The 43,092-nt window shown below is 52.4% G+C and carries 36 protein-coding genes; 23 read left to right on the top strand and 13 right to left on the bottom strand.

Annotated features, from left to right (window positions below):
- Positions 1-524 precede the first annotated feature (524 nt).
- Positions 525-1,628: a diguanylate cyclase gene (locus B2Z72_RS16545; protein WP_296986117.1), complete on the top strand. Its 1,104-nt coding sequence runs from the start codon at positions 525-527 to the stop codon at positions 1,626-1,628.
- A gap of 260 nt (positions 1,629-1,888) precedes the next feature.
- Here the strand turns inward: B2Z72_RS16545 and metG are convergent, their stop codons facing one another.
- Entirely contained in the window at positions 1,889-4,027 is a 2,139-nt protein-coding gene (gene metG / locus B2Z72_RS16540; protein WP_296986115.1) for a methionine--tRNA ligase, read from the bottom strand.
- A 288-nt stretch (positions 4,028-4,315) separates the two neighbouring features.
- Here metG and B2Z72_RS16535 point away from each other — a divergent pair, with 288 nt between their 5' ends.
- Complete coding sequence (locus B2Z72_RS16535) at positions 4,316-5,275, top strand: ketopantoate reductase family protein (protein WP_296986114.1); 960 nt, start codon at positions 4,316-4,318, stop codon at positions 5,273-5,275.
- 39 nt (positions 5,276-5,314) lie between these two features.
- Here B2Z72_RS16535 and B2Z72_RS16530 read toward each other — a convergent pair whose 3' ends face one another.
- Complete coding sequence (locus B2Z72_RS16530; RefSeq protein WP_297005321.1) at positions 5,315-6,601, bottom strand: HlyC/CorC family transporter; 1,287 nt, start codon at positions 6,599-6,601, stop codon at positions 5,315-5,317.
- Positions 6,602-6,657: 56 nt separating this feature from the next.
- The gene (locus tag B2Z72_RS16525; RefSeq protein ID WP_296984509.1) at positions 6,658-7,458 is read right to left on the bottom strand and encodes a cytochrome C assembly family protein; all 801 of its coding nucleotides are present in this window, start codon (positions 7,456-7,458) and stop codon (positions 6,658-6,660) included.
- A 172-nt stretch (positions 7,459-7,630) separates the two neighbouring features.
- Between B2Z72_RS16525 and ffh the strand changes: the two genes are divergently transcribed.
- The 5 genes from ffh to B2Z72_RS16500 all read left to right on the top strand — a co-directional run bounded on the left by ffh (position 7,631) and on the right by B2Z72_RS16500 (position 12,268).
- Positions 7,631-9,049, top strand: coding sequence for a signal recognition particle protein (gene ffh, locus B2Z72_RS16520; protein WP_296984507.1), 1,419 nt, complete (start codon positions 7,631-7,633; stop codon positions 9,047-9,049).
- 796 nt (positions 9,050-9,845) lie between these two features.
- Complete coding sequence (locus B2Z72_RS16515) at positions 9,846-10,910, top strand: extracellular solute-binding protein (protein WP_296984505.1); 1,065 nt, start codon at positions 9,846-9,848, stop codon at positions 10,908-10,910.
- A 118-nt stretch (positions 10,911-11,028) separates the two neighbouring features.
- Positions 11,029-11,418 (top strand): hypothetical protein, encoded by a 390-nt coding sequence (locus B2Z72_RS16510; RefSeq protein WP_296984503.1) that lies wholly within the window; start codon positions 11,029-11,031, stop codon positions 11,416-11,418.
- A gap of 21 nt (positions 11,419-11,439) precedes the next feature.
- Positions 11,440-11,757, top strand: coding sequence for a rhodanese-like domain-containing protein (locus B2Z72_RS16505; protein ID WP_296984501.1), 318 nt, complete (start codon positions 11,440-11,442; stop codon positions 11,755-11,757).
- 133 nt (positions 11,758-11,890) lie between these two features.
- Entirely contained in the window at positions 11,891-12,268 is a 378-nt protein-coding gene (locus tag B2Z72_RS16500) for a hypothetical protein (RefSeq protein WP_296980130.1), read from the top strand.
- Positions 12,269-12,388: 120 nt separating this feature from the next.
- Here B2Z72_RS16500 and B2Z72_RS16495 read toward each other — a convergent pair whose 3' ends face one another.
- Entirely contained in the window at positions 12,389-14,143 is a 1,755-nt protein-coding gene (locus tag B2Z72_RS16495; protein WP_296980129.1) for an AAA family ATPase, read from the bottom strand.
- A 190-nt stretch (positions 14,144-14,333) separates the two neighbouring features.
- Here B2Z72_RS16495 and B2Z72_RS16490 point away from each other — a divergent pair, with 190 nt between their 5' ends.
- On the top strand, positions 14,334-14,753 hold the full coding sequence (locus B2Z72_RS16490) for a secondary thiamine-phosphate synthase enzyme YjbQ (protein ID WP_296980127.1): 420 nt from the start codon (positions 14,334-14,336) through the stop codon (positions 14,751-14,753).
- 26 nt (positions 14,754-14,779) lie between these two features.
- On the opposite strand, the gene B2Z72_RS16485 is transcribed toward B2Z72_RS16490, so the two are convergent.
- Complete coding sequence (locus B2Z72_RS16485; protein ID WP_296980126.1) at positions 14,780-15,619, bottom strand: hypothetical protein; 840 nt, start codon at positions 15,617-15,619, stop codon at positions 14,780-14,782.
- Positions 15,620-15,853: 234 nt separating this feature from the next.
- Between B2Z72_RS16485 and B2Z72_RS16480 the strand changes: the two genes are divergently transcribed.
- Complete coding sequence (locus B2Z72_RS16480; RefSeq protein ID WP_296980124.1) at positions 15,854-16,762, top strand: bestrophin family protein; 909 nt, start codon at positions 15,854-15,856, stop codon at positions 16,760-16,762.
- Between the two features lie 151 nt (positions 16,763-16,913).
- Here the strand turns inward: B2Z72_RS16480 and B2Z72_RS16475 are convergent, their stop codons facing one another.
- Together B2Z72_RS16475 and B2Z72_RS16470 are read right to left on the bottom strand one after the other, a co-directional pair.
- Entirely contained in the window at positions 16,914-18,038 is a 1,125-nt protein-coding gene (locus B2Z72_RS16475; protein ID WP_414716346.1) for an NADH:flavin oxidoreductase, read from the bottom strand.
- 162 nt (positions 18,039-18,200) lie between these two features.
- Entirely contained in the window at positions 18,201-18,881 is a 681-nt protein-coding gene (locus B2Z72_RS16470) for a TetR/AcrR family transcriptional regulator (protein WP_296980120.1), read from the bottom strand.
- 202 nt (positions 18,882-19,083) lie between these two features.
- On the opposite strand from B2Z72_RS16470, the gene B2Z72_RS16465 reads away from it, so the two are divergent.
- From B2Z72_RS16465 to B2Z72_RS16425, 9 genes are all read left to right on the top strand, one after another.
- Complete coding sequence (locus B2Z72_RS16465; RefSeq protein WP_296980118.1) at positions 19,084-19,587, top strand: DUF3087 family protein; 504 nt, start codon at positions 19,084-19,086, stop codon at positions 19,585-19,587.
- A gap of 133 nt (positions 19,588-19,720) precedes the next feature.
- Positions 19,721-21,130 carry a threonine synthase gene (gene thrC / locus B2Z72_RS16460; protein WP_296980131.1) on the top strand — a complete coding sequence of 470 codons (1,410 nt, stop codon included), beginning with the start codon at positions 19,721-19,723 and terminating at the stop codon, positions 21,128-21,130.
- Between the two features lie 180 nt (positions 21,131-21,310).
- Positions 21,311-22,582, top strand: a complete 1,272-nt coding sequence (locus B2Z72_RS16455) for a sensor domain-containing diguanylate cyclase (protein WP_297005318.1) — start codon at positions 21,311-21,313, stop codon at positions 22,580-22,582.
- Between the two features lie 85 nt (positions 22,583-22,667).
- Positions 22,668-23,147, top strand: coding sequence for a DUF2947 domain-containing protein (locus B2Z72_RS16450; RefSeq protein WP_296980418.1), 480 nt, complete (start codon positions 22,668-22,670; stop codon positions 23,145-23,147).
- 255 nt (positions 23,148-23,402) lie between these two features.
- Complete coding sequence (gene bfr, locus B2Z72_RS16445) at positions 23,403-23,876, top strand: bacterioferritin (protein WP_296980420.1); 474 nt, start codon at positions 23,403-23,405, stop codon at positions 23,874-23,876.
- A 2-nt stretch (positions 23,877-23,878) separates the two neighbouring features.
- The gene (gene bfr / locus B2Z72_RS16440) at positions 23,879-24,349 is read left to right on the top strand and encodes a bacterioferritin (protein WP_296980423.1); all 471 of its coding nucleotides are present in this window, start codon (positions 23,879-23,881) and stop codon (positions 24,347-24,349) included.
- 184 nt (positions 24,350-24,533) lie between these two features.
- Positions 24,534-25,460: an ATP-dependent zinc protease gene (locus B2Z72_RS16435; RefSeq protein WP_297005315.1), complete on the top strand. Its 927-nt coding sequence runs from the start codon at positions 24,534-24,536 to the stop codon at positions 25,458-25,460.
- Between the two features lie 5 nt (positions 25,461-25,465).
- A complete protein-coding gene (locus B2Z72_RS16430) occupies positions 25,466-27,016 on the top strand; it encodes an inactive transglutaminase family protein (protein ID WP_296980428.1) in 1,551 nt (516 codons plus the stop codon).
- On the top strand, positions 27,016-28,011 hold the full coding sequence (locus B2Z72_RS16425) for an alpha-L-glutamate ligase-like protein (RefSeq protein ID WP_296980431.1): 996 nt from the start codon (positions 27,016-27,018) through the stop codon (positions 28,009-28,011). Before B2Z72_RS16430 ends, B2Z72_RS16425 begins: the two co-directional genes overlap by 1 nt.
- On the opposite strand, the gene B2Z72_RS16420 is transcribed toward B2Z72_RS16425, so the two are convergent.
- Entirely contained in the window at positions 27,980-28,807 is an 828-nt protein-coding gene (locus B2Z72_RS16420) for an HDOD domain-containing protein (RefSeq protein ID WP_296980434.1), read from the bottom strand. The genes B2Z72_RS16425 and B2Z72_RS16420 overlap by 32 nt on opposite strands.
- Before the next feature lie 217 nt (positions 28,808-29,024).
- Here B2Z72_RS16420 and B2Z72_RS16415 point away from each other — a divergent pair, with 217 nt between their 5' ends.
- Complete coding sequence (locus B2Z72_RS16415; protein WP_296980436.1) at positions 29,025-29,909, top strand: NAD(P)-dependent oxidoreductase; 885 nt, start codon at positions 29,025-29,027, stop codon at positions 29,907-29,909.
- Positions 29,906-30,697: a hydroxypyruvate isomerase family protein gene (locus B2Z72_RS16410; RefSeq protein WP_296980439.1), complete on the top strand. Its 792-nt coding sequence runs from the start codon at positions 29,906-29,908 to the stop codon at positions 30,695-30,697. The genes B2Z72_RS16415 and B2Z72_RS16410 overlap by 4 nt, the downstream gene beginning before the upstream one ends.
- A gap of 1 nt (position 30,698) precedes the next feature.
- Here the strand turns inward: B2Z72_RS16410 and B2Z72_RS16405 are convergent, their stop codons facing one another.
- Together B2Z72_RS16405 and B2Z72_RS16400 are read right to left on the bottom strand one after the other, a co-directional pair.
- Positions 30,699-31,394, bottom strand: a complete 696-nt coding sequence (locus B2Z72_RS16405) for a DUF1289 domain-containing protein (RefSeq protein ID WP_296980441.1) — start codon at positions 31,392-31,394, stop codon at positions 30,699-30,701.
- Between the two features lie 150 nt (positions 31,395-31,544).
- The gene (locus B2Z72_RS16400; protein WP_296980444.1) at positions 31,545-31,754 is read right to left on the bottom strand and encodes a cold-shock protein; all 210 of its coding nucleotides are present in this window, start codon (positions 31,752-31,754) and stop codon (positions 31,545-31,547) included.
- 353 nt (positions 31,755-32,107) lie between these two features.
- Between B2Z72_RS16400 and B2Z72_RS16395 the strand changes: the two genes are divergently transcribed.
- Entirely contained in the window at positions 32,108-33,001 is an 894-nt protein-coding gene (locus tag B2Z72_RS16395; protein ID WP_296980445.1) for a class I SAM-dependent methyltransferase, read from the top strand.
- A 2-nt stretch (positions 33,002-33,003) separates the two neighbouring features.
- Here B2Z72_RS16395 and gloA read toward each other — a convergent pair whose 3' ends face one another.
- From gloA to B2Z72_RS16380, 3 genes are read right to left on the bottom strand one after another with little or no spacing between them, the layout of a single operon-like run.
- Positions 33,004-33,405 carry a lactoylglutathione lyase gene (gene gloA / locus B2Z72_RS16390; RefSeq protein WP_296980447.1) on the bottom strand — a complete coding sequence of 134 codons (402 nt, stop codon included), beginning with the start codon at positions 33,403-33,405 and terminating at the stop codon, positions 33,004-33,006.
- A gap of 8 nt (positions 33,406-33,413) precedes the next feature.
- Positions 33,414-34,049, bottom strand: a complete 636-nt coding sequence (gene nth / locus B2Z72_RS16385) for an endonuclease III (RefSeq protein ID WP_296980449.1) — start codon at positions 34,047-34,049, stop codon at positions 33,414-33,416.
- A gap of 35 nt (positions 34,050-34,084) precedes the next feature.
- Positions 34,085-35,305: a GGDEF domain-containing protein gene (locus B2Z72_RS16380; RefSeq protein WP_297005313.1), complete on the bottom strand. Its 1,221-nt coding sequence runs from the start codon at positions 35,303-35,305 to the stop codon at positions 34,085-34,087.
- Between the two features lie 206 nt (positions 35,306-35,511).
- Between B2Z72_RS16380 and B2Z72_RS16375 the strand changes: the two genes are divergently transcribed.
- Both B2Z72_RS16375 and pbpC read left to right on the top strand, forming a co-directional pair.
- Entirely contained in the window at positions 35,512-40,560 is a 5,049-nt protein-coding gene (locus B2Z72_RS16375; RefSeq protein WP_296983657.1) for an alpha-2-macroglobulin family protein, read from the top strand.
- 122 nt (positions 40,561-40,682) lie between these two features.
- Entirely contained in the window at positions 40,683-43,025 is a 2,343-nt protein-coding gene (gene pbpC, locus B2Z72_RS16370) for a penicillin-binding protein 1C (protein WP_297005310.1), read from the top strand.
- Positions 43,026-43,092: the final 67 nt, after the last annotated feature.

Here is a 43,092-nt window from a genome sequence, read left to right as displayed (position 1 = left end):
TAAACTGTGGGACAGCAGTGGCCCATGCGCCGGCTTTTTTGTGTCCGCTGTTATTGGGTTTGATGATATTGGGTTAGAGACTATTGGTTTGCTGGTGGTTTGATATTGTTGCCACTGAATCCTGCCGTTATTACCGCACGGTCTTTGGGAGTGCGGCATAAGATCGTTGCGGCATCAGTCTTAACGGACAAAAGTAGTAATTTGGCGGAATTTTGATCAAACCTTGCTATCGTTAAATTAAAGAACACTGCTCAGTTGATACGCGCTCTGACTGCTGCAATAGCGCATGCTTCCCCTGAAGATGTTTGGCGGTTTTTGGGCTTGGTTGAGCATAGTGGGGTTTGGTTGAGCATGGTGGGGTTTGGTTGAGCATGGTGGGGTTTGGTTGAGCATGGTGGGGCTTGGTTAGACTTGGACGGAGGCAGGTTTCAGGCTGAGTGAGCAATCAGCAGGAGCAGGGCGATACGTCCGGACCTGGTCCAGTGCACTGACAGTGGGTTCTGTACTTTATAAAAGGCTGGCACATGAGCTATTCGTTTACAGATATCTTTGATATCCCAAGTCTGACCAGGTTGTGCGAAAGCTACACCGAAACGAATGGTGTTGTGACTGCGCTGCTTGATCTGCAGGGCAATGTACATATCAAAACCGGCTGGCAGGACATCTGTACCCAGTTTCATCGCGTAAACCCGACCTCAGCAAAACGCTGCACAGAAAGTGATACGCACCTGGCGGGTCAGCTTGCTGCGGGTAAAAAATACAATGTATACCGTTGCCAGAATGGTCTGGTCGATGTGGCTGTGCCTGTGTTTGTTGATGGGGAGCACGTGGCTAATTTTTTTACCGGTCAGTTTCTGTTTGAGGAGGCTGATCAGGAACACTTCCGCCGACAGGGGGAAACGCTTGGCTATGACCTGATTCCGTACATGGATGCACTCAACAGAGTGCCTGTTTTTAACGAAGAGGAAATCAGGAAGATAATCGATTTTCTGGTGTGTCTGGCGCAGATCATGGGGGAGATGGGTAAGTCCCGCCTGGATCTTCTTAATATGCAGAAACTGCAGCAGGAAAAAGTCATTGAGCTGGAAGGTATAAAAAATAAACTGGAAACCCTCGCGGCTGAGGATCCTTTAACGGGGCTTTATAATCGCCGCAGTTTTAATCGCAGGCTGAATGAGGAGTTTTCCAGGGCAAAACGCTACCGGCATGATCTGTCTGTCGCCATGATCGATGTCGATTTTTTTAAAGTTATTAATGATACCTACGGTCATGCGGCCGGTGATGAGATTCTGATTGCGGTCGCCAACACGTTAATGAAAAATGTCAGATCGTCAGATTTTGTTGCCCGCCTTGGCGGCGATGAATTCTGTATTATTTTTCCGGAAATGAGCAGTAAGAATTCTCTCGCTGTTCTGGAGAAAATACGCGCGCTGGTTCACCAGATAAAGATTCCGCAGACAGGAACTCTTCCCTCTCTCACCTGCAGTATTGGTCTGGCTCAGGTCCGGGCGGATTACACCAGTGCTGATATGCTGTTGATCAATGCTGACAAGGCGCTTTATCAATCCAAGTCTCAGGGACGGAACTGCTCAACCGAGTTTCTGGACACGGGGCAGATGGTTGATTGATGCGGGATGCGATTTGCCTTCAGGGAATAAGCGTGACGTGAATCGGGGATATGGGGGACGTGAATATGGGTGAGAGAATGGCAATCTGTGTGGGAATGAAAGCTCTGAAAGTCGGTCACTGAAAAAAGATCATATGGTCAAAAGAGACAGGGTTAAAAGCAGACAGGATTAAACGCAGGCAGGGCAATAAACAACGACAGAATAATAAAGGCCATCGGCAAAGCGCCACGACTATGCTGCCATAATCGTGGCGCTGCTGTTTACATCACGCGCATACCTGGCTGGGCGCCTTCGTGGGGTTCCAGCAGGAAGATATCTTCACCGCCAGGTCCGGCCGCCAGCACCATGCCTTCGGACATACCGAATTTCATCTTACGTGGTGCCAGATTGGCGACCATAACCGTCAGCTTGCCTTTCAGGTCTTCCGGTTTGTATGCCGCCTTAATACCAGAGAACACATTGCGGGTTTCACCGTTGCCGATATCCAGTGTCAGCTGCAGTAGTTTTTCTGCACCTTCAACGTGGTTGGCATCAACAATCTTCGCAATACGCAGGTCGACTTTAGCGAAGTCCGGGAACTCGATGGTGTCGGCGATTACTTCATTGCCGTCTTCACGAAGCTCTTTACCTTTCTGGCTTGCGCCGGGCCCTTTATTCTTCGATTTTTTAGCGTCTTTTTTCTCCGCGTTCTTAGCTGCAGGCTTTTCTTCTTTCTTACCATCCGGTGACGTACCGGTTTCTTTCGCCAGTTCGTCTTTGGTTTCTTCCAGAATGGCGGTCACTTTGTCCATTTCAGCACGTGGCAGCATCGGCTTGAACTTATTGATGCTGTGGCCGAGCAGAACGTCACGACGGGATTCCCAGTTGAGGTTATCCAGATTGAGGAATTCAGCAGTTTTTTCGGCAATTTCCGGCAGTACCGGCGCCAGATAGGTAATCAGCTGACGGAACAGGTTGATGGCCACAGAACAGACGTCCTGAACTTCCTGTTCACGACCTTCTTCTTTGTTCATCGCCCATGGGGCTTTTTCCTGAATGTATTCGTTGGCACGGTCAGCAAGGGCCATGATTTCTTTCATAGCACGGCCAAACTCGCGTTTCTCGTAGAAGTCCGCAATCTGATCGCCGGCGTTAATAAAGTCGGCCACCATGTCTGGTTCAGCACATTCGCTGGTCAGGGTACCCCCGGCTTTAAATACAAAGTTGGCGGTACGGCTGGCAATGTTCACCAGTTTATTCACCAGATCGGAGTTTACGCGCTGGACAAAGTCTTCCAGATTCAGGTCGAAGTCATCCACACCGGAACCCAGTTTGGCTGCGAAGTAGTAGCGCAGGTAAGTCGGGTTCAGATGGTTCAGATAGGTACGCGCTTTAATAAAAGTGCCACGGGACTTGGACATCTTGGCGCCATTCACTGTGACAAAACCATGCGCGTTGACTGCGGTCGGAGTGCGGTATTCTGCAGCGGTCAGCATGGATGGCCAGAACAGGGCGTGGAAGTTGATGATGTCTTTGCCGATAAAATGGTACAGCTCGGCGCTGGAATCTTTTTTCCAGAATTCGTCGAAGTCGATGTCGCCACGTTTATCGCACAGGTTTTTAAAGCTGGCCATGTAGCCGATGGGTGCGTCCAGCCAAACATAGAAATATTTGCCCGGAGCATCCGGAATTTCAAAACCGAAATACGGCGCATCACGGGAGATATCCCATTCCTGCAGACCGGAATCCAGCCATTCTGCCAGTTTGTTGGCTACGCCATCCTGCAGTGTGCCGGAGCGGGTCCACTGCTGCAGAAATTCCTGGAAATCCGGCAGTTTAAAGAAGTAGTGCTCGGATTCTTTTTCTACCGGGGTCGCACCGGAAATCACCGAGAACGGGTTTTTCAGTTCCGCCGGGGTGTAGGTCGCGCCACAGGCTTCGCAGTTGTCGCCGTACTGATCTCCGGCACCACAGTTCGGGCATTCGCCTTTGATGTAACGGTCGGCGAGGAACAGCTCTTTTACCGGATCGTACAGCTGCTTGATGCTGCGAACGGCAATAAAGCCTTTATCGCGGCAGGCTTTGTAGATCTCTTCTGAGAAGATACGGTTTTCTTCGCTGTGCGTGCTGTGGAAATTATCGAAGCCAATCTGGAAACCGGCGAAATCTTCCTCGTGTTCGGCTTTTACCCGGGCAATCTGTTGTTCCGGGGTCAGGCCTTCTTTTTCGGCGCGCAGCATGATGGCGGTGCCGTGGGCGTCGTCAGCGCAGACGTAGTGGCATTCGTTGCCACGCAGTTTCTGGAAGCGTACCCAGATGTCGGTCTGAATGTATTCCAGCAGGTGGCCAAGGTGAATGGAACCATTGGCATAGGGCAGGGCGCTGGTGACGAGGATCTTACGAGGGGTCTGTGCGGTCATGACAATTCGCTACGGTTGCTCATTTAAAGGGGCGGTATTGTAGCGGTTTGACCGGTTGTAAGCGACCTCCGCAGAACAGGACGACTGGGTAAAACCGGGTAAAATCTTGCAGACCATGCAACGGAACGCTGTGTATCGCGCAGGCGGCACTATCTGTGTTCGGTAACGGCATCGTCTTGCGTTAGTCTGAAGCCATTACATTTGTGCCAGCTTAATGGTCAGCCAGCCGGGACGCTATGACATAGCGATGGCATAACTTAGTCAAAACAACAGGAGTGACAAAGCCCGATGAAGATTCTGATTCTGGGAGCCGGTGGTATCGGCTGTTATTACGCAGCGCGTCTGATCAATGCTGGTCATGAGCTGGTTCTGACGGCACGGGGTGAGCACTTGCTCGCCCTGCAGACTCAGGGATTAGAAGTGACACACCCGGACTTTTCTTTTCAGGGTGGTGTTACGGCGATGGATACGGCGGGTCTGATGCAGAATTATCACTGCGCGGATTTTGATCTGATCATTGTGGCCTTTAAAGCAACGGCGACGGAGGCCGTGCTGACAGAGCTGGCCAGCTGGCTGAGCAGTGGAACAGGGCATAATAGCGTCCCTGTTCTGTCGCTGCAGAACGGCGTCAGTAACGAAGAGAAAATCGCTGCCTGTGTCGGCATGGAGCGTACGCTGGGCGGTCTGGCGGTGGAGATCGGCGGGCATATCAAACGTCCGGGGATTATCGAAGCAACTGGTGTGTCACGCATTGAAGCCGGTGCCTGGCCGAATGCGGAAAGTAACAGCGGCTGGCAGGAACGCCTGACGGAGTTTGCTGAACACTTCCGTGCTGCGGGCATACCATTTGAGATCAGTGATGATATCCGCCGTTTACTGTGGCGTAAGCTGATCATTAATAACGGCATGAATCCGATGTCGGCACTGACCGGTATGACGACTAAGAAGATGGTAAACAATCCAGTCTTTGGCCCGTTGATCCGGGAGATTATGCATGAGACCGTGCGGGCGGCTCAGCAGCTCGGGGTGAATCTGGTGGCGGAAGACGCTGAAGCTATGTTTCAGCTGATGCAGGGGTTTGACGACATTAAAACGTCGATGCTGGTGGATCGTATGAAAGGCAGGCCGCTGGAGTCAGATGAAATCTGTGGGCCGGTGATTGAGCGTTGCCGGCAGGCGGGTGAGCCCGCGGTGAGTACCGAACGGGTGCACGCGCTGCTGACTGCGAACCTGAACGCCGGGTTTTAATCCGGCGTTCCGTTCTTTTTCCTGTGCTTTCTTCCCGGCTTAATCCGGGAATTTGTACTTGGGATCCAGCGTAAACTTGGCAGCTTTCACCATGTTGTCTTTGATCTGCAGAATCTCGATGCGGTAACCGGCTACCGTAAGACACACCGGGTTTTCCGGAATGTGTTCAAGGATTTCCACGATCAGGCCGCTGATGGTTTTCGGACCATCAATCGGCAATGCCCATTTCAGTGCTTTATTTACTTCGCGTACATAGGCAGAACCATCCAGGATATAGCTGCCATCTTCCTGCGGATGAATATCCGGAGAGCTGGCTGCCATCACATCAGTGGTAAACTCACCGACGATTTCTTCCAGAATATCTTCCAGCGTACAGATGCCTTCCAGGTCACCGTATTCATCCACCACCAGGGCAATACGGCGCTTGTTCTTCTGGAAGTTAAACAGCTGGGTGTGCAGGGGGGTGCTTTCCGGAATGAAGTAGGGCTCACGGCAGATTTTTTCAATGTCCTGCTTGAGCATTTCACCGGAGGTCAGGAAGCGGCTGATATTGCGTGTATGCAGGATGCCGACAACGTTATTGATGTCACCACGGTACACCGGCATGCGGGTGTGTTGCGTGATACGCAGGTGCTGCATGATTTCTTCAATGTCATCTTCGAGGTCGATACCCACGATCTCGTTGCGCGGCACCATAATGTCGTTCACTGTCATCTTCTCGAGGTCGAGAATACTGATCAGCATGTGCTGGTGGCGCTTGGGAATCATGGTGCCGGCTTCACGCACAATGGTACGCAGCTCTTCTGTACTCAGGTTGTCCGGCGTGGCGTTGTTTACGTCGATGCGGATCAGTTTCAGCAGACCGTTGGCAATGGTGTTTACGAACCAAACGAAGGGGTGTAGCAACCACTGCAGACCCAGCAGGGCGCGGCTGGCGGGAAAGGCAATCTTCTCCGGCGCGATGGCGGCCAGTGTCTTCGGTGTTAATTCGGCGAAGATCAGTACGATCAGGGTGAACAGAATGGTGTTCACGAATACCGCCAGATCCGGATTATCCGGCCACAGGCGCTGGCTGATGATGGTGGCCAGAGCGGCAGCGGCGAAGTTAACCAGGTTGTTACCGGTAAGAATGGTGCCGATCAGGCGGTCGGGTTTTTCCAGCAGTTTAGAGGCACGGATAGCCCCTTTGTTTTTGCTTTTTGCCAGATGGCGCAACCGGTAGCGGTTCAGCGACATCATGCCGGTCTCCGAGCTGGAGAAAAATCCGGAGAGAATGATCAGAAGAGCGAGGATGCCGAATAGCACACTCAAGGGTACGTCGCTCAAAGACGGGATCCTTTAAAAACTAAGATCCCGCCATCATAGGGAGCATGGGGCTGCTGTCAACCACGGTTAAGGATGATTTCCAGAACAAACTTGGTACCGAAGTAAGACAGCACCAGAAATGCTGTGCCTGTCAGGGTCCAGCGACTGGCGACAATGCCGCGCCAGCCAAAGCGGTAACGGCCAATCAGCAGGATCGCAAACACCAGCCAGCCAATGGTCGCGAACACTACTTTGTGCACCAGATGCTGGGCCTGCAGGTCGGCAACATACGGCCAGCCAATGGCAAATGCTGCGGTCAGCAGAATCATGCCCAGCCAGATCATTTCAAACAGCAGCAGATCCATGGTCTGCAGTGGCGGCAGAGACTGAATCAGGCCTTTGGTCTGGTGCTTTTTCAGCGACAGATCCTGCAGGTACAGCAGAATGGACTGCACCGCGGCGATGATAAATACCGAGTAGGCGAGAATAGAAAGCAGAATATGCCAGGCCAGACCATAGCTCAGATTCGGCAATGGATAATACTGGGCGCTGAAGGTTGCGCACAGCAGCACCACCGCCGCCATCGGCAGCAGACCGATAAACAGGTTATCAACCGGCTTACGCCAGCTGGAAAAGATCAGCAGCAGGGTAATCACCCAGGCGATCAGGGAGCCCACTTCGAAAATGGCGAAATTGATATGCTCGCGCCCGAGCATGGTAATACCAATGGAGCCCAGATGAAGCAGGGCACCTACCATGGTGGTGGTGTGAACTACCAGCCGTCCCTGAGGTTTGCGCGCCGTTACCGTCTGCCATTGACGGAAGGCTGCATACAGATAGAAGACAACAGCAGGAAGGGCTAATGCAAATGCCAACATATAACGATTCCCCAACAGAAGTCCGGAGTTTCGCACAACCTTAGTGCGGGTAAAAGGCTGATTGTCATTATCTGTGTCGGTTCTGCTGTGGTGAAATGCCGCCACTGGATTTGGGGCATGGCGGCGCTCAGGTTATACTGGCGCGAATTTTGACGGCTTTGAGTTATTTCTGATGTTTGACAGCCTTTCCGATCGCCTTGGCAGTGCCTTAAAAAGTATCACCGGCCAGGCCAAGCTGACCGAAGACAATATTAAAAGCACAGTGCGTGAAGTGCGTATGGCGCTGCTGGAGGCTGATGTAGCCCTGCCAGTGGTGAAGGCCTTCACCGATCAGGTGAAAGAACGCGCCATCGGTACCGAAGTGCTGAAGAGCCTGAATCCGGGACAGGTCTTCCTTAAGATCGTTCACGATGAACTGCAGAGTGTGATGGGTGAGGCCAATGAAGGCCTGAACCTGGCAACTCAGCCACCGGCCATTGTGCTGATGGCCGGTCTGCAGGGTGCCGGTAAAACCACCACCGTGGGCAAGCTGGCCAAGTATCTGCACGAACGTGAGAAGAAAAAGGTGATGGTGGTGTCCGCTGACGTTTATCGTCCGGCGGCGATCAAACAGCTGGAAACCCTGGCCGGTGAAGTAGGTGCACTGTTCCATCCGTCAACCGGTGATCAGAAGCCGCTCGACATCGCTAACGGTGCCATTGATGCGGCGAAACGTGCTGGTGCGGATGTGCTGCTGGTGGATACCGCCGGTCGTCTGGCTGTTGATGAAGCCATGATGGAAGAAATCAAGGCGCTGCATGCAGGGATCAACCCGATTGAAACCCTGTTTGTGGTTGATGCCATGACAGGTCAGGATGCGGCGAACACAGCCAAAGCGTTCAACGATGCGCTGCCGCTGACCGGTGTCGTGCTGACGAAAGCCGATGGTGATGCCCGTGGTGGTGCGGCCCTGTCTGTGCGCCATATTACCGGCAAGCCAATCAAATTTATGGGTATGGGTGAAAAGACCGATGCTCTGGAACCTTTCCACCCGGATCGTGTGGCGTCCCGTATTCTGGACCTCGGTGATATTCTCACTCTGGTTGAAGAAGCCGAACGTACCATTGATAAGAAGAAAGCCGATAAACTGGCAGCCAAGATCAAGTCCGGTAAAGGCTTTGACCTGGAAGACTTCCTCGATCAGATTCATCAGATGAAGAAGATGGGCGGCCTGACATCCATGCTGGATAAGCTGCCGGGCATGGGGAACATGAGGCAGATGGCGAAACAGACTGAAGCGGCCGAAGGTCAGTTCAAGCAGATGGAAGCCATCATTTATTCCATGACCCGTGACGAACGCCACTTCCCGGACAAGATCAATGGTTCACGTAAGAAGCGTATTGCTGCCGGTTCCGGCACCCAGATTCAGGACGTGAACCGCGTGCTGAAGCAGCATAAGCAAATGCAGAAGATGATGAAAAAAGTCTCCGGCAAAGGCGGCATGAAAAAAATGATGCGCGCTATGGGCGGCGCTGGCGGTCCAGGTGGCCCTGGCGGTCCGTTCGGAGGTGGCGGTGGTCCTTTTGGTGGTGGCATGCCACCGATGCGCTGATCCGTCTGCCTGATCCAAAGTGTCACAGCTGCTCCGCTGTGACACTGACTCCACAGCTGTTTTCTTCCTGACTCAGGTCTTTCCGGCCTTTCTTTAAGCTTTCCTTTTAGTCGTTCTGTTTGTGCTCAGTCATCCGTTACTGGTAACGGATCCTCCATTCCGGGCTTCTGTTTCATCTCTGGCTTCTGTTTCATCTCTGGTTTCTGTTTCATCTCTGGTTTCTGTTTCATCTCTGGTTTCTGTTTCAGGGCCCCTTAAATTCCTATGCCACAGCCAGTGTCTCTCAATCCTCCAGGTGGGTGAGGTGTGTCGCACTTCTGATTCGTACTTTTGATACGTACATTTGTTTCGTATTTCTGGTTATTGAGAGGGCAAACTTCTGCTTTTTGTTGAAATTGTCAACAATCGCCCGGCGCATTGTAAAGGCAGGGCATTGCCGGTTGTCTCGAGCAGGTCGGGTGATATAGCCTGAAGCGGCATATTTTGACTATATGATCAGGATTTTAATGACAAATTTCCGTTTAACAGAGTATTTGTCAGACCAGTAATTACCTGATTTCGCAGATATTTATCGGATTGTGGCGGCAAATAGCTGAACCATGGTTCCAAATTTCAGGATATCCCATAGTATTGGTAAGTGTTTTACCGGACGTAAAAAGTCTACCCCCTGAGGGATATAGGTTTGCTTTTCGGGCTGCTTAACAATGCGCCACTAATTTTAACAACGACTTCTGGAGTAGATATGAACCGGGGCATCAGAGCGCTTTTCAGTGGGATTTGCCTGGCGGCATGTGTGATGAATTCTGTACATGCTGAGCAGACAGTGCGCGTGCTCAACTGGGGTGACTATATCGATCCTGAAGTAATTACTGAATTTGAAACCGAAAACAACGTCACCGTTGATTACGTCACCTATGACAACGTCGATGAATTCAGTACCAAACTGTTTAATCCGCAAAATCATTATGATGTGATTTTCCCGGCATCCCGGGTTATTCAGCGTCTGTCTGAAGCCAAGCTGATCCGCGCGCTGGACGTCAACAAGCTGCCGGATTACAAGGGGCTGCGTGATGACGTAATGGCCATGTATCTGGATCAGGACAGCGAAGACGGTCTGCACGGCATTCCGTATATGTGGGGTACGACGGGTTTAGGTATTAACAGAGCCGCCCTGCGTAAAGCCGGTATACCGGAAGACAAACTCGGTTCCTGGGGGATGATGTTTGATCCTGAACTGCGTAAAAAAACCGCAAGCTGCGGTATTGCGTTGCTGAACGAGCGGGATGAGTTGTTTGCCGGCGCACTGTTCTATCTTGGTTATTCCATTAATACGACTGATCAGGCGCAGATCGATCAGGCTGGTGAGTTGCTCAAGGAAACACTGGCAGATGTGAAGTATCTGCATACCACCCAGTACCGTCCGGATCTTCATGATCACAAGGTGTGTCTGGTGGTGGGTTACTCCGGTGATATTCTGGCGGAGACCGATGGCGACGACGATCTGGACTACATTATTCCGGATGAGGGCGCATCTCTGTGGGTTGACGTCATGTCTGTGCCAACCAATTCAGAAAACCCGGATCTGGCCTATGCCTTTATCCGTTTTATGATGAAATCACAGATCGCAGCGCGCAATTCCAACTACCTGGCTTATCCAACGGCGATGGAAACCGCACTGCCATTTGTTGATCAGGAAGTACTTGATCGCCCGGTGGTGTACCCGACGGTGGATGTGTTGAATAAGCTCGAAGCGATGAAACCTTTGGATAAAAAAATTAATAAACGTATGCATCGCCTGTGGGTGAAAGCCATGTGTACCGGACGCAGCTGGTGCTCCGTGCCAATGACTTCGTTTTTCTGATTTATCAGGCCTGCTTACTTTCCTTCTCAGCACCCGCTGAATAAACCGGCGCCAGGGATGGCAATGGTTTTGCAACACCTCTGCAGTTGAAACCAAAGAAATCAACCGGAGGTAGCCTATGGCCCTGTTCTGTGCGGCTTATATCCCTGATCAGACTCTGAAAGAATGTCAGTTTGTCAGCCTTCTGACAAAGGTTGCGGCAAAGCTGACACGTGCCCGTGCACACACTCAGGATCAGCCGGATATCGATATCTGCTTTTTATTGCCTTTCGGTGCTGAGCGCCCGGACTTCCGCGGCATGCGTTTTCATTCCTGGCAGCAGCGGCAGTCAACGCTGAAAATCGAGGCCGCAGTCCCGGAGCATATGCTTAATTCCCGTCACACCGAATCCTACATTATCGCTGCGATCGAAGACGCAGTAGACAACGCCGCCGATTTTTTTGGTGAAATTAAACTGCCTTTTAATTCACAGGCTTTTCATAGTCAGATTCAGGCGACCCGCGCCTGATACATGAGTGGAGAAAATAATATGACTGCGATTAAAACCCTCGATTGCGCTGAAGCGCAGACGTTTCTGGCTCAAGATGACGTACTGATCCTGGACTGCCGTGATGTGAAAGACTATCAGGCCGGTCATATGGATGGGGCACTGCATGCTCATGACGGACTGGTGGAAAGCCTGATAATGAAAGGCGACAAAGCCCGGAAAATATTAATTTATTGTTACAGTGGCCACCGCAGCGAACATCTCACAGAATTTTTCACCGGATTCGGCTTTACTGATACGGTGAATCTGGCCGGTGGCTACACTGGCTGGCTTGCTGCGCAGGAAAGTCCTGTTCTCTAGCGGCCGGTTCAGCTGTTTTCAACTGAATGGAGCCAGGTACAGTGCAGACTGTAGGCAGGCGGGGTGAGTACTCCGCCTTTTTTAACCACACAGGCATTCTTAAACAATCTGGCCACGAAGCAGGAGCTAAGCCATGGATACGCCAGCAGGGCAGGAGCAGACAATCAACAGCGGTAATATCTGGGCGCTGGATAAGCACCAGAGCATCAAGCACGTGCTGCTGTTACTGGTTGAACAGCTGGGCAGGGACGCATTTGTGGTGGAAAGCCGCATCAATACAGATCAGCAGGCGATTTATATCTGTCAGCCCGATGAACCCGATGTGCGTGCGTATCTGTACACCACAGGGCAGGCAGAAGAGCACTACGGCGTGCATCTGGAGTATCCTCTGTTGTCTGAAGCAAATCCGATTTATGACGCGTTTGAAAATGTCAGTCTGGCATCACTGGCTGAAATTCTGGCTGTGCACTTTGGTGTAGCAGAAATCCATCCGCTGCCTGTTTTGCATTGAGGTTGTATTGCGGTTGTATTGGGGTTGTATATAGGGGGTATCGAGAGCCACTGAGAGCACTCCGCCGACCCGGCCCTGGCGGGCAGGAACCGGCGATCTGTCAGCGACCTGTTACTGAGTTCAATTCATCTGAGCCGCGCTGACGCCGTTGCCGTGTGCCGTCTGTTCATGCACGACGCTGCCATGTGCTTCAATGCCACGGAAACCACTGCAGCGGATAAACACATCGATGCTGGCGCTGACATTTTTATAGCGACAATATTTGGCAACCAGCTTTGCCAGGCCTTTAATATCCCGTCCGCAGGCATGGGGGAAAATATCCGCCAGCTGTGCGCAAAAAGCTGCAGATAAATTCAGCTGGAACTGTTCTGCCATCACCGACCAGATACGCTGACGGTCCTCCCGCCCCGGTGGATGGTATTTAATCAGGGCAATGCAGCGGCTGACGATGGCCTCATCGATATCGTTGACGCGGTTGGTGGTTAAAAACAGCAGGCCGTTAAAATACTCCAGCACCCGCAGAAAGACACCGACAACCGCATTCGCAGCGATATTGTCATCGCGGCGCTTGATGTACACATCAGCCTCATCAATCAGCATAACGGCCCCCCAGCGCTGTGCCCGGGTCAGGGTTTCCTTTAATGCCTGTTCCATTTCCATCACATTCAGACCAAGCTGCCCTGAGTGCACGCGATACAGTGGTCGCTGAATAATCTCGGCATACACTTCCGCCGTCAGCGTTTTACCGACACCGGCAGAGCCTGCGCACAACACGGTCGTGCCGCCGGATTTACCGGAGATAATGTCATCCATCAGCATATCCATTTCAGCGGTCAGAATATCAATTAAATCCGTGTGTTCTGCCGGTAACACCAGTTTGTCTTTTAATTCCGGCTGATATTGATAGCGCTGCATATCGTCAACATGCACCCAGAGATGGTGATGCAGCTCCAGATGAAACATCAGAATATAGCCATGGACCGGAACCTCGGTAAACATGGTGCTTTCCATATCACTGACCAGTTGTTCGGCGGCTTTTTCTACCTTTTCGTTGTAATTGGTACTGCGCCCGGCTTTTCGCAGATATTTACTCAAAACCTGTCCCGGCAGCTGCAGGGTTAATTCACGGTTCTGCAGAATGGTTTCGTCGTTGACCAGACGCGCCTTATCACCGGAAGACGACAGCACTACGCGGCTTTTTCTGCTCCAGTCTGTGGTGCGATGTGAAGCGCTGGTATCTTCGGCATAAATTCCCGTGCCCTGAGCGACAAACTGTTCACCGTCTTCACTGCGCCAGCTGAAGTAGCGCTCATTGGATTCTTCGTACTGTGCCAGCAGGTCGGCGGTCTCTTTCAGGTAGCCTTTGGCAATAAGAATTTCAGCCAGCGTTTTCTCTTTGATGTCCCGTTCCAGAATGGTCATGGTCTGTACGGCCACTTTGGCCATGGCGTTGGCTTTCAGCTCGACCAGAACACGTCCGGTTTCTTCTTCTCCGGGTGGTGTGTAATCAATACGGGTGACCAGCCAGGGCAAAGGTTTGCCTTCGCTGTTCACTTTAAACAGCCAGCCTTTTTGCGTTTTGTCGCTCAGATAGGCAACAATTTCCGGCAGTAAAAATTCCAGCTCGCCTTCGTTAAAACGATGGCCGCTGTAATCGCTGGCCTGTAGCAAGGTTGCGACCAGTGCCGCCTGGGGAGCCATGGCTTTACCAGCGGACTGATACAGGCTGTGCAGGTGGGCGATATGTTGTCGGGCCAGCTGTTGGTAGGACACTTCGGCGCGGTTACCGAAACGAAGTTGCTCAGCCAGAAATGTCAGCTCAGCGAATTCGCTGATCATGGCCTCGACAAAGGATTTATCCAGAATAAATTTCATGCCGGCTCCGTAATTATTTGCGCTGTTTTAATAAGTATCGGTAGCCAGTTGCAAGACAGATACCAGCCATGATCGGCGGTTTGAGGCGTAAACAGGGGGGAATAGCCGGCATTTATGTCGAAAAGAAGACAGATACTGTAGTCCATGTACAATACCTGACAGAACAACCAGGGCAGCGATGAGGGAAACTATGTGGCAGCAATATGAGATTCAGTTAAAACCGAAAAACCGGGGATTTCATCTTGTTACTGATGAGATCGTCAGCCAGCTTACAGGCCTGCAGACGATATCGGTGGGTCTGATGCATGTATTTATTCAGCATACATCGGCATCGCTGACCATTAATGAAAATGCTGATCCCACCGTACGCACCGATTTTGAATCCGTGTTTAACCGGCTGGTGAAGGAAAACGAGCCTTATTACCGCCACACCCTGGAGGGCAGCGACGATTTACCGGCGCATATCAAAGCCAGTCTGCTGGGCCCCTCAGTGACCATTCCGATCACGGACGGGCAATTGAATCTCGGTACCTGGCAGGGGATTTATCTTTGTGAACACCGTAATTACGGTGGCAGCCGTCGTCTGGTGATAACCCTTAACGGTGAATGACAGAACTGCTGTTAAAGCAGAGATGTTTATTTCGGCCGTGGACCGGGGCAGATAACATGCTCCGGTTTGAGGTGAAACATCTCCACTTCCGGGTTACTGAAAAATGCCATTTCCCACGGGTTTTTAGCGATAAAAAGTTCCTGGATCAGGCTGAACGCCGGATGTGAGCGGGGAATGTCATACACCTTTCCCTGAATAATACTGTAATTCCATTCCACCGCTTCTTCGAAGGTAAAAGTCGCCCGTGAATCAATGGCAAAAAAGCAGTTATTGTTGCGCTTCATCAGCTGCGATTTGAATGTCTGCGGGAAGGTAATAAAGAAAATATCGTCTTCCACGCTGGATAAAAACGCCATGACCGTGGTGTGTGGCTGCTCCTCCGCTGCAGTAATCAAAACGCCGATTTTATTGTCGTGCTCACTGTGATCGATGGCCGGTACTTCTGTCATCGGGGTCTCAGGCAGCGCAGAGGCTGAACGCAGATCCTGTGGGAACCGGTAGCCGGGCTGGCGGTATTCATACACCACGGAAATACCGTACATGACCTGAAATTCCCGCGGCATCAGACGAACTCTCTGCTTATCGATGCACTGGGCTACCTGACCTTTGTAAGAAAGACGGTAAACCTGCAGTTCAGCATCGTATTCTGATACGCCGGTGCGGTTATCCAGATGCAGCGTGATTCTGTCGCCTTGCTGCAGACCATGACCGCTGGGGGAATAAAGAGTAAGGCAGTCGTCTGCATGAATATCGACGATGCCGATATAAACGCTGTTATCGCGGGCGACGCCGGATTGATTGGTGGACGAAGCGTAGGCGGCGGCGACGCCCAATACCTGATGACCCAGATAATCCAGAAGACTCATATATTCCCTGTAACTGATCATTGTTGCCGATGAATATATCAGTGTAGACCGCTAAACCCACTGTGCGGAAAATTTAACACGCTGCGGCTGAGCGACGGTGATGCCGGTTAATGACAGGTCGCTGTTGGGCTTCCGTTGCTGTGCCTGTTTCTGCGATCATGTCCCGCCGGTGACACGTTTGTTTCTGGTTGCTGGTTCCGGTTTATTGTTTATAGTTTCTGACTGAGTTTTTCTATGATTGTCCGAGATCGCCCGGGGGCGCTGACCCTGATGTTTGTGGTGCGCGGCACCATTCTGACTGCGGTATACCCGCAGCTGCTGATATTGCTGCTGTTCGCCTTGCTGATTCAGGCGGTACATGAATGGCAATGGTTGGTGATACCGGAATTTTCCTCGTCTCCCTTTGCTTTGCTTGGCGTTGCCATGTCGATCTTTCTCGGCTTTCGCAATAACGCCGCTTATGAGCGCTGGTGGGAAGGGCGCATGCAGTGGGGACGGATTATCGATCAGGTGCGCAGTATTGCGCGCAGCAGCGAAACCCTGCTGGCGGATCATCCGGCCCGACGTCAGCTGCTGGCACTGGTTGCCGGGCATTTTCACGCACTGCGCGGCAGGCTGCGCAAAGAAGATGTTCACGCGGATCTGCAGCGCTGGCTTGGCGATGATCTGGCGGAGCAGGCGATAAGTCATGGTAACGCGGCGGATTACTGTCTGCGTGAAGCAGGGCGTTTGCTGGGTTCCCTGTATCGTGATGGTGCTCTGGATACGGTTGGTGTGCAGATGCTCGACCGCCAGCTGGCGGAGCTGGCAAAAGTGCAGGCGGCCTGCGAACGACTGGCGAGCACCCGCATGCCGTTTGCTTATACCGTCCTGACGCACCGGGTAGCTTATCTGTATTGCTATCTTCTGCCGTTTGGGCTGGTGGGGCCTCTGGGCTGGCTGGCTCCGGTATTTACGGTATTGTTGGGCTACACCTTTTTCGGTCTGGACGCATTGTCGGAACAGCTGGAAGAACCTTTTGGCCGCGAAGCCAATGATCTGCCTCTGGAAGCACTGTGCCGCGTTAATGAGATTTCCATTGCCGAATCATTTGGCGATGCTGTGCCGGATGAACTGCAGCCGGATCATTTTATTCTGCACTGATGTCGGTGTTTTTCAGCCATAAAAAAACGGCGGAGCCTTTAGCACGTTTAGCAGGCGCCGCCGTTTTTTGCTTTTCAGCGCTACTTTTTTTAAGTTGGTCAGCTTAAATAACAGCAGCGCTTTTCGTTACTCACACCAGTTCTCCCGTTAATTACACCAGCGCTTTGAGAGCTTCTTTGCTGTAATCATCCAGTTCGTCATAACGGCCCTGTTTGATTTTCAGCACCCATTGCGGGTCCTGCAGCAGAGCGCGGCCAATGGCGACCATATCAAATTCACCTTCTGCCATGCGCTTGCCCAGTTCATCAATGGAAGCGGTCGCAACATTGGAGGAATCCACCATGTCGCGCTTGTCTTCATCGATAAAGCTGGCATTGAGGCCAACGCTGCCGACGGTGATAACGGGTTTGCCGGTGAGTTTTTTCGTCCAGCCGGCCAGATTCAGATCCGAACCTTCAAACTCAGGCTCCCAGAAACGTCGTGTTGAACAGTGGAAAATATCCACGCCGGCGTTTACCAGAGGTTTCAGGAAGGCATCCAGTTCTTCGGGGGTTTCGCACAGACGGGCGTTGTAGTCCTGCTGTTTCCATTGTGAAAAACGGAAAATAATCGGGTAATCCGCACCAACGCGTTCACGGATAGCGGCAACAATCTCACAGGCAAAGCGGGTACGGCCGACCATATCGCCGCCGTATTCGTCATCACGCTGATTACTGCCTTCCCAGAAGAACTGATCCACCAGATAGCCATGGGCACCGTGAACCTCAACGGCGTCAAAACCGATGCGTTTGGAATCTTCTGCGGCCTGTGCAAATGCTTCGATGACTTCGTGAATATCATCAATGCTCATGGCAACACCGTTTTCAACACCCGGGCGAATCAGGCCGGATGGACTGTAACCCGGAACTGACGGATCAGGATCGGCACCGGTATTTTCTTTACGGATGGCACCCACATGCCACAGCTGAGGTGCAATTTTTCCGCCTTTGGCATGTACCGCATCGACGACTTTTTTCCAGCCAGCGAGGGCTTCTTCGCCATAGATAAACGGCACGCGCGGGTAGCCGTTTGAGGCTTTGTGATTAATGCAGGTGCCTTCGGTAATGATCAGGCCAACTTCATTTTCTGCACGGCGGGCGTAGTAAGCAGTCACCAGATCATTGGGCACGTTGCCCGGAGAAAAAGTACGTGTCATCGGTGCCATGGCGATGCGGTTTTTCAGATGCAGAGGTCCGAGATCGATGGGTTCAAATAAAGCACTGACCGCCTGGTGAATATCACTCATATTATTATCCTGTTCGTGGGTTAGTTATATATGTTGGTTATTTACGCTGATTGTTGGGGTTGTTTGATTCAGTTGTTCTGTTGAGTTGTATTGCTGACGTTTATTGCAGATCAACGCGGTAAATTTACTGCCTCTGATCGACATCCACAGAGTTCAGCTTTGTTCCTGCCGCCTGGCGCTTTTTAACGGCCGCCATTGTTGCATTAAAAGATCCATGCTCTGGTAAAAAAATTCTTCGCCCTGCAGGCGGGCATAGAAGAGTGCGCCTTTGCAGCTGAAAACAAACAGCCGCGCCATATCGTCCGCAGCCGACTTTATTGCGCTGTCAGATAATCCGCTGAGCGGGCATGACTGCTGTGAGGTCAGCTCGCCGGATTGAAGCCCTGCGTAAAAGACACCGCTGACCCACTGATGTTCTATTGCTGTCAGTTCCTGCATGCGGGCCTGAATGGCTTCTGGCAGTACCGCGAGATCACTGTACAGAGCGCTCACCGGGCACTGCTTATGTTCATTGAATGTGTGTTTGGCGGCGGCGCGCAGGTAGCGCTGCAGTTTGTCTGTGGCGTTTGTGCCTTGCTGATCAAAATGCGCAAACCCCTGCAGCAGCCATTGCTCAGTCCAGTCACACAGGGCCAGACCCAGGTCGTTCTTCTGGGCAAAGTGATGATGCACACTGGCTTTGCGTATGCCCAGTTCATTGGCCAGATCCTGATAGCTGAAGCCACTGAAACCGCGGGTGCAGAGCAGGCCGGCGGACACCTCGATCAACTGATCGCGCGTGCTTTTACTACTGGTGCGTTGGTCGGTACTGGTTTTGCCCGTCTGAACTGCCATAAGGTTTGTCGCTTATCGTTATCTGCAGGTCTGTGACCCGATTGCTTTAGCCTACCTACTGGTAGGTTGGCTTTCAGGGGGCATTTGTGCCAGTTTGCAGGACGCGTCAAAGCTGATACGGATTCATGAACAGGCCTGCGCTTTTCTTTATACTGCGCCCAGACAGAAAAACCGACACACACAAGGGCAGGTCAGTAAGGTTATGCAGCTGGAAAATATTGATAAAACATTGTTCAAAAAGCGTCTGAACCGTTTTCAGGCGGCGCTGGTGGTGGGACTGATGGTGCTGTCACTGCTGTTGTCTGAGCTGTATATCGCTCTCTGGGGTGGGGAAGAATCCAACACCATGCTCAATGTGGCGGCGGTGATCACTGCGCTGTTGCTGCTGGCTGGGGTAATGAATCTGCTCAAAGATCAGCCGTGGATGTACGAGATCCGCTACGTAAAGCAGCTCAAAGGCGAGCTTAACCGTATCTACCGTGCCAGTAAAAAGCTGGAAGAAGCGCTGGCTGCGGATAAGCCGGAAGCGATTATCGTCAAATACTTTCAGCTGCATGGCTCAAAGCATCTGTATCAGCTGGAAGACAACACGTTGACCATGGAAGAGCAGAACCGCCAGATCGCTGAACTGGACGAACGCATTGCAGCGCTGGGAATGACCGTCGCGGTGGAAGACTACTCGCCGCAATTGCTGGACCGGCTGTAAGCGCAATTGCCAGCCGGCAGGTACGTGCGACACCTGTTTCAGCTGCCGCACGTAATGCACCCGGAGCGCGAACCATGTACACTACGCGCTCTTTATTTCCCTGATGATGTGACCCCGCAGGCTTATGCCCATGATGAAATATATCTCGACCCGCGGAAATGCCCCGGAACTGACTTTCGAAGACGTGCTGCTGACTGGTCTGGCGACCGATGGCGGCCTCTATGTGCCTAAAGATGTGCCTCAGTACAGTCTGGAAGAAATCCAGTCCTGGCGCGATCTGCCATACACTGAGCTGGCACACAAAGTAATTTACCCCTTCGTTGAAGGCTGTGTAGACGCCGATGCGCTGAAAACCATGCTGGAAGAGGTGTACAACAACACCAACTTCGGCCACAAAGCCATAGCACCGCTGCAGCAGATCGATCACAACGAATACGTACTGGAGCTGTTCCACGGTCCGACACTGGCGTTTAAAGATTTCGCTCTGCAGCTGCTGGGCCGCCTGCTGGATTACGTACTGGAGCGTCGCAACGAGAAAGTTGTGATCATGGGCGCCACATCCGGTGACACCGGTTCCGCAGCGATTGAAGGTACCAAAGCCTGCCGCAACGTGGATATCTTTATCCTGCACCCTAACGGTAAGGTATCGGAAGTACAGCGTCGTCAAATGACCACGGTGACCGGCGATAACATCTACAACATCGCCATCGAAGGTAACTTCGACCAGGCGCAGGATATGGTCAAAGCCAGCTTCGGCAACCAGGATTTCCTGCGTGGCGAACGTAAGCTGGTGGCAGTAAACAGCATCAACTGGGCGCGCATCATGGCGCAGATCGTTTACTACTTCTATTCCAGCCTGAATCTGGGTGGCCCGCTGCGCTCCATGGCGTACTCTGTGCCAACCGGTAACTTCGGCGATATTTTTGCCGGTTACATGGCGAAGAAAATGGGTCTGCCAATTGAACAGCTGATCATTGCCACCAACAGCAATGATGTTCTGCATCGTCTGATGAGCAAAAATCAGTACGAAGTGCACCCGCTGCAGCACACCATTACGCCGTCTATGGACATCGCAGTTTCCAGCAACTTTGAACGTCTGCTGTTTGACCTGTACGACCGCAATGGTCCGGTACTGGCTGAACTGATGCAGCGTATGAGCGCACGTAAAGACGTGGTTTCACTGGATGAAGACCGTTTGGCCCGTGCCCGTGAGCTGTTCGACAGCTACGCGGTAGATGAAGCCACGACCGTCGATATGATGAAAGAAGTGTTTGCGGAAACCGGTTATCTGCTGGATCCTCACACAGCGATCGGTGTGAAGGCTGCGCGTGAATGTCGCCGTAACCCGAATATTCCGATGGTGACTCTGGGTACTGCGCATCCGGTTAAGTTCGAGGATGCCGTGAATCGTGGGGGCTTTGATATGCCAAAACTGCCGCATCATCTGGCCGATCTGATGAGCCGTGAAGAGCGTTTTAACGTGATGCCAGCGGATCTGGAGCAGGTTCAGGCATTTATCGCTCAGAACACTTTCAAGGACTGATGTTCAGCGGATTTTATTCGTATACCCGTACTCAGTTGACTGTGTCGCGGGTTTTAGTGATAAGAAACTAAAATTAAGGCTGCCGTAAGGTGGCCTTTTTTTGTGCGTTTGAACTATTCTTTCAGAGTCGGGGCCTGCACAGGCCTGTGCCCGTTTCATCCAACCTGACCGGGGTTGCACTTGGATAACCGTGATAAGGACGTCAGCACTTATATGGCGGCGTTCGATTGTCTGCAGGAAGCAATTTATATCGTCGCGGCGAACACTGCTGTCGTCGTCGGCTGTAACCTGTCTGCCTGTCGTGAACTGAAAAAGTCCCGGAATGAGATTGTCGGTCAGTCTCTCTATGTTTACCGCGAAGACGATTTTGATGCCGGCCACTGGCAGGCAGTTCGTCAGCGGATTGCGGATGAAGGTCTGCTGGTGCAGAACAGCTGGTATCTGCGCGAAAACGGCCACGCTTATCCGACCGAAGAGATCATAAAAAACATCGACTGGCAGGGGGCGCAGGCTTTGCTCTTTTCTGTCCGTGATATCACCCCCAGGGCTGCTGCCAGTACCAGCCTTGGCAATCGTGAGCCACTGCTTTCATTTGTACTGAATGAAGCCACCGATGGCATGTGGGAGTGGGATGTCGCGCGCGATGATGTCTTTTACTCTATGCCTCTGAAACGCATGCTGGGGTATGGTCCGTATGAAATAGACCATAACCTGTTCAGCTGGCAAAACAGCATTCATCCGGATGACAGCCCGCGGGTCATGTCGGAGCTGGAGCATTACATGAACGGCGACCGTGACCGGTACGATCTGGAATATCGCCTCGGTAAACGCGGTGGTGGCTATGTGTGGATCCATGACCGTGGCCATGTTACCGCCCGGGATACAACAGGCAAAGCCCGGCATATCGTAGGTATGGTGCGGAATATTCACGCGCAGAAAGTCATGGAAGAGCAGCTGATCCGCATGGCCACTCGGGATGAGCTTACCGGCTTGCTCAACCGTCGTTCCGGCTACATTGCCTTTGAGCAGCAGCTGCAGCTGGCTAACCGCGAGCAGCATCCGCTCAGCATTGCGTTGTTCGATCTTGATGCCTTCAAAATGATCAATGACACCTATGGCCATCCGGTGGGAGACCGCGCTCTGAGCATGGCTGCAGGCATGATGACGTCGCGTATCCGTCGTTCGGATATTCTCATGCGCTGGGGAGGGGAGGAGTTTCTGCTGGTGATGCCACATACGGATGGTGAGGGCGCACGCGCGTTAGCTGAAGCTGTACGTGAAACCTTGCAACAGGCGCCGTTCAAAAATGGCGCTGAACGCATTCAGCTTACACTTTCTGCCGGAATAGCCTCGACCGGAGAACACGGCACAACAACATCTCAGCTGGTGCATGCCGCAGATAAGGCACTGTATCTGGCAAAAGGTAAGGGCCGTAACCGCGTCGAGGGCTGAGTCAGGGCTGAATTGAGGCCGGGCCACATTTTTCTCCCACCGCATAAAATGTTAGTCTGCAGTGATCTTCATCAGGCTACACACTATGAATTACCTCGATTGGTCAGAATATAAGCAGGGCTGGATCTTCCGTCATCGCGAGTTGCCGGTGGGCGCTGATGCTCTGGCAGAAATCCGTCCGCTGGCAGCGGACAGTGCGCTGCAGATCTGGCGTCAGTACATCAGTAAAGAAGCGACGCATGCGACCCATTTTCTTGGCGATGACTGGCCAGCCCGAAATGGCATCTGGACCGAACAGGGGAACTGGCAGGAAGCCTGGGATAGCGACAGCAATGAGTTGCCGGAGCTGATCGCCGCGCATATGAGCTGGGATGATAATACCGTCGTCTATTTCTGCTACAGCGCTGAGCACGTGGTTCAGACCTGCTGGAAAGTTTTCCGTGAGCACTGGAAAAACTTTTTATTCTTTGACGATGAGCCCTTTCTGATTGGTAAAAAACGCCAGCAGGTTGCCTGCTTTCATTCTGACGGCAGTTTTAATATTGGTATGAAACCGGATCGATAACTGTACAGTAATAAACGCATAAATAAACAGTTATCAGGTGTTGTTATATTTCTGACAAAAAGATCTGCTAATAATGCGACTGATTTGTATTAGTTATAAATTCCGTATTGGATTGTTATGTTTCAGTCAATAGCGGCTTTGTCGTCGCTTATGGTCAGGCTTTATACAAAAGATAAGTAAAAGATATTGCATGTTCTTGCACGGTTTGGAACCTGCACATAGACTGTCTGCAATTAAGCACAGGAGTGAACGATAATGAAAGGCGATCCGAAGGTAAATGAGTATCTGAATCAGATTCTCTGCATCGAGCTCACGTCCATTAACCAATATTTTCTCCATGCCCGAATGTTTAAAAACTGGGGCCTGGAAGAACTCAATGAAAAAGCCTACAAAAAATCCATCAAGGATATGAAACAGGCTGACGCTATTATTGAACGGATTCTTTTTCTTGAAGGTCTGCCGAATCTGCAGAAACTGAACCGTCTGCGCATTGGCGAAAAGCCGGAAGAAATGCTGCAGTGCGATATGGACCAGATTCTCGAACAGCTGCCAGCAGTGAAAGAAGCCATAGCCTATTGCGAATCGGTCCGCGATTTCGTGACCCGCGACCTGCTGGAAGACATCCTGGAATACGAAGAAGAATATCTGGACTGGATTGAAAGCCAGCAATATCTGATTCAGCATTCCGGCATTCAGAATTACCTGCAAAGTAAGATGGGAGACGATTAAGTATGAAAGGCGATCCGAAAGTTATTGAGATGTTGAATGATCTGCTGGCCGGTGAGCTGACCGCCATGGATCAGTACTTTATTCACTCCCGCATGTACCAGGACTGGGATCTTGGCAAGCTCTATGAGCGCATCAATCACGAGTTTGAAGAAGAGAAAGATCATGCATCTGATCTGATCGAACGCATCCTGTTTCTGGAAGGTATTCCGGACATGGTGACCCGTGAGCCGATCAACGTCGGTAAAGATGTTCCTTCCATGCTGAAAGCGGACCTGGATCTTGAGTACGCGGTTGTCGCTCATCTGCGTGAGGTCATGGCCTACTGCGAATCGGTCAAGGATTACGTGACCCGTGATATGCTGCGTAAGCTGCTGGATGACACCGAAGAAGATCATGCTCACTGGCTGGAACAGCAGCTGGGGCTGATCGACCGTATCGGATTGCAGAACTATATTCAGTCGCAAATGGCGTGAATGGTCTGAAACAGGCTGTTTCAAAAAGGCTCCTTCGGGAGCTTTTTTTGTGTGCGCCTGTCATAGCGGGCTGCTGTTCCGTTTTTGGACCAATCTGGCCCGGCGGAAAGTAAATACCCCATATTCAGCTTATAACTACTCTGTGGTTAAATGCCGTCAACCTGAAGATATACCGGAGGCTGTTATGCCCTCAAGGGCAGCCATTTCCCTTACTGCTATCCTCGCTCTGAGCAGCGCGGGATGTTCCACCTGGCCATCACCCAACCACACTGCGGTGACCAATGATTCAATCCGCGGCATCGTAGAAGAAGCCGTGCAGGGCCAGCCACAACCAGAAACCCCGCCTTCATTGGTGCTTGAGTGCTCTGGTCTTGATGACGCCCGCAATCAGCTCAGTCAGCAGGCGGCTGCGTTTGAGAAACTGAGCAGCGAAGTTCAGGCTCTGACTGCAGCTAATCCATCGTTTGCCAACAGTGACTGTCCGGCGGTCGCCGGTGACGCGGCGGATAAACTGGATGGCCGTGTACTGGTTGGCTCCACCGAGTGGATTTATATTTCGCCACCGGGTCATCACTACAAAGCCCGGGTCGATAGTGGCGCTGCTACTTCTTCCTTAAGCGCAGTGAATATCGAGCGCTTTGAACGTAATGGTGATAAGTGGGTTCGCTTCGACCTTAAGCACGATGATGAAGCTGAGCCGATCCGGGTTGAGGCACCGTTGTCCCGTCACGTCAGAATTCGTCAGGCCTCCTCGGATGAAGCCGACCGCCGTCCGGTGGTTATGCTGACCGTGAATCTGGGTAATAACCTGCAGATCGATACCGAGTTTTCCCTGACTGACCGCTCACAGATGACCTATCCGATTCTGTTGGGCCGCAGTTTCCTGCGCGATGTCACTCTCATTGATGTGGGCAGACAATATGTGCAGCCAAAATTTGAACCGGATCAGCCAAAACCGGAAAAGAAAACCCTGCAGCCCGTAAAAGAGAAACAAAAGCAGGAAAAATCGGCAAAGGATGCCAAAAATGCGGACACGGACAAAGACGACAGCAGTAGCCAGGTGCTAAAAGCTGAGCCGAAAGATTCACAGGCGGCTGAGCCGCAGGAGTAAAAGAAGTGGCGTTGCCGTCGCAAGCTAAATTACCGCGTTTACCGCTGTATATCATTGTCGCCGTACTGCTGGTAGTCGGTATCTTTTTAATTCTGCACCGCCACTGGGTTTACGAAGTCCCATTGATGTATGGCGAAACGCAGACTATCTGGTCGGTGGAAGCCAGTGTGGAGTTTACTGCCTATGGCGACCCGGTGCGGGTGTCTATGGCCAGACCTGCTGATCAGGATGGTTTTACCCTGTTAAAAGAAGCGGGTGCTTCACCGGGCTATGGCCTGAATTTTATCGAAGGGGATGACCCGCGCGCCGAGTGGACCATCAGGGCTGCCAACGGTCGTCAGGAATTGTTTTACCGTGCCGAGGTTCTGGTCAGTCAGATGCCGGCGATGGAAAACATGCCCGCGCCGGAAATCCGCGCTGTAAGCTGGCCTGAACCCTATGCGACGGCTGTTAACAGTGTACTGAGTGGTGCTTACTCAACCTCGGCGGATAACCTGAGTCTCACCCGCCAACTGTTAAAACGGTTCAGTGATCAGGATCCGGATCAGGATACCCTGCTGTTAAAGACCCATTTTTCTGATCATCTGCCACAACTGATTGCCGATATGCTGAACAAAGCCCGTGTGCCATCGACTCTGGTATACGGTCTGCCGCTGGAAGATGGCCGCCGCCGTCAGCAGTTGGTAACCATGCTGCGCGTGTGGTCGGGGTCGGGTGACAGCAGTCAGGTATTTCAGCTTCCGGGCGAGCCGACGGAAACCCTGACCAGTGAGCCGGAATCCATGCTGCTGTGGGAGCAACATGGCGCGCCGGTGCTGGATGTTATGGGCGGACGCGATTCGAGCGTGCGTTTTTCCATGATCAAACGTGAAGAATCGACCTATGCAAACATTGCAGAAAACCTGTCGAGTCAGCACGATTTTCTGAATTTCTCCATTCACAGTCTGCCGATCGAAGAGCAGGCGATGTTCAAAACGATTCTGCTTATTCCCATTGGCGCTCTGATCGTCTGTATTCTGCGCGTGCTGATCGGCATCCGTACCTCCGGTACGTTTATGCCCGTACTGATCGCGCTGGCATTTATTCAGACATCGCTGGTTACTGGTCTGGTGGGTTTTCTGATCGTCGTGGCGACCGGTCTGCTGATCCGCAGTTATCTGTCGCGGCTTAACCTGTTGTTGGTGGCGAGGATAACCTCGGTGATTATTACCGTGATTGCCATCATCAGTATCTTCAGTGTGTTGTCTTATAAGGTCGGGCTCACGGAAGGTCTGAAGATCACCTTCTTCCCGATGATTATTCTGTCCTGGACCATTGAACGTATGTCGATTCTCTGGGAGGAAGAGGGCGGTCACGAGGTGATGGTTCAGGGTGGCGGCAGCCTGCTGACGGCAGTCCTTGCGTACTGGGCGATGAATGATCCGTGGGTGCGTCATCTGACCTTTAATTTCATCGGTATTCAGTTGGTTATTCTGGCTCTGGTGCTGTTGATCGGTTCCTACACGGGTTATCGTCTGCTGGAACTGCGTCGCTTTGCCTCTTTCGGGAGCAAGTGATGCTGACCTGGCCATGGCGTCTTAAAGAGCGCGGAATTCTCGGTATGAACCGGCGTAACGTCGGTTATATAAGCCGTTATAACTCACGCCGTCTCTACCCTTTGGTAGACAACAAGCTCAAAACCAAAATGCTGGCGCAACAGGCCGGCATTGCCTCGCCGGCATTGATCGGTGCGATAAGCAGTCAGCATGACGTCAACCGCCTGGGGGATATCCTCAGCGGCGTACAGGGCTTTGCTATTAAACCGGCCAAAGGCAGTGGCGGAAAAGGCATTCTGGTGCTGAATAAACGCGATGGTGGCTTTATTAAAAACAGTGGCAGCCATCTGTCGCTGGCTGATCTTCAGCGCCATACATCGAATATTCTTGCCGGTCTTTACAGTCTCGGCGGTACGCCGGACGTTGCTTTAATCGAAGAGCTGATTGAGTTTGATCAGCAGCTTTCTGAGTATTCGTTTGAGGGTGTGCCGGATATCCGGGTGATTGTCTGTCGCGGTTATCCGGTGATGGCAATGATGCGTCTATCCACCCGCAGTTCTGACGGCAAAGCTAACCTGCATCAGGGGGCTGTGGGCGTTGGTATTGATATCGCCACCGGACGTGCCCTGAATGCAGTGCAGAATGGCGTTACCGTTACTCATCATCCGGATACGGGACGGGCTCTGAAAGAGCTTCAGGTTCCTGAGTGGGAAGTTTTGCTGGAGCAGGCAGCAAAATGCTACGACGTGTCCGGCCTTGGTTATCTGGGCACGGATATGGTGCTCGACCGCCGTCATGGCCCAATGTTGCTGGAACTCAATGCCCGTCCCGGACTGGCGATTCAGGTGGCTAACGGTACTGGCTTGTTGCCGCGATTGCAGCGTATTGACGCACTCAGTGAGGCAGATACGCATCTGCCCGTTGAGGAAAGGGTGCGCCGCAGCCGTGAGTGGTTCGGCAGCGGCGACGCGATACAGGCAGCCTTTATTCCAGAAGCGCATCCAGACCAGAGTTGAGATCATTAACCGCGCTCAGATCAGTGCTGGCGCGGTTGAAATCCATGCCGACGGCCTTGGCCACTTCGACCGGAAAACCCTCCTTGATCTGCTCTTCATCCATATTGCTTTCATGGGCGTTGTAGAGGAATTTCGCGATATACAGAATGCCTGCCATCTTACTGTAAGGCTTATCCTGATCCGGATAGTCCTGCTCCAGGATTGCCTGCTGCATTTCCTGCGGAAACTTCCAGCGCTTAGCCAGCTCGGCGCCGACATCCGCTGAGTTATAGCCGAGTTGTCCATTTTCCAGACTGTAACGCTTACTGCCCAGCGACTCAGCTTCATCGATGCGATGAGCTTCTTCCGGTAAAACGATACGGATCAGCAGAGATCCGATGGAATGCAGCATACCGCAGGTAAAGGCCGTCTCTTTTTCACCGTCGGGTACATAACCCGCTATCCATTTCGACAGGGCTGCGACGGCGAAGGACTGACGCCAGAACTTCTTCTGATCAAAGCCTTCCGGCGCCTTAAATGCACCACTGACACCGGACGCCAGCACCATGGTCCGTAAGGTACTGAAGCCCAGTAACATAATGGCGTCATGTGGGTTGGATACAGTGCGCGACACACCGTAATGGGCTGAATTAGCCAGTCGTAACACTTTGGCTGTAAGAGATTGGTCGCTCGCTACTTTCTTACTGATATCATCAATATCAACGTTATCATCGCGGAAACTTTCGATCAGTTCCTGCACAACCTTTGGAATATGCGGCAAAGTGCGGGATTCGGCAAAGATGGTGGCCATACTCATAGTTATTCATCCGTTGGTTACCTGATAATCAGCATAGGTCAGGAAATGTCATTGGGTGAAAGAATCAACCGCGAATATTGTAAAAATCTGCGTCCACAGATTGGTGCAGTGGCAAGAGGCTGGCGCCGGGATTGGCCAGATGCGCTGGAAAAATGGCACTTTTATCTTAGACCTGTCCTAAGTCTTTGATATTATTGGAAGAAACAACGGAGTTCTTATGACGAAACCACGACTTGGCTTTATTGGTATGGGCCTTATGGGTGTACCAATGAGCAGGCGTTTGCTGGCCGCCGGTTACCCGCTTACGGTCTGGAACCGTAATCCGGAAAAGACCGCAACACTGGCTCAGGCGGGGGCGAAAGTCGCAGCGGATATTGCCGGGTTGGTGGCGCACAGCGACATACTGCTGATCTGCGTGACGGATACCGCAGCGGTTGATGCCGTTGTGTTCGCCGAGGGTGGTATCGCATCTGCCGCGCGAGCCGGTCAGGTGGTGGTGGATTTCTCCAGTATCGATCCGGCTGCGACCCGCGATATGGCCGCCCGGCTGAAGGAAAAGTGCGCTGTTGATTGGGTCGATGCCCCTGTTTCCGGCGGAGTGGCCGGTGCCGAGCAGGGCGCCCTGGCGATTATGGCAGGTGGTGATGAGGACCTAATCGATCGTCTGCGCCCCGTATTGGCGCCACTGTCGCAGCGGGTAACCCGCATGGGTGAGACCGGCGCCGGGCAGGTAACCAAAATCTGTAATCAGATGCTGGTCAGTTGCAATGTTCTGGTGATGGCTGAGGTTATGGCCATGGCGGAAAAAGCAGGCGTAGATGCAGCGCGCATACCGCAGGCGCTGAAAGGTGGATTTGCTGATTCCATTCCGCTGCAGTTAACCGGTCCGCGTATGGCGGAGCGGGATTTTGATGCGGTGAAGTGGCATGTAAAAACCCTGTTAAAAGATCTCGATATGGCCAATGATCTGGCCTGCACAACAAAAAGTGCCATTCCAATGGCCGGTCTCGGCGCAGAGTTAATGCGTTTATTTGCAGCGCAGGGGAACGCCGACCGTGATCCCTGTACTCTGGTCACAATGTATTCGGAGAAAGACGGGTGAAACTCGCCGTTAATTTATCACTGATGTATACCGAACTGCCGTTTCTGGAGCGTTTTGCTGCAGCCCGTAAAGACGGATTCAACGCGGTAGAAATTCAGTTTCCTTACGACACACCGATCCTGGATATTCAGCAGGCACTGCGGGAAAATCATCTTCAGTGTGTGCTGATTAACCTGCCGGCCGGCGATCTTATGCAGGGTGGCGAAGGTCTGGCCGCTGTTCCCGGTAAAACGGCGGAATATGCGGCGGCAATGGTTGAGTGTCTGGCTTACGCACGGGCGTTGAAAGTATCCTGTGTTAACGTGTTACCGGGTCGTTGTACGGATGAAAATAAGCGCGTCTTTTATCTGGATACGTTTAAAAAGAATCTGGTAAAAACCGCTGACAGCCTGGCACCGTTTAATATCACCACCACATTTGAAGCCATTAATACCCGGGATATGCCTGATTTTCTGGTGAGTACCGGCGAGCAGATGCTGGATATTATTAATGAGCTTAAACACCCGCATATCAAGGCTCAGTTTGACGTTTATCATATGTCGCTGATGGGCTGCAAAGTCTGCGAATTTATTGAACACAACGGTGAACATATCGGCCACATTCAGTTTGCGGATATTCCCCATCGCGGTGAGCCGGGTACCGGTGATCTGGATTTTTCGGTGATATTTAACTGCATTGAATCATCGGATTATGCAGGCTGGGTCAGTGCCGAATACCGGCCAACGAAGCTGACCTCAAAAACGCTGCAATGGCTGGAAATCGTTCCGCCGGAAGCGGTCACTTCCTGAGTCAGCTGAACATATCCAGCTGATCATCACCGGGCTGCGGCTGGCGTGTTTTGCGTCTGGCCGCTTTGCTTTCTTTGAGTTTCTTTTCTGCCGTTTCTTCAATCTGCGCTTCTGCTTTTTCTTCGTCTGCTATTCGTTCTTCAGCTGAGGAGGTAGCGTTGGCAGCAGAGCGCTGTGTACTTTGTTCTGCAGGTTCAGCCGTGACTTGAGCTGTGTCTGCAGGTTCGTTGAACAGTCCGGTCTGTATCTGGCCGGACGAAGTCAGATCTGCCTCAGATACAGAAGTGCCAGGCTCGGACGTATCAGGCGCAGAGATATCAGCCTCAGAGGTATCAGGCGCTGACGTATTCGGGACTGTAGCAACCGGTTGCAGGGTCTCAGCTTCAGAATGCACGGGGCTTTCTGTTCCTGCTGCAATGGCTTCTCTATTGTCTGGAAGCTCTGCAAACAGATCCGCTTGTGGGATCCATTCGTCAGCATCTTCTTCTGTCTGAGGGTTCTGTTTGGCGCTGAGAACTTTCAGTCGGCGCTTCTCGCACAGATTGATAATCAGCTGGCGCTGAAAGTCTGAGTATTTGAGCCAATTGAGGCGTTCGTCGCGGGAGCGGAAGCAACCTTTGCAGTAACCACGGTTATTGGTCACACAGATGCGTTTGCACGGACTGGGGATGTCGAAAAGTTCGCCCTGATCAATCATCTGGGTTAAAGCCGCAATGATGAATAAATACCAATACCTAGAGTATCAGCTCAGAGGGGAGGGGCAAGCCTTTGTTTTGGGGAGGCTAAAATACATAAGCCCGTATCCGGGGATACGGGCTTATGCGAAAACGCTATTCAGTTTAACGAATTAAACTGGAGTAACGTTCTCGGCCTGAGGGCCTTTTTGACCCTGAGTAACTTCCATAGTCACTTTCTGGCCTTCCATCAGGCTACGACGGCCTGAACCGTTGATAGCGCTGAAATGTACGAATACGTCTTTACCGGAATCCTGTTCAATGAAACCGAAACCTTTTTCGTCATTGAACCATTTAACGGTGCCTTCAACTAAATTTGCCATGCTTACTTTCCTGAGTAGTGCGCCGGTCTCGGACCGGATTTGCTTAACTAACTGGCATACTTTCGATACTGGCCGGCAGAGCCGGGGATAATCAATCTATGCCGCTATCGACCAGTATCTTGCATATCTTACAATATGAGGCACTCGCCAATGCATTGAAGCTACCGATTTATAACTCCAACGCAGTCATAGTATCTCACTTATTCTCTGTGAGAAAGCATTTGCGCAGAAGATTGACAACTATTTTCAATTCCCGCTGCAAGCCGCATGTTTACTGGGTTAGCGCCAGTGGAAAAAGTAATAAACGACAGTATTTGGTAAACTATGTCGTTCTTTTTTATGAGGAATCACTGTTGAATTTATCATTAGTGCCATTTGTTCAGCCCGTGGGCGAGGATGCGCAGAGGCTGTTTCATGGCCGTGGACACCGCTGGCCAGGACTGGAGCACATCAATATCGACTGGTACCGTCCACTGGCGCTGATTACCCTGTATGCGGAAGAAGAAATCCAGCAACTACGCGGCCTGGCGGCGCTTCTGGTGGAGCTGGTGGGGGCGTTGCAGGTGGTGGTGCAGTACCGTTGCCGGGCCGGTGCGCCGTTTGAATGCCTGCATGGTGATATGCCCCAGCAGATGGTGATTCATGAGCATCAGCTGGCGTATCAGCTGCATCTCAACCGCAGTCAGAATACCGGGCTGTTTCTTGATATGGCCAATGGCCGGCGCTGGGTTCAGGAGCATGCCAAAGGGCGCAATGTGCTCAATCTGTTTGCTTATACCTGTGGCTTTTCGGTTGCGGCGATTGCTGGTGGTGCGACTAAAGTCGTAAACATTGATATGAGCAAAGGGGCCCTGAGCCACGGCCGGGAGAACCACAGGCTGAACGGGCAGGATGTCTCACGGGTAATATTTGAAGGTGTGAACCTGTTTAAATCCTGGGGACGGGTGAAAAAGTTCGGCCCTTACGATCTGCTGGTGTGTGATCCGCCGACGTTTCAGAAGGGCAGCGTGGATATCCGCCGTGATTACGCCAAGATTCTGCGCCGTTTGCCGGAGTATATGAACCCAGGCGCCGATCTGTTGCTGTGCCTGAATGCCCCGGATCTGGGTGAAGACTTCTTACTGGATCAGGTGGCTGAACACGCACCTCAGTGCCGTTTTGTCGAGCGGGTAGCCAACCCTGAGGTATTTGCCGAAGCGCAGCCGGGCCGTGGCCTTAAAGTGCTGCACTTCCGCTTTAATGGCTGACGTCAGAATGTGTCGCTGTCGTCGCTTTTCTCGATCAGCTCGATTTTGTAGCCATCGGGATCTTCAACAAACGCGATCACCGTGGTGCCGCCTTTTACCGGGCCGGCTTCACGGCTGACTTTGCCGCCGTTGTTGCGGATCTTTTCACAGGCTTCAGCGGCATTGTCCACTTCCAGCGCAATATGGCCGTAAGCGCTGCCCAGATCGTATTCACTGGTGCCCCAGTTGTAAGTCAGTTCAATTACAGCGCCTTCGCTTTCCGGCTGGTAGCCGACGAACGCCAGGGTGTATTTGTATTCTTCGTTATCGTGTTTGCGCAGCAGCTGCATGCCCATAACATCGGTGTAAAATTTGATTGAACGGTCCATATCGCCGACGCGCAGCATGGTATGTAAAAGTCTCATAAGCTCTCTCAGTCAGATGTTTTCTGTTTGTATTCGCACAGGTCTTCGATAATGCAGGCGCCACACTTAGGCTTGCGTGCAACGCAGACATAGCGTCCGTGCAGAATCAGCCAGTGATGGGCATCCTGCTGAAACTCTTTGGGAACCACGCGCATCAGGCGTTTTTCCACTTCATCCACGTCCTTGCCCGGGGCTATTTTTGTGCGGTTAGACACCCGGAATATGTGTGTATCCACTGCGATGGTCGGTTGCCCGAACGCGGTGTTTAGCACAACATTGGCTGTTTTACGTCCGACACCGGGAAGGGCTTCAAGTTCTTCGCGGGTTTGCGGTACTTCACTGTTGTGCTGTTCGATCAGAATCTGGCAAAGCTTGATGACGTTTTTTGCTTTGCTGTTAAACAGACCGATGGTTTTGATGTAGGTTTTCAGACCTTCCTCGCCCAGCGCGAGAATGGCTTCCGGTGTGTTGGCGACCGGGTAAAGTTTGCGCGTGGCTTTATTAACGCTCACATCCGTCGCCTGAGCCGACAACAGTACCGCGATCAGAAGTTCGAATGGCGTGGTGTATTCCAGCTCGGTTTGCGGATTCGGATTGTGCTCACGTAATCGGGTAAATATTTCGGTACGTATTTCTTTGTTCATGGACTAGTTCGGCAGTTCAGGCACATTGGCTGCCATCATACCGCATCTTCCGTCCGGTTTCGGCCATTCTGCTTGGCTTTATAAAGCGCTTTATCGGCGCGTTTCATCACGGCCTCAATCGTTTCCCCTTTCTGACGCCGCGCGACACCAAAGCTCATGGTAACGCGCAGGGCTTTTTGACCACTGTTTCTGCCGCGCTGTTTTTTACCGTTGCGGTTGTTGGCTGGTCGTTGCTGTTTATCGCGTATCACCAGTGGATAGGCCGCAATGCGTTCGCGGGTGGCTTCAATAAACGGACGGCAATCGATGGCATCCATTGAAGGAAACACCAGGGTGAATTCTTCACCGCCGTAACGGTAGGCACGACAGCCGCCACGGGTTTTCGCCAGCTGACTGGCAACCAGACGCAGTACATGGTCGCCGGTGTCGTGACCGTGGGTATCGTTAAATTGTTTGAAGTGGTCGATGTCTGCCATCACCAGAAGATAGTGACCATGGCGGTGCTTGAGATCATTCATCAGCGCACGCCGGCCCGGCAGGGAGGTTAATTCATCAATGAATGCCAGCTGATGATTGGTGATCAGCAGCGTCGCCAGCAACAGCAGCAATGAAAGCGTTGCTGTCAGCGCCGACATATAAGATTGATCAAACTGCCAGAACATCAGCCCATGCAGAATCAGCAGGCCAACAAAGGCCAGCGGAATGTCACGCTCACGGGGCAGTCGCACACACAACAGAATGGCGGCGATGGCGAAGCTGAACATGGCCGGCAGTGGTAATAAGGGATCATCGCCCTGACGCAGAAAAGTCAGTACCCACTCACTGATCCTCTGAGTGGGTATCTGTGCAGGCATATGTTGTGGCAGCCACAAAAGGAGACCTGCCTGCAGCAGCAGGAGTGCCGGAAACAGCATACCCTCTGGCGACAACGGACGACGGTCCGGCAGGAAGCGGACAAACAGGGTGTTGAGCGGAAACAGCAGGGTCAGCCAGAAATACAGCCACCAGGTTTCCGGATCATCCAGCGTGGACTGCATCTGCCACTGAATCAGGCTGTAGCTGGCAATGGTCAGAACAGCCATCTGTCCGATACGGCCCTGACTGAATACCTGAGCCAGTAACAGACACAGCGCTGCCAGAATAAAAGGCGCGGCCAGAATCAGTATCCCGTAATCATCTGCCCAGGTATTGAGGTGCGGCAATGCCAGCCAGCACAGCAGCAGCGAGAGCAGGGGGAACAGGGCTGGACGAATCAAGGCAATCGCTGGCAAAACAGCACCCACAGTCAATGAACAGGATGGAAAGACACCGGATTAACTATAGCCAGTATTGATAAACTTCACTGAAACAAAATGTTGAATTACGCAACGGAATTTCACCCGTGACGGATGTCATAGCCAGCACTGGCCCGGACGTTTATAGTGCGCCCCAAAGCATTTACGTAAAAATCAAGGAACGAGTCATGATCCGCCTACCCCGCACATTATTATCTGCACTGCTGATGGCTTCAGCCGTGTTATATGGATGCAGTGATAATAATGACTCCGCCAGTAAACATCCCGGCAAAGAAGCCGCTGCTGAAAAATCCGGGGCAGAGGATGGCGCTAGTGTGCAGAGCGCTGAAGCCTCTGTCACTGTCACTGCAGAGACTGTGCAGCAGACAGCAGAAAAACAGGATGGGCAAACCGTTAAAGCTGAAGATCTGCAGGCAATTTACGCCGGGGTTCCACAGCAGGTGGCTGATATCAGTGATGCCAGTTACGACGATGGCAATGCAATTGGCGTCACCTTTTCTGTACCAGTCGACGCCAGCAAAAATATTCAGTCGTATTTCACCGTAGAAAAACAGACAGCAGCCAATCGCTGGGCGGTTTCGTCAGGCAGCTGGGTGCTGTCTGACGATGGCAGTACGGCATATTTTGATCAGGTTGAGCCGGATTCCACCTATAAAGTTTCTGTGGCTACCGGCGTACCGGCGATCAATGGCGAAACTCTGCATACCCCGGCAGAAAAGACCATCAGTTTCGGCGGTCTGCAGGCCAGTGCCAGCTTTGCCAGTAATGGCCATTTTCTGCCATTGAATCTGCATACGGGTTTACCGGTTTACGCATTAAATACGCCGGAAGTGACGGTGAATTTTATGCGCGTCAAGGCCAATGACCTGGCAGCTTTTATTAACTGGAAAAGTCACGGACTGAGTGAGCGCTACTACCGTCTGGACGAAATGGAAGGATTTTCTGATCCGGTATACGAAGGTCGCTATCATTTAACTGATGATGTAAATAAGCGTCGGTTAGTGAACCTGCCAGTGCAGAATGTTAAAGCCCTGCAGCAACCGGGTGTTTATATCGCCATTATGCAGCGTCCGGGGAAATTCGACAGTCAGTTATCGGTTACGTATTTTACCGTTACGGACATCGGCATGCAGATCCGTACCTACGATAATCATTTTGACGTCTATCTGAATTCCCTTGAGAACCCTGCAGCTGTCAGTCAGGCGCAGGTGCGCCTGTTAAATGCTAACGGTTCAGTCGCCTACGAAGGCACCAGTAATGAACAGGGCTATATTAAAATCCGCCGCTCAAAGCAGTGGGGGCAGATACTGGTGGCGAGTAAGGATGATTCAGTCAGTTTCGTGTCGCTGGATAACGCGGCACTGGATCTCTCAGATTTTAAACTGGCCGATCGTCCGTATCAGAGCCGGGAATTATTTATTTATGCGCCACGGGATATTTACCGCGGTGGCGAAACGGCTGTGTTTTCCGCTCTGTTGCGCGATGAGGATGGCCAGTCATTAAATCGTCAGCCGCTGAAAGCACGCATCATTCGCCCGGACGGACAGAAAGTAAAAGACATTAATCTGCAGTCGTCCGCCGCCGGTTACTACCAGTATGAATATCCGCTGAGTGATGACGCGCAGACCGGTGACTGGCGCTTTGAAGTGGAAGGCGTAGGCGATAACCGTGTGGTTTACCGCTTTAAAGTCGAAGACTTTATGCCAGAGCGTCTGAAGCTGACGTTTAACCCAGGCGAAACAAAGCCACTGTTTGTTAAACCGGCAGAGACATTGACGCTGCCATTATTGGGTGAATACCTGTACGGCGCGCCGGCTGCCGGCAACCGCTTTGATGCCACCGTACGGGTTGCTCAGCTGGCACATCCGTTTGAGCAATACCCGGATTACTATTTTGGTGACAGTCTGGACCGCAGCAATAACCAGAATTTCAGTGTGCAGGGCGGCCAGCTGGATGCCGATGGGCGTTATCAGCTGCAGCTGGAATCCCAGTGGCAGAATGCAAAAACGCCACTGGCGGTGAATATCACCGGCAGTCTGTATGAAAGTGGTGGTCGTCCGCTGGTTCGCCGTTACAGCGCCCGGGTGTTACCGGCCGATGCCTTAATTGGTATCCGCCCGGCTTTTAAAGACTACGCGCCCGCCAACAGCCAGGCTGAATTTGAATTAATCCGCAGTGACCGCAACGGTCAGTTAACCGCAGCGGATAAAGTCAAAGTGCGGCTGGTGAATATGAACCGTCGTTATCACTGGCGTTATGAGTCCTCACGTGGCTGGTATATGGAAACCACTGACCGTGAATTTAATGCACTGACACTGACCACGGATATCAGCAAAGACGGAAAAACCAAAGTCATGCTGCCGGTTAAATATGGCAGTTACCGGATTGAAGTTCAGGACCCGCAAACCGGTCTGGTGAGTAGCATGACCTTTAATGCGGGTGAGAGCTGGTATTGGTATTGGGAAGATTCTGCCGACAGTGAACAGGGCGCGCGCCCGGATAAAGTGACGCTGGCGCTGGATAAAGGCGGATACTATGCCGGTGAGGTCGCGCAGCTGAATATTGTGCCGCCGGCAGCGGGCGAAAGTCTGGTGTTGGTGGAAAGTGATCAGTTGCTGTGGAGCACCCGGGTCAGCGTTCCGGCGGAAGGTATGTCGGTCAATATTCCGGTGGATAAGAGCTGGAAGCGCCACGATATTTACATCAGTGTTGTGCATCTGCAGCCAGCTGACGAAAAAGAACGTATTACGCCAACCCGTTCCATCGGGCTGATTCATTTGCCGCTGAACCGTGAGCCACGCCGTTTACAGGTGAGCGTGGATGCGCCGGAAAAATGGCTACCTGATCAGCAGGTAACCACCAAAGTAAAAGTGGCCGATGAATCCGGTGCGCCGGTGACGAAAGCCTGGGTGACACTGGCGGCGGTGGATGTTGGTGTGCTGTCGCTGACGGATTTTAAAACGCCGGATGCGTTTGACTGGTTCTTCGCTCAGCGCCGTTATCAGGTTGATATCCGTGATATGTACAGCAAGCTGATTGATCTGAATGATAATCGCCTGGCGACGCTGAAATACGGTGGTGACGCCGACGCACTGTCGCGTGGCGGTAAAAATGCGCGTTCTGAAGTACAGATTGTTTCGCTGTTTTCCGGTGTCGTGGATGTTGTTAATGGTGAGGCAGATATTGCGCTGAACCTGCCGGACTTTAATGGTCGTCTGCGGCTGATGGCGGTTGCTTTCGACAGTAACCGTTACGGTAATCTGGAACAGGAAGTCACCTTGGCGGCGCCTGTGGTAACCCAGCTTTCGATGCCGCGTTTTATTGCCGTGGGCGATGAAAGCATGGTGGCTTTGGATGTCACCAATCTCAGCGGTAAAGAGCAGACGCTGGACGTGGCGTTCAGCACTTCAGGGGCAATCAGTGTATTAAATAAAGACGCTGAAAAGACGCAGCTGGTATTGGCGGATGGTGCGAAAAAGACGTTAATTCTGCCGATCCGTGCGGAATATCCGGCTGGTCAGATGGATATTGGTATGGTGCTGAGTGATGGCGGAGATTATCGTCTTGAACGTCACTGGAAACTCAACAGCCGCAATGCCAATCCGGCACTGACCTATAAAAAAGACCAGATGCTGGAGCCCGGTGAACAGCTGACATTAACCGCCGCTGACCTTGCGGATATGCGTCCGGAATCACTGGAAGCCTCGTTGTCAGTAAATACCTCGGTGAACCTGAATCCGCGTAATCACCTGCAGAATCTTCTGCATTATCCGTACGGCTGTCTGGAGCAGTCGGTCAGTTCGACCTGGCCGTGGATATACGCCGATGACGCTCAGCTCAAAGCAATGGGCCTTGGCAATACCACCGGACGTCAGCGTCAGGATGCGCTGGAATCCGGCATGGACCGTATCGTAAAACGTCAGATGACCCATGGCGGTTTTGGTTTATGGAGCAATAAAGACGAATACGAACAGCACTGGCTGACCGCATACGCTACGGATTTTCTCACCGACGCGCAGGACAAAGGCGTGCGCGTTGATAAAGACATGCTGAGCAAAGCGCTGAAACGTCTGGGTGAATACGTGCGCAGCCGGGCAACATTCCAGGAGCGCTGGAGTGGCCGTCCGGAAATGTATCGCCAGTCGTATCAGGCCTATGCCGCCTATGTGCTGGCCCGTCATAAGCAGGCGCCATTGTCGGAAGTGCGCCGTCTGGCGAAAGAACTGCTGGCCGATTCACCGTCGCTGCCGGTGCTGCATCTGGCACTTGCGGCGCATCTGATGGGTGACAGTCAGCTGACCACAGAGCTGCTTACCCGTCTGAAACAAAGTGACCGCATCGCTGACGTTTATATCGGCGATTATGGCTCAAACGTGCGTGACACGGCTCAGGTGGTGCGTCTGCTGATGCATTATGGGCTGGATAAAAGTTATGCCTTTGAGCGTTCCATGACGCTGGCTGAAACCTTAAATCAGCGCAATTATCTGAGTACCCAGGAACGCAACAGCGTCTTTATGGCGGCCATTGAATTACTGAATACCGATCCCTGGAGCGGAACGCTGAAAATTAACGCAGCAGGCAATGCGAACGGTGAAACCCTGGATCAGAAAGGCATTTTCACCCGCCTGATCAGCGGCAGCCAACTGGCACAAGGGCTGACCTTTACCAATACCAGTGATAAACGTCTGTATGTGTCTCTGGCTTATCAAGGCCACAGTGATCTGCCGCCACCGCCAGCCAGTGATGGGCTGGTGATTGAACGTCGTTATTTCACCACCGACGGCCAGTTAATTACGCCGGATGATGGAGCTTTACGGATGAAGGTTGGTGAACTGATGCTGGTGCAGGTAAGGATTAAACCGATTGACCGTTATCGTCGTCCTGACCTGATGCTGATTGATCTGTTGCCTGCCGGACTTGAACTGGAAAATCAGAATCTGAATGCATCGGTGAAGCTGGACGAAGTGATGGTGGATCAACGGCCAATCAGTTACTGGTGGAATGAATCGCGGGTTCTGCATCAGGAATATCGTGATGACCGTTTTGTTGCGGCTTTTGACTCTGCCTATTACGACGCTACCAATATTTTCTATCTGGTGCGTGCGGTAACGCCGGGCAATTATCAGGTGCCGGCACCTTTGGTTGAAGATATGTACGATCCTGAAATCCGGGCCGTGGGTAGCACACCCGATATTCTGACTGTCAGTCAGCCGTAAACCGGCAGTAGATCTGACTGAAAATTGGATCTGAACCCAAAAAAGGTGCGGGAAGAATGATATCCCGATTGCAGCAGCTGTTCATAGCAGGTCGCTTAGCAAGGCGCATAACGTGGATTGTTATGGGCCTGCAGCTCAGCATAATGATCGTGCTGCTGTTGTTTAAAAGCGCAGACCTGATCTGGCCCATGGATGTGCCGGATGCCGGGCATTTAACGGATACCGCCCGTGAGGATTTTGCCCAGCTGGTGGTTGACCGTCACGGGCGACCATTGCGCGCTTTCGCTGACAGAAATGGTGTATGGCGCTATCCGGTCACGTCTGCTGAGGTCAGCAGTGATTATCTGGCGGCCTTGATTCAGTACGAGGACCGCTGGTTTTATTATCACCCCGGGATTAACCCGCTGGCATTAATGCGTGCAGCCTGGCAGAACTGGCGCTGTGGTTGCGTGGTCTCGGGTGGTTCGACACTGACCATGCAGGTGGCCCGGCGTTTTTATCCTCATTCCCGTTCGCTGACCGGCAAACTGCAGCAGGCATTCCGCGCTTTGCAGCTGGAATGGCACCTGAGCAAAGATGAAATTCTTACCCTCTATCTGAATTACGCACCGATGGGCGGCGTGATTGAAGGCGTCGGTGCGGCGAGTCTGTTATATCTGGATAAATCACCGGCGCAGTTATCTTTGGCAGAAAGTGCTTTGTTAGCGGTGCTGCCTCAGGCGCCCAGTTATCTGCGCCCGGACCGTCATCCGCTAAGGGCGCGGAAAGCGCGCGATAAAGTGCTGCGGCGGTTAAGGGATTTTCACGTTATCAGCAGCGACGCATATCAGCAGGCTTTACTGGAAGCAGTACTGGCTTATCAGCCGGAAACACCGCAAATGTCGCCATTGTTGTCACGTACCCTGCGTGAAAGATACCCGCATAAATCCCTGATAAAAACCACACTGGACAGTGACGTTCAGCGTCAGCTGGAGAATTTTCTGCGCCAGGAAATCCAGCAATATCCAAAGGCCCATTCTGCTGCGGTGCTGGTGCTGAATAATCAAAGTCATGAAGTCATTGCTTACGCAGGCTCGGCTGATTTTGCCGATAACAGCCGCTTTGGTCATGTCGATATGGTGCAGGCGCAGCGCTCTCCCGGTTCCACCATGAAGCCATTTATTTATGGGTTAGCCATCGATAAAGGTCTGATTCATTCACAGAGTTTATTGCGCGATGTGCCGCGCTATTTAAAAGATTACCAGCCGGAAAACTTTACCCGCGAATTTTCCGGCCCGGTGTCAGCCACCGATGCCTTACGCCGCTCACTGAATCTGCCCGCTGTTCAGGTGCTGGAAGCATTGACTCCACAGGCGTTTGACGGAGCCTTAAAAAATGCCGGGGTTCGTTACCGCACTGCCGGAGGCAAAGCCAACCTGTCGATGGCGCTGGGCGGTGGTGGTTTATCGCTGGCGGATCTGGTGACGCTGTATTCGGCTCTGATGAACGATGGTCAGGTGTATCCGTTACGTTATGAATATGCAGCAGAGCAGCAGCTACAGCCGTCACGCTGGCTGATGTCGCCACAGGCAGCCTGGGTGACGGCGGACATGTTACGCAGCCCAAGGCCGGATCGGGTACGCAGTTTTGCCGTCACCCACAAGGCTCCGGCTATTGCCTGGAAAACCGGCACAAGTTACGGCTTCCGTGATGCCTGGGCGCTTGGTTCGACCTCTGAATACACCATCGGCGTGTGGTTCGGCCGACCGGATGGTACGCCGTCGCCGGGCCATTATGGCGCTGTCAGTGCCTTACCTGTGCTGTTCAAACTGTTCGACCGCTTGCAGTCAGAAGCGCAGACAGCACCGGCACCGGCGGGTGTTTCAACCGCTATGATCTGCTGGCCTCTGGGGCGGGCAGCGCAAAGCACTCCGGCGGATCAGTGTCTGCAAAGCCTGCAGGCGCAGATCGTTAATGGCCAGATACCACCGACCTTAACCGATGCGGCAACCGATGGTCTGTGGCGCAACCCGCTGACCTTCTGGACCAGCGAGCAGGGATTGCTGGTGGACAGTGAATGTGATGTTGGCAAGCGTACGCCCCATGTAATTGCCCTGTGGCCGCGTTCGCTGGAGCATTGGGTGCCTTTGTCGCAGCGTTTGCGTCAGCAGCTGCCGCCAGCGGACCCGCGCTGTGCTCAGCCGCCACAGCTGGCATTGGAACCGCTGCGTATTATTGGTATCGCTGATGATCTGCGTATCCGCTCCAGTCGCAGTAGTGGTGGCGGCAGTACCGTTATGCCGGAAATTGCTTTACGGGCGTTAGGCGGGCGTGGCGTCCGGGACTGGTTTATTGATGGCCGCTACGTTGCCAGTGGTGGCGAAGTGCAGACCATAAATTACCGTTTTGCAGAAACCGGGCAGCACAGCATTGTGGTTATGGACGGCAGTGGCGAGCTCGACCGACGTTCTGTTCTGGTGGAATAGAGCGGCAACCGATGGCGGGTAACAAACATAAAAAAAACGGCCATCAGGCCACTGCTGTCCCACAGTT

The organism is Thalassolituus sp. UBA6592 (assembly GCF_002433655.1).
Taxonomy (GTDB): domain Bacteria; phylum Pseudomonadota; class Gammaproteobacteria; order Pseudomonadales; family Oceanobacteraceae; genus Venatoribacter.
The sequence above is the reverse complement of the archived record's forward strand: the minus strand, read 5'-3'. Positions and strand labels throughout refer to the sequence as shown.

Coding starts and splice junctions, on each gene's coding strand:
- B2Z72_RS16545 (WP_296986117.1), top strand. CDS start 525: ATGAGCTATTCGTTTACAGATATCTTTGATATCCCAAGTCTGACCAGG.
- metG (WP_296986115.1), bottom strand. CDS start 4,027: ATGACCGCACAGACCCCTCGTAAGATCCTCGTCACCAGCGCCCTGCCC.
- B2Z72_RS16535 (WP_296986114.1), top strand. CDS start 4,316: ATGAAGATTCTGATTCTGGGAGCCGGTGGTATCGGCTGTTATTACGCA.
- B2Z72_RS16525 (WP_296984509.1), bottom strand. CDS start 7,458: ATGTTGGCATTTGCATTAGCCCTTCCTGCTGTTGTCTTCTATCTGTAT.
- ffh (WP_296984507.1), top strand. CDS start 7,631: ATGTTTGACAGCCTTTCCGATCGCCTTGGCAGTGCCTTAAAAAGTATC.
- B2Z72_RS16515 (WP_296984505.1), top strand. CDS start 9,846: ATGAATTCTGTACATGCTGAGCAGACAGTGCGCGTGCTCAACTGGGGT.
- B2Z72_RS16510 (WP_296984503.1), top strand. CDS start 11,029: ATGGCCCTGTTCTGTGCGGCTTATATCCCTGATCAGACTCTGAAAGAA.
- B2Z72_RS16505 (WP_296984501.1), top strand. CDS start 11,440: ATGACTGCGATTAAAACCCTCGATTGCGCTGAAGCGCAGACGTTTCTG.
- B2Z72_RS16500 (WP_296980130.1), top strand. CDS start 11,891: ATGGATACGCCAGCAGGGCAGGAGCAGACAATCAACAGCGGTAATATC.
- B2Z72_RS16495 (WP_296980129.1), bottom strand. CDS start 14,143: ATGAAATTTATTCTGGATAAATCCTTTGTCGAGGCCATGATCAGCGAA.
- B2Z72_RS16490 (WP_296980127.1), top strand. CDS start 14,334: ATGTGGCAGCAATATGAGATTCAGTTAAAACCGAAAAACCGGGGATTT.
- B2Z72_RS16485 (WP_296980126.1), bottom strand. CDS start 15,619: ATGAGTCTTCTGGATTATCTGGGTCATCAGGTATTGGGCGTCGCCGCC.
- B2Z72_RS16480 (WP_296980124.1), top strand. CDS start 15,854: ATGATTGTCCGAGATCGCCCGGGGGCGCTGACCCTGATGTTTGTGGTG.
- B2Z72_RS16470 (WP_296980120.1), bottom strand. CDS start 18,881: ATGGCAGTTCAGACGGGCAAAACCAGTACCGACCAACGCACCAGTAGT.
- B2Z72_RS16465 (WP_296980118.1), top strand. CDS start 19,084: ATGCAGCTGGAAAATATTGATAAAACATTGTTCAAAAAGCGTCTGAAC.
- thrC (WP_296980131.1), top strand. CDS start 19,721: ATGAAATATATCTCGACCCGCGGAAATGCCCCGGAACTGACTTTCGAA.
- B2Z72_RS16450 (WP_296980418.1), top strand. CDS start 22,668: ATGAATTACCTCGATTGGTCAGAATATAAGCAGGGCTGGATCTTCCGT.
- bfr (WP_296980420.1), top strand. CDS start 23,403: ATGAAAGGCGATCCGAAGGTAAATGAGTATCTGAATCAGATTCTCTGC.
- bfr (WP_296980423.1), top strand. CDS start 23,879: ATGAAAGGCGATCCGAAAGTTATTGAGATGTTGAATGATCTGCTGGCC.
- B2Z72_RS16435 (WP_297005315.1), top strand. CDS start 24,534: ATGCCCTCAAGGGCAGCCATTTCCCTTACTGCTATCCTCGCTCTGAGC.
- B2Z72_RS16425 (WP_296980431.1), top strand. CDS start 27,016: ATGCTGACCTGGCCATGGCGTCTTAAAGAGCGCGGAATTCTCGGTATG.
- B2Z72_RS16420 (WP_296980434.1), bottom strand. CDS start 28,807: ATGAGTATGGCCACCATCTTTGCCGAATCCCGCACTTTGCCGCATATT.
- B2Z72_RS16415 (WP_296980436.1), top strand. CDS start 29,025: ATGACGAAACCACGACTTGGCTTTATTGGTATGGGCCTTATGGGTGTA.
- B2Z72_RS16405 (WP_296980441.1), bottom strand. CDS start 31,394: ATGATTGATCAGGGCGAACTTTTCGACATCCCCAGTCCGTGCAAACGC.
- B2Z72_RS16400 (WP_296980444.1), bottom strand. CDS start 31,754: ATGGCAAATTTAGTTGAAGGCACCGTTAAATGGTTCAATGACGAAAAA.
- gloA (WP_296980447.1), bottom strand. CDS start 33,405: ATGAGACTTTTACATACCATGCTGCGCGTCGGCGATATGGACCGTTCA.
- nth (WP_296980449.1), bottom strand. CDS start 34,049: ATGAACAAAGAAATACGTACCGAAATATTTACCCGATTACGTGAGCAC.
- B2Z72_RS16375 (WP_296983657.1), top strand. CDS start 35,512: ATGATCCGCCTACCCCGCACATTATTATCTGCACTGCTGATGGCTTCA.
- pbpC (WP_297005310.1), top strand. CDS start 40,683: ATGGGCCTGCAGCTCAGCATAATGATCGTGCTGCTGTTGTTTAAAAGC.